This window comes from Flavobacterium pasteuri (assembly GCF_048286615.1).
Lineage (GTDB): Bacteria > Bacteroidota > Bacteroidia > Flavobacteriales > Flavobacteriaceae > Flavobacterium.
Window position 1 is genome coordinate 230,687 of sequence record NZ_JBLVPN010000004.1, and the last position, 57,671, is coordinate 288,357.

53 protein-coding genes, 1 tRNA gene and 1 pseudogene (2 of these 55 running past the window's edge) are annotated in these 57,671 nt (G+C 33.6%); 28 read left to right on the forward strand and 27 right to left on the reverse strand.

All coding sequences use genetic code 11. The features are described 5' to 3' along the window. From ACNQF6_RS08045 to ACNQF6_RS08060, 4 genes are all read left to right on the forward strand, one after another. Positions 1–115 carry the 3' portion of a glycosyltransferase gene (locus ACNQF6_RS08045; RefSeq protein ID WP_417964838.1) on the forward strand. The gene continues 1,001 nt to the left of window position 1, outside the view, so 115 of the gene's 1,116 nt are visible here — the last part of the coding sequence; its start codon lies off the left edge, out of view; its stop codon occupies positions 113–115. Positions 116–220: 105 nt separating this feature from the next. Next, entirely contained in the window at positions 221–1,321 is a 1,101-nt protein-coding gene (locus tag ACNQF6_RS08050; protein ID WP_417964840.1) for a glycosyltransferase family 4 protein, read from the forward strand. Next, the gene (locus tag ACNQF6_RS08055) at positions 1,318–2,667 is read left to right on the forward strand and encodes an O-antigen ligase family protein (RefSeq protein ID WP_417964842.1); all 1,350 of its coding nucleotides are present in this window, start codon (positions 1,318–1,320) and stop codon (positions 2,665–2,667) included. Before ACNQF6_RS08050 ends, ACNQF6_RS08055 begins: the two co-directional genes overlap by 4 nt. A 268-nt stretch (positions 2,668–2,935) precedes the next feature. After that, positions 2,936–4,330, forward strand: a complete 1,395-nt coding sequence (locus tag ACNQF6_RS08060; protein ID WP_417964844.1) for an exopolysaccharide biosynthesis polyprenyl glycosylphosphotransferase — start codon at positions 2,936–2,938, stop codon at positions 4,328–4,330. A gap of 34 nt (positions 4,331–4,364) precedes the next feature. On the opposite strand, the gene ACNQF6_RS08065 is transcribed toward ACNQF6_RS08060, so the two are convergent. Both ACNQF6_RS08065 and ACNQF6_RS08070 read right to left on the reverse strand, forming a co-directional pair. Further along, a complete protein-coding gene (locus ACNQF6_RS08065; RefSeq protein ID WP_417964846.1) occupies positions 4,365–5,504 on the reverse strand; it encodes a lipoprotein N-acyltransferase Lnb domain-containing protein in 1,140 nt (379 codons plus the stop codon). 24 nt (positions 5,505–5,528) lie between these two features. Then, on the reverse strand, positions 5,529–6,599 hold the full coding sequence (locus tag ACNQF6_RS08070) for a putative type IX sorting system protein PorV2 (RefSeq protein WP_470303385.1): 1,071 nt from the start codon (positions 6,597–6,599) through the stop codon (positions 5,529–5,531). A gap of 193 nt (positions 6,600–6,792) precedes the next feature. On the opposite strand from ACNQF6_RS08070, the gene ACNQF6_RS08075 reads away from it, so the two are divergent. Together ACNQF6_RS08075 and ACNQF6_RS08080 are read left to right on the forward strand one after the other, a co-directional pair. Beyond that, entirely contained in the window at positions 6,793–7,509 is a 717-nt protein-coding gene (locus tag ACNQF6_RS08075) for a CDP-alcohol phosphatidyltransferase family protein (RefSeq protein ID WP_417964848.1), read from the forward strand. Positions 7,510–7,519: 10 nt separating this feature from the next. Then, positions 7,520–8,383, forward strand: a complete 864-nt coding sequence (locus ACNQF6_RS08080; RefSeq protein WP_417964850.1) for a glycoside hydrolase family 25 protein — start codon at positions 7,520–7,522, stop codon at positions 8,381–8,383. Between the two features lie 86 nt (positions 8,384–8,469). On the opposite strand, the gene lptB is transcribed toward ACNQF6_RS08080, so the two are convergent. The 4 genes from lptB to ACNQF6_RS08100 all read right to left on the reverse strand — a co-directional run bounded on the left by lptB (position 8,470) and on the right by ACNQF6_RS08100 (position 11,441). Next, entirely contained in the window at positions 8,470–9,210 is a 741-nt protein-coding gene (gene lptB, locus ACNQF6_RS08085) for an LPS export ABC transporter ATP-binding protein (RefSeq protein WP_417964852.1), read from the reverse strand. A 105-nt stretch (positions 9,211–9,315) separates the two neighbouring features. Beyond that, the gene (locus ACNQF6_RS08090) at positions 9,316–9,669 is read right to left on the reverse strand and encodes a carboxymuconolactone decarboxylase family protein (RefSeq protein ID WP_417964854.1); all 354 of its coding nucleotides are present in this window, start codon (positions 9,667–9,669) and stop codon (positions 9,316–9,318) included. Further along, positions 9,670–10,476, reverse strand: a complete 807-nt coding sequence (gene tatC, locus ACNQF6_RS08095; RefSeq protein WP_417964856.1) for a twin-arginine translocase subunit TatC — start codon at positions 10,474–10,476, stop codon at positions 9,670–9,672. After that, the gene (locus tag ACNQF6_RS08100) at positions 10,476–11,441 is read right to left on the reverse strand and encodes a KpsF/GutQ family sugar-phosphate isomerase (protein ID WP_417964858.1); all 966 of its coding nucleotides are present in this window, start codon (positions 11,439–11,441) and stop codon (positions 10,476–10,478) included. The genes tatC and ACNQF6_RS08100 overlap by 1 nt, the downstream gene beginning before the upstream one ends. A gap of 85 nt (positions 11,442–11,526) precedes the next feature. Here ACNQF6_RS08100 and recQ point away from each other — a divergent pair, with 85 nt between their 5' ends. Genes recQ through ACNQF6_RS08115 form a run of 3 tightly spaced genes read left to right on the forward strand, consistent with a single transcriptional unit; the run spans position 11,527 to position 14,915 of the window. Next, the gene (gene recQ / locus ACNQF6_RS08105; protein ID WP_417964860.1) at positions 11,527–13,722 is read left to right on the forward strand and encodes a DNA helicase RecQ; all 2,196 of its coding nucleotides are present in this window, start codon (positions 11,527–11,529) and stop codon (positions 13,720–13,722) included. Between the two features lie 9 nt (positions 13,723–13,731). Further along, positions 13,732–14,487 carry a hypothetical protein gene (locus ACNQF6_RS08110; protein ID WP_417964862.1) on the forward strand — a complete coding sequence of 252 codons (756 nt, stop codon included), beginning with the start codon at positions 13,732–13,734 and terminating at the stop codon, positions 14,485–14,487. Between the two features lie 5 nt (positions 14,488–14,492). After that, positions 14,493–14,915 (forward strand): hypothetical protein, encoded by a 423-nt coding sequence (locus ACNQF6_RS08115; protein ID WP_417964864.1) that lies wholly within the window; start codon positions 14,493–14,495, stop codon positions 14,913–14,915. A gap of 98 nt (positions 14,916–15,013) precedes the next feature. On the opposite strand, the gene ACNQF6_RS08120 is transcribed toward ACNQF6_RS08115, so the two are convergent. Next, positions 15,014–15,250: a hypothetical protein gene (locus ACNQF6_RS08120; protein WP_417964866.1), complete on the reverse strand. Its 237-nt coding sequence runs from the start codon at positions 15,248–15,250 to the stop codon at positions 15,014–15,016. A 287-nt stretch (positions 15,251–15,537) separates the two neighbouring features. Between ACNQF6_RS08120 and ACNQF6_RS08125 the strand changes: the two genes are divergently transcribed. Both ACNQF6_RS08125 and ACNQF6_RS08130 read left to right on the forward strand, forming a co-directional pair. After that, a complete protein-coding gene (locus tag ACNQF6_RS08125) occupies positions 15,538–17,103 on the forward strand; it encodes an NAD(P)/FAD-dependent oxidoreductase (protein WP_417964868.1) in 1,566 nt (521 codons plus the stop codon). 743 nt (positions 17,104–17,846) lie between these two features. Further along, positions 17,847–18,023 (forward strand): hypothetical protein, encoded by a 177-nt coding sequence (locus ACNQF6_RS08130; protein WP_417964869.1) that lies wholly within the window; start codon positions 17,847–17,849, stop codon positions 18,021–18,023. A gap of 25 nt (positions 18,024–18,048) precedes the next feature. Here ACNQF6_RS08130 and ACNQF6_RS08135 read toward each other — a convergent pair whose 3' ends face one another. The 5 genes from ACNQF6_RS08135 to ACNQF6_RS08155 form a co-directional block, all read right to left on the reverse strand. Then, complete coding sequence (locus tag ACNQF6_RS08135; RefSeq protein ID WP_417964871.1) at positions 18,049–19,134, reverse strand: glycoside hydrolase family 130 protein; 1,086 nt, start codon at positions 19,132–19,134, stop codon at positions 18,049–18,051. A gap of 873 nt (positions 19,135–20,007) precedes the next feature. Beyond that, the gene (locus tag ACNQF6_RS08140) at positions 20,008–21,321 is read right to left on the reverse strand and encodes an amidohydrolase (protein WP_417964873.1); all 1,314 of its coding nucleotides are present in this window, start codon (positions 21,319–21,321) and stop codon (positions 20,008–20,010) included. A 209-nt stretch (positions 21,322–21,530) separates the two neighbouring features. Further along, positions 21,531–22,157, reverse strand: coding sequence for a peptide-methionine (S)-S-oxide reductase MsrA (msrA, locus tag ACNQF6_RS08145; RefSeq protein WP_417964875.1), 627 nt, complete (start codon positions 22,155–22,157; stop codon positions 21,531–21,533). 17 nt (positions 22,158–22,174) lie between these two features. Further along, positions 22,175–22,735, reverse strand: a complete 561-nt coding sequence (gene msrB / locus ACNQF6_RS08150; protein WP_417964878.1) for a peptide-methionine (R)-S-oxide reductase MsrB — start codon at positions 22,733–22,735, stop codon at positions 22,175–22,177. A 150-nt stretch (positions 22,736–22,885) separates the two neighbouring features. Beyond that, positions 22,886–23,347, reverse strand: coding sequence for a GNAT family N-acetyltransferase (locus ACNQF6_RS08155; protein ID WP_417964880.1), 462 nt, complete (start codon positions 23,345–23,347; stop codon positions 22,886–22,888). Between the two features lie 165 nt (positions 23,348–23,512). Between ACNQF6_RS08155 and idi the strand changes: the two genes are divergently transcribed. From idi to ACNQF6_RS08190, 7 genes are all read left to right on the forward strand, one after another. Then, complete coding sequence (gene idi, locus ACNQF6_RS08160) at positions 23,513–24,061, forward strand: isopentenyl-diphosphate Delta-isomerase (protein WP_417964882.1); 549 nt, start codon at positions 23,513–23,515, stop codon at positions 24,059–24,061. 12 nt (positions 24,062–24,073) lie between these two features. Next, a complete protein-coding gene (locus tag ACNQF6_RS08165) occupies positions 24,074–24,484 on the forward strand; it encodes a 6-pyruvoyl trahydropterin synthase family protein (protein WP_417964884.1) in 411 nt (136 codons plus the stop codon). Further along, positions 24,484–24,939: a peroxiredoxin gene (locus tag ACNQF6_RS08170; RefSeq protein ID WP_417964886.1), complete on the forward strand. Its 456-nt coding sequence runs from the start codon at positions 24,484–24,486 to the stop codon at positions 24,937–24,939. Before ACNQF6_RS08165 ends, ACNQF6_RS08170 begins: the two co-directional genes overlap by 1 nt. Positions 24,940–25,091: 152 nt before the next feature. Continuing rightward, positions 25,092–26,054: a type I phosphomannose isomerase catalytic subunit gene (locus ACNQF6_RS08175; RefSeq protein WP_417964888.1), complete on the forward strand. Its 963-nt coding sequence runs from the start codon at positions 25,092–25,094 to the stop codon at positions 26,052–26,054. A 68-nt stretch (positions 26,055–26,122) separates the two neighbouring features. Beyond that, a complete protein-coding gene (locus ACNQF6_RS08180; protein ID WP_417964890.1) occupies positions 26,123–26,389 on the forward strand; it encodes a hypothetical protein in 267 nt (88 codons plus the stop codon). Positions 26,390–26,467: 78 nt separating this feature from the next. After that, positions 26,468–26,541: transfer RNA gene (locus ACNQF6_RS08185), tRNA-Thr, on the forward strand. A gap of 129 nt (positions 26,542–26,670) precedes the next feature. Then, on the forward strand, positions 26,671–27,135 hold the full coding sequence (locus ACNQF6_RS08190; protein ID WP_417964892.1) for a hypothetical protein: 465 nt from the start codon (positions 26,671–26,673) through the stop codon (positions 27,133–27,135). Positions 27,136–27,348: 213 nt separating this feature from the next. Here the strand turns inward: ACNQF6_RS08190 and ACNQF6_RS08195 are convergent, their stop codons facing one another. The 9 genes from ACNQF6_RS08195 to ACNQF6_RS08235 all read right to left on the reverse strand — a co-directional run bounded on the left by ACNQF6_RS08195 (position 27,349) and on the right by ACNQF6_RS08235 (position 34,429). After that, positions 27,349–28,059, reverse strand: a complete 711-nt coding sequence (locus ACNQF6_RS08195) for a DUF4369 domain-containing protein (RefSeq protein WP_417964893.1) — start codon at positions 28,057–28,059, stop codon at positions 27,349–27,351. Between the two features lie 213 nt (positions 28,060–28,272). Then, positions 28,273–30,141 carry a M61 family metallopeptidase gene (locus ACNQF6_RS08200; protein WP_417964895.1) on the reverse strand — a complete coding sequence of 623 codons (1,869 nt, stop codon included), beginning with the start codon at positions 30,139–30,141 and terminating at the stop codon, positions 28,273–28,275. Positions 30,142–30,262: 121 nt separating this feature from the next. Continuing rightward, entirely contained in the window at positions 30,263–30,604 is a 342-nt protein-coding gene (locus tag ACNQF6_RS08205; RefSeq protein WP_417964897.1) for a hypothetical protein, read from the reverse strand. 66 nt (positions 30,605–30,670) lie between these two features. Next, the gene (locus tag ACNQF6_RS08210; RefSeq protein WP_131915345.1) at positions 30,671–30,949 is read right to left on the reverse strand and encodes a DUF2805 domain-containing protein; all 279 of its coding nucleotides are present in this window, start codon (positions 30,947–30,949) and stop codon (positions 30,671–30,673) included. A gap of 127 nt (positions 30,950–31,076) precedes the next feature. Then, entirely contained in the window at positions 31,077–31,895 is an 819-nt protein-coding gene (locus ACNQF6_RS08215) for a sterol desaturase family protein (protein WP_417964899.1), read from the reverse strand. 45 nt (positions 31,896–31,940) lie between these two features. Then, positions 31,941–32,549: an alpha-ketoglutarate-dependent dioxygenase AlkB family protein gene (locus tag ACNQF6_RS08220; protein ID WP_417964901.1), complete on the reverse strand. Its 609-nt coding sequence runs from the start codon at positions 32,547–32,549 to the stop codon at positions 31,941–31,943. Positions 32,550–32,553: 4 nt separating this feature from the next. Then, positions 32,554–32,907: a DoxX family protein gene (locus ACNQF6_RS08225; protein ID WP_417964903.1), complete on the reverse strand. Its 354-nt coding sequence runs from the start codon at positions 32,905–32,907 to the stop codon at positions 32,554–32,556. Between the two features lie 67 nt (positions 32,908–32,974). Then, positions 32,975–33,871: an EamA family transporter gene (locus ACNQF6_RS08230; RefSeq protein WP_417964905.1), complete on the reverse strand. Its 897-nt coding sequence runs from the start codon at positions 33,869–33,871 to the stop codon at positions 32,975–32,977. 156 nt (positions 33,872–34,027) lie between these two features. Then, positions 34,028–34,429 carry a DUF2721 domain-containing protein gene (locus ACNQF6_RS08235; protein WP_282711562.1) on the reverse strand — a complete coding sequence of 134 codons (402 nt, stop codon included), beginning with the start codon at positions 34,427–34,429 and terminating at the stop codon, positions 34,028–34,030. A gap of 169 nt (positions 34,430–34,598) precedes the next feature. On the opposite strand from ACNQF6_RS08235, the gene ACNQF6_RS08240 reads away from it, so the two are divergent. Further along, positions 34,599–36,704 carry a TonB-dependent receptor domain-containing protein gene (locus ACNQF6_RS08240; RefSeq protein ID WP_417964908.1) on the forward strand — a complete coding sequence of 702 codons (2,106 nt, stop codon included), beginning with the start codon at positions 34,599–34,601 and terminating at the stop codon, positions 36,702–36,704. 248 nt (positions 36,705–36,952) lie between these two features. Then, positions 36,953–38,470, forward strand: a complete 1,518-nt coding sequence (locus ACNQF6_RS08245; RefSeq protein ID WP_417964910.1) for a DUF2254 family protein — start codon at positions 36,953–36,955, stop codon at positions 38,468–38,470. A 165-nt stretch (positions 38,471–38,635) separates the two neighbouring features. On the opposite strand, the pseudogene ACNQF6_RS08250 reads toward ACNQF6_RS08245, so the two are convergent. From ACNQF6_RS08250 to htpG, 3 genes and pseudogenes are all read right to left on the reverse strand, one after another. Further along, a pseudogene (locus tag ACNQF6_RS08250) lies at positions 38,636–39,087 on the reverse strand (transposase). A 232-nt stretch (positions 39,088–39,319) separates the two neighbouring features. Further along, a complete protein-coding gene (locus ACNQF6_RS08255; protein WP_417964912.1) occupies positions 39,320–40,438 on the reverse strand; it encodes a hypothetical protein in 1,119 nt (372 codons plus the stop codon). 288 nt (positions 40,439–40,726) lie between these two features. After that, complete coding sequence (gene htpG, locus ACNQF6_RS08260; RefSeq protein ID WP_417964914.1) at positions 40,727–42,628, reverse strand: molecular chaperone HtpG; 1,902 nt, start codon at positions 42,626–42,628, stop codon at positions 40,727–40,729. A 179-nt stretch (positions 42,629–42,807) separates the two neighbouring features. Here htpG and ACNQF6_RS08265 point away from each other — a divergent pair, with 179 nt between their 5' ends. From ACNQF6_RS08265 to ACNQF6_RS08275, 3 genes are all read left to right on the forward strand, one after another. Further along, positions 42,808–43,284, forward strand: coding sequence for a lipocalin family protein (locus ACNQF6_RS08265; protein WP_417964916.1), 477 nt, complete (start codon positions 42,808–42,810; stop codon positions 43,282–43,284). Between the two features lie 18 nt (positions 43,285–43,302). Continuing rightward, the gene (locus ACNQF6_RS08270; RefSeq protein ID WP_417964918.1) at positions 43,303–43,998 is read left to right on the forward strand and encodes a YiaD family glycine zipper/OmpA-like lipoprotein; all 696 of its coding nucleotides are present in this window, start codon (positions 43,303–43,305) and stop codon (positions 43,996–43,998) included. 104 nt (positions 43,999–44,102) lie between these two features. Then, positions 44,103–45,050 carry an ABC transporter ATP-binding protein gene (locus tag ACNQF6_RS08275; protein ID WP_417965037.1) on the forward strand — a complete coding sequence of 316 codons (948 nt, stop codon included), beginning with the start codon at positions 44,103–44,105 and terminating at the stop codon, positions 45,048–45,050. Positions 45,051–45,109: 59 nt separating this feature from the next. Here the strand turns inward: ACNQF6_RS08275 and ACNQF6_RS08280 are convergent, their stop codons facing one another. Further along, the gene (locus ACNQF6_RS08280; RefSeq protein ID WP_417964920.1) at positions 45,110–47,521 is read right to left on the reverse strand and encodes a S9 family peptidase; all 2,412 of its coding nucleotides are present in this window, start codon (positions 47,519–47,521) and stop codon (positions 45,110–45,112) included. 301 nt (positions 47,522–47,822) lie between these two features. On the opposite strand from ACNQF6_RS08280, the gene ACNQF6_RS08285 reads away from it, so the two are divergent. The 3 genes from ACNQF6_RS08285 (at position 47,823) to ACNQF6_RS08295 (ending at position 50,648) form a co-directional block, all read left to right on the forward strand. Continuing rightward, positions 47,823–48,830 (forward strand): 3-oxoacyl-ACP synthase III family protein, encoded by a 1,008-nt coding sequence (locus ACNQF6_RS08285; RefSeq protein WP_315209048.1) that lies wholly within the window; start codon positions 47,823–47,825, stop codon positions 48,828–48,830. Positions 48,831–48,980: 150 nt separating this feature from the next. After that, a complete protein-coding gene (locus tag ACNQF6_RS08290; protein WP_417964922.1) occupies positions 48,981–49,976 on the forward strand; it encodes an isoaspartyl peptidase/L-asparaginase family protein in 996 nt (331 codons plus the stop codon). Further along, positions 49,977–50,648 (forward strand): copper homeostasis protein CutC, encoded by a 672-nt coding sequence (locus tag ACNQF6_RS08295; RefSeq protein WP_417964924.1) that lies wholly within the window; start codon positions 49,977–49,979, stop codon positions 50,646–50,648. A gap of 109 nt (positions 50,649–50,757) precedes the next feature. Here ACNQF6_RS08295 and ACNQF6_RS08300 read toward each other — a convergent pair whose 3' ends face one another. Next, entirely contained in the window at positions 50,758–53,181 is a 2,424-nt protein-coding gene (locus ACNQF6_RS08300) for a TonB-dependent receptor (protein ID WP_417964926.1), read from the reverse strand. Positions 53,182–53,473: 292 nt separating this feature from the next. Between ACNQF6_RS08300 and argS the strand changes: the two genes are divergently transcribed. Next, on the forward strand, positions 53,474–55,252 hold the full coding sequence (argS, locus tag ACNQF6_RS08305; RefSeq protein WP_417965039.1) for an arginine--tRNA ligase: 1,779 nt from the start codon (positions 53,474–53,476) through the stop codon (positions 55,250–55,252). A 273-nt stretch (positions 55,253–55,525) separates the two neighbouring features. Here argS and ACNQF6_RS08310 read toward each other — a convergent pair whose 3' ends face one another. Continuing rightward, positions 55,526–56,428: a DUF6607 family protein gene (locus tag ACNQF6_RS08310; RefSeq protein ID WP_417964928.1), complete on the reverse strand. Its 903-nt coding sequence runs from the start codon at positions 56,426–56,428 to the stop codon at positions 55,526–55,528. A gap of 115 nt (positions 56,429–56,543) precedes the next feature. Between ACNQF6_RS08310 and ACNQF6_RS08315 the strand changes: the two genes are divergently transcribed. After that, positions 56,544–57,671, forward strand: partial view of a TonB-dependent receptor plug domain-containing protein gene (locus tag ACNQF6_RS08315; RefSeq protein WP_417964929.1) — the 5' portion only. It continues 984 nt past the right edge of the window; the window shows 1,128 of its 2,112 coding nt (coding positions 1–1,128); it begins with the start codon at positions 56,544–56,546; its stop codon lies off the right edge, out of view.

The following is a 57,671-nucleotide window of genomic DNA, read 5'->3' on the forward strand; positions in this document are numbered from 1 at the left end:
GGTGATTTTACAGGATCAAACCGATTTTGATGCTAAAAAAAATAAAGCTGCTGAATGGTCCAGAATGTTTACACTGGATGTTTTTGAGGAAGCGATTAAGGAGTTAATTGTATAGGGGATTGAAGTTTAAAGTTTAGATGGTTAGAATTGGTAGCTATGGGAGTGGCAAAATGTAAAACTCCTTGATTAAGAGAACTAAAAATAAGTGTAGAGAAGCAAGATGCAACATAACAATCATAAAATAAGAGTCATTCAAATTATAGATTCTCTTGAGCCAGGTGGTGCCGAGCGTATGGCAGTGAGTTATGCTAATGCATTATTTCATACAATCGAGTTTTCTGGATTGGTAGTTACTCGTAAAGAAGGACCGCTTTTAAGTCAGGTTGACGAAGGGATATCATATTTATTTTTAAATAGAAAAAATTTGATTGATTTTAGAGCACTTTTTAAATTGCATTCTTTTGTTTTAAAAAATAAAGTGACTCATATTCATGCCCATAGTACCTCTTTTTTTATAGCTTTTTTATTGAAGTTAGTTCATCCTTCAATACAATTAATTTGGCATGACCATTATGGGGATAGTGAGTTTTTATCCAAAAGACCATTAGGTGCTTTAAAAATTACGTTACCTTTTTTTAGCGGAATTATAGCCGTAAACCAAAAATTGAAAGTTTGGGCTGAGCAAAAAATGAATTTCAAGAATACGGTTTATTTGCCTAATTTCCCTTCTGAAGAGAATAATAGCAACGTCCTTACTGTATTGAAGGGAGTTGAAGGAATGCGAATTGTATGTTTAGCTAATCTGAGAGTACAGAAAGACCATTTTTTATTATTGAAAGTAGCTAGTAAACTAAAAATATCCCATCCAGAATGGACTTTTCATTTGGTCGGAAAAGATTTTAATGATTTCTATTCTCAAAAAATTAAGGATCTAATAGTTTCTTTTGATTTAGAAAAAAATGTGTTTCTTTACGGTACTAAATCCGATATTGAAAATATTTTGCAACAAGCTGCTATCGGAATTTTAACATCTCAATCTGAAGGTTTGCCTGTTGCTCTTTTAGAATACGGACAATTAAAAAAACCTGTTGTAGTTACTGATGTAGGTGAAATATCCTCGTTGATTATCAATGGAGAAAACGGTTTTCTTGTGGCTCCTCAAAATGAGCATTTGTTTTACGAGGCATTAGGAGCATTAATGGACAGTGAGTTTCAGCAGCTTGAGTTTGGTAATTTGCTTTATAAAAAGGTCCAGGAACATTATTCAAAAAAAGCTGTCGTTGCAGCGTATTTAAATTGGTTAAATAATACTTGTAAATGAAAAAAGAGGATCAATCCTATTTGTTTTTAATTCTTTTCCATGTCGTTCTAGGGGCAATGGTGTATGCAGTTCCTTTTATTTCTAAAATATATGGGTATTTCATTTTTATTTTTGGTATTTATTATGTCATTAAAAGCCAAAACAGAAACAATGAGGCACTTATTGCAGCTGCATATATCGTAGGAAGTGAAGTTTTTTTGAGGATGACGAATGGTAACCCCTTATATGAAATTTCTAAATATGGGGTGATGGTTTTTATCTTTATTGGGATGTATTTTCGCGGATTTTCTAAAGGTGCCGCACCGTACTGGTTTTTTTTGATATTATTGGTACCTAGTATAGTCATTTCAACATTTGAATTGAATTTAGGTACTGATATTCGAAAAGCGATCGCTTTTAATATATCAGGTCCCGTTTGTCTTGGACTCGCTTCCTTATATACCTATAGACGAAAAATTTCATTAGAAGAGACTAACAATATTTTGTTAAGTATGGGATTGCCAATTGTAACTTGTATGGTGTATTTGACTCTTTATACACCAAATGTTAGAGATATTATCACCAGTACACAATCTAATTATGAAACTTCCGGTGGATATGGACCTAATCAAGTAGCTACTATACTTGGCTTGGGGATGTTTGTTTTTTTCTCTCGTATCATATTGGATAGTAAATCAAAATTTCAAATTTTAATCAATGTTTTTTTAGCCTTGAATATTACGTATAGGGGTATGATTACTTTTTCTCGTGGAGGAATGATTACTGGATTTTTGATGATTGTCTTACTGCTGATCTTTTTGTATTTTAAATCTAATTTTGCAGGGAAGGTGAAATTAAATTATATCATTGTTTTATTAGTAATTGCACTAACAGCAACGTGGTCATTTACATCGTTTCAAACAGGTGGGCTTATTGATAAGCGGTATGCGAATCAAGATGCCGCTGGAAGGGCAAAAAAAAGTCAATTGACTGGAAGAGAGGAGATAGCAGCGGATGAAATTAATATCTTTTTAAAGAATCCTATTTTTGGTGTAGGTGTTGGGAAAGGGGTCGAAGTTAGAAAATTAGACACCCCAGGGGCGGCTTTGTCACACGATGAAATTACTCGTATGTTAGCAGAGCATGGTTCATTAGGAGTATTAGCGTTACTGATTTTATTTTTCACACCTCTGGTTTTGTATATAGAAAACAAGTTCAATATGTTTCTACTGTGTTTTGTTGTCTTTTGGTTGTTAACCATTAATCATGCTGCTATGCGAACTGCGGCTCCTGCCTTTGTGTATTCTTTATCTTTATTGAATGTGCAGTTGGGAAGTACTAGGAGGGTTAAGAATGAAGAAGAATGAGCAGTTTTTTAGTGATCAGTAATCAGATTTCAGTGTTCAGAAGTCGTTGATTTATTCTTTATTATTATTAATTAAGTGTATTCCGGATCTGTTTTGGACATATTTTAATATTTAAAAAAACACTAAAAGTACTTTGTTTAGCTATCTTATTAGTATTTGTGTTGTATTAAAATGTGCTCTATTAAAATTTTGTTAAAAAAAATAAAACTTCTTCCATTTACTTCGAGGCAAAAGTACTAAATTGCAGCCTTAAACGTAAATACCACCTATGTTTTCAGTTGATAAAATGCATTTTGAAATATCAGAACGAAAGATGATTCTGCGTGTTTTTGATGTGTTTTTTGTTTTTGGTTCTTTGTTCTTGACAGGAAATATATTTGATTTTGATTATTTTATTTTGTCTACCAATAATTTGTACTGGATGTTAATTCTAGGCATTTATATCAATCTTTTCGGGACTATCTTCGAAATGTATAATCTTCAGGTTGCCAGTAATCAATTTCAGGTACTAAAGAGTACTATTCTTACCGTTTCAACAACTGTGTTAGTGTATTTGTTAACACCCATTTATTCTCCAGAACTTCCTTCAAAAAGAATTCAGATTGTATTGTTTTATGTGGTGGTGTTTTTGGCTCTGTTTTTATGGCGCATGTTTTATGTCTCGTTTTTAGCCTCTACTCGTTTTTTGCAAAATGCAGTTTTAATCTGTGATAATGATCAAGTAGAAGAGTTAATATCCGGATTAGAAAATATCGATCCCCATTATAAAATAATTGCATTTGTTAATGCTGATACCGCCGAAGATGACACAGTAGAATTTCCCTACGTTAAAAATATAAAGCGGGATGCGTTGTTTTCTTTCGTAAAACAAAATTCTATATCCGAAATTGTGATTGCTTCCCAAAAGACAGATGGAATTACAGCTGATTTGTATCAGCAATTACTTTATTTACTGGAGTCTGGAGTTATAATTCGAGAATATACACAAGTCTATGAAAGTAAAACGCAACGTATTCCGGTGCATTATATGTCCAGAGATTTTTATCGGTTTTTTCCTTTTAGTAGAAGTAATCACAATAAGTTGTATTTAATTGCTGTTCGTATTTTTGAAATCAGTGCTTCGGTGCTTGGATTGTGTATCGGTTTGGTATTATTTCCTTTAATACTAATTGGAAACGCAATAGGAAATCGAGGAAAGCTATTTTATACCCAAGAACGTGTAGGTAAAGATGGGATGGTCTTTGAAATTTTAAAATTCAGGACTATGGTCAGTAATGCTGAATCTAGTGGGGCAGTTTTTACGACTACAAATGATTCTCGAGTAACTGTATTTGGTAAGTTTTTAAGAAAAACCAGAATTGATGAATTTCCACAATTTATAAATATCTTAAAAGGAGATATGGCCGTTATTGGTCCACGTCCAGAACGTCCTTTTTTTGTAAAGGAAATTGCTGATGTAATGCCTTTCTATGAAACAAGACATATCATAAAGCCCGGTCTTACAGGATGGGCGCAAGTGAACTATGCATATGGAGCTACAATTGATGATAGTTTGATAAAGCTTCAATATGACTTGTATTATATCAAACACAGAAGTATCTTTCTGGATTTAAACATTGCTTTTAAAACAATTACGACTGTTTTGTTTTATAGGGGGCAATAGTATTGTTATTATTATTATTTAAAAAAAAATATTTTTAAATGATAATTGGAATCCGTTTTTTATTCTGCATTGCCATTCTGACCAAAATAATTCCGTTGGTAATTATTAATGGTAATACCAGTAAAAAATGAGCTTTGTTGATTACTACAAAGAAATAGATTCCTAACGACAGGATATTAAATAATGCCAGATTGTAAATTCCTTTTTTGTTTTTTGTCCAATAAAAATAAAGTAACCCCACTAAAGTTGGATTGAAAAGTAAAATATTATAGTTGTATCCTAATTCCAGATGCGAAGAATAAAACCCAATAAACGTAAAGAACATACCTATTAACGCTATCAGGATGAGATAAAACAAATCGATACTTTTCTTATTTATGAGTACAATAAACCCAAGGAAAAGGATATAGGTATATATATTATTCCACCATGATTCAGGAGCTTTATTCTCGAATTCTAACAGTGTCTTGTTATCCTGTGCTAGTGGTTGGTTCTGAAAAGAAATGTTTTTCAGGCTTTTTTGCAGTTCAAAAGGTAAAAATAATTGCTTACCTAAACCATCTACTTTTTTTCCAAAGATGATGCTCGTCCCTAATTTTTCGTAAAAGTGATTGTCAAAATACGGATAAAGGATCGCTCTGTAAGTGATATCCGAATCTGCATTTTTTACAATTGCGGTAGTGTCTAGCGTTTTGTTGATGATGTCTACTACCATCGATGTACAGTTCTTATCAATAAACTTGTATGTGTAATGACTTTCGCCTGAGGCCAATGAAGTGTTCAGATTGTCAAATAGTTTTTGTTTTAAAGAGGATGGAATGTTTAACTGCTGTTCATAAACAGATCTTTTTTCATATTGATATTGATTAATGAAATCAGGGTAGGAGTGTGCCACGGCAAAATATTGCAAGTCCCCTTTTATAAATTTCATAACAAAATTAGGAGTGTTAAAATCAAAAGCGCCATAATTGTATACCACATCAATTCCGTTGACCGTATCGTGCACTCGAATTGCAGTATGTCCAAAAAGAGAATAGGATTCATTCCCCGTTCCACAAGTAAGCACGCTGACTTGTGTGTTTTGTGACAATTCGATGCTTTGTCCGAAACTATAACTTGTAGTTGAAAACAAGAGTATGAAAAGAACTATTTTTTTTAAAGAAGCTAAATCCATTTGTTACGGTATTGTTGTTTTAAATTAATTTCTAAACATTCCCAAATCTACTTTAACTGAAAAAATATTAGAATACAAAGCTGTACTTTGATCGCCTAAATCAGTCAACGCATAATCAATCTGGATGCCTTTGTATTTGAATCCCAAACCAATATTAGGCTGAAAACCCACTTTTTCGGAGTTGTCCAGTTGTTGTACATTCTGAAAATTACCCACGCCTGCACGAACAAATACCAAATCAATATAGCCAAATTCAAGACCTAAAGCCGGATCGATGCTGACAAAATCGGTCGAGATAAGATCATTCGTTTTTGCAAATCGCATGTTCATATTTGCTGCAGCCAAAATACTGTAATCATATCGAATGATGAATTTTTTAGCGATTCCTAATTGTGCTTTTGGAGCCGTAATCTCAGTACTCTCCGGTAATTCTTGGTTTTCTCCGGGAATAGAATTGGCAATTTTCTGATATTCGTCCTCATCAATATTCCATACGTTATACGTGGTGGTTATATCTCGAAGCATTAATCCAAATTTCCAGTTGTTCTTTTCGAATTGTAATCCGACATCAAAACCAAAGCCCCAGGAATTGGCAAATTTGCCAATGATTCGTCGGATAACTTTTGCGTTTACGCCATATTGAAATCCGGGAACAGGTAGTTTTCGAGCATAAGAAAAAGTAAAACCATAATCGGCCGTAGAGAAAAGACTGATTCTGTTGTAGTCAATATTACCTTGGCTGTCGATTAGTTCGGTAGTATTTAAAATATCATCAACACCAAAACGAATAAATGAAATTCCCCAAGCACTCCGGTCATCTATAGGGCTTGCGTAGGCCAAGTAATCGTATTGGGCTATATTAGCAAAATAATTAGCATGCATTAATGACACCTGATGATCCTCTAGATGAATCAGTCCTGCAGGATTCCAATACCCCGAATTAACATCACTTGTAGTAGCCACAACAGTATTAGACATGCCTAATGCAGCCGCATCCACGCCGATATTCATAAACTCATTCGAGTATTTTCTGACAGCTTGACTGTGAATTAGCGTACTAACTAAAACCGCTGCTAAAAGGAAGCTTTTTTTCAATGGGGTCATTTTTACAAACGATAAGTCTGTTTAATTTTTATCAAAAATATAATTTTTTACTGAGCTTATTTCTTCCTTTCGGTAAATATATCCAAACAAGAAATCACTGTTGAAAAAACTCTATTAAAAAACGTACTTCTCCTTGACTTATTATGCTAAATTTGCCAACTGTGGTTCACTAAATTTTATAACTATGACTATTAAAAAGCATATCCCCAATATTATTACTTTACTAAATCTTTTTTGCGGTTGTATCGCTTTGGTTTTTGCTTTTAACCAAGATTTTGAAATGGCATTTTATTTTGTTTGCTTGGGTATATTCCTAGACTTTTTTGATGGTTTTTTTGCCCGATTATTCAATGTGTCTAGCCCGCTTGGATTGCAGTTGGATTCTTTGGCAGATATGGTTACTAGCGGAGTAGTGCCGGGCTTAGTAATGTTTCAAATGATGGTTAGTCATCTATCACCAGTGGTAGAAGGATATTTACAAGTTTTTCCTTATTTAGGATTTTTGATTGCCTTAGGTTCTTGTTACCGATTGGCAAATTTTAATATTGATACCCGCCAAACTGATTCTTTTATTGGTTTGCCAACTCCTGCCAATGCGTTGTTTATTTTAAGTCTGCCTTTGGTTTTAAAATACACGGACTCTTTATTTGTTATCGAAATTTTGACAAATCAATGGGTTTTATTGATAATATCGGTATTGAGCGCTTATATCTTGAACGCTGAAATTCCATTGTTCTCCTTAAAAATCAAAAAGTTCAATTTTAAAGATAACACGATTCAAATTGTGTTTTTGATTTGTTCTCTTTTATTGTTGATTTTTCTTCAATATCTAGGAATTCCTTTAGTAATTCTCTTTTATGTTTTGCTTTCTGTGGTGAATAATAAAGTGCTAAAAAAGTAATTCTTTTTGAATGAAAAGAAAAACGGTCAGAAGAAAAACTACGGTAGTTCGTAAACCTAAAAAGAAAGCAACTGTTTTCTCCGGGAAGGCTTTGCGTTATTCTATTGTTGCTTTTTTTGTTATGCTGATTGGTGCTGTTGGCTATCATTATAGAGATGGTTTAGCGTACTATTTTAGTTTTAAATCAGATAAAATTCTAAGAGAAGAAACCGAAGCCAAGCGCATTTCTGATGTTCGAAATTATCAGGTTTTAGAAAAACACGAGGGGAAAAGTATTGGTTTGGATGTTTCAGAATATCAAGGCAAAATCCGATGGACTTATGTCGATACTTTAGAAAATAAATACCCGCTGCATTTTGTGTTTATTCGTGCTACTGTTGGTAAAGATAGAAAAGACCGCCAGTTTAATAAGAATTGGCTTGGCGCCAAAGAAAATAAAATGATTCGTGGAGCCTATCATTATTATCGTCCCAACGAAAATTCAATGGAGCAAGCCGAACTTTTTATTAAAACAGTAACCCTTCAAAAAGGAGATTTACCACCCGTTTTAGATATAGAAAAACTTCCTAAAAATCAGTCGATAGAAAATCTTAAATTAGGTTTAAAAAGATGGTTAACTACTATAGAATCGCATTATGGTGTAAAGCCTATTATTTATACAGGCGAGCGGTACTATGATGATTTTTTAAAAGAAGAATTCAGTGATTATCTTTTTTGGATTGCTAATTATAACTTTTACAGAGAAGAAATAGCCGAAGATTGGTTGTTTTGGCAATTCACCGAAAAGGCATCAGTTCCTGGCATTAAAGGTAATGTAGACATAAATATATACAATGGAGATTTACAGCAGTTGCGGTATATCACTGTGGAGTAGTTTTTTTAATGAGTAGTTTTTAGTGAATAGTGAAAAAAATGTAGAATACTGATGACTTTTTTTAAACTGAATACTAACCACTTTCTTTAAAACTCCAATTTTTTCTTTCTCAACTCAAAATTTTGTCCCAAATACACACGACGAACCATTTCATCTTCCACTAATTCTTCGGGCATTCCCGCTTTTAGGATTCCACCTTCAAACATCAGATAGGTTTTGTCAGTAATAGCCAAGGTTTCCTGAACATTGTGGTCGGTAATAAGAATGCCAATGTTTTTATTTTTTAATTGTGCTATAATTCTTTGAATATCTTCAACGGCAACAGGATCAACACCCGCAAAAGGTTCATCTAATAAAATGAATTTTGGATCGGTGGCCAAACAACGTGCAATTTCGGTACGACGGCGCTCTCCTCCGGAAAGTAAATCGCCACGATTAGTTCGAATGTGTTCTAAGCTGAATTCTTCGATTAAACTTTCCATTTTAGCCTCTTGTTCCGCCTTGGACAATTTTGTCAATTGCAGTACACTTAATATATTATCTTCAATGCTTAATTTTCTAAAAACGGATGCTTCCTGTGCTAAATAACCAATTCCCTGCTGTGCTCTTTTGTACATAGGATAATCAGTAATATTCAAATCATCCAGAAATATATTGCCTGAATTTGGTTTAACCAATCCTACAATCATATAAAAAGAAGTAGTTTTTCCAGCACCGTTAGGTCCCAAAAGCCCTACGATTTCGCCTTGATTTACTTCTACCGAAATGCCTTTTACAACACTTCGCCCTTTGTAGGTTTTAATTAGATTTTCGGCTCTTAATTTCATTTTTTTTAGTTTAATCGTTTAAACTGGTTAACTGTTTATTCGTTAAATTGTTTAATCGTGTCAAATAAACGAATAAACAATTAAACGATTCAACTTCTTAACAAATTATTTGGTTGCGTTTTCTTCCAATGCTTCCCAGAATTCATAGGCTCTACGTAAATGTGGTACTACGATTGTTCCGCCCACAAGAGTTGCAATTCCCATTGTTTCCATCATTTCTTCTTTGGTAACGCCTTCTTTATGGCTGGTTTCCAAGTGGTATTTTACACAGTCATCGCATCTTAAAACTGCCGAAGCTACTAATCCAAGTAATTCTTTCGTTTTTACATCCAAGGCGCCTGCTGCATATGCATTGGTATCTAGATTGAAAATTCGTTTTACAATTTTATTATTGTCTGCCAATAATTTTTCGTTCATTTTAGAACGGTATTCATTAAATTCTTCGATTATATCAGCCATTTAATTTTTTTTATTTTTTACTACTATTTTTGAAATTAAGATACTTGCTTCATAGATTAACAACATCGGAATGGTTACAATGATTTGACTCACCACATCAGGTGGGGTTACAATTGCAGCAACTATAAGAATGATGATTACGGCATATTTCCAATATTTTCTCAAGAAAACGGGTGTTACTAAACCTAGTTTTGTGAGAAAATAAATAATTATGGGTAGCTCAAAAAACAAACCACACGCAATAACACTTGTTTTTACCAAGCCAATATATGAATCAATACTAAACTGGTTTTTTACTACTGTACTGATGGTAAAAGTTGCAAAAAAGTTTACTGACATGGGTACAATTACAAAGTAGCCAAACAATACACCCAGAAAGAAAAGTAATGAAGATGAAATGATAAAAAGTCTCGCATGTTTTTTCTCAGTATCATATAATGCAGGACTGATGAACTTCCAAACTTCCCACAGGATGAATGGAAAACCAAGAATAAATCCTGCTGTTATACAGGTCCAAATCAAAACGTTGATTTGTCCCTCCATGTTTGTGTTTTGGATGATGAAAGGCATTTCGGTTACGCAAATACTTTCAGCAAAGCCCAATTGATTTGACAGGTCGCAAAAAAAGCGGTAGGTTACAAAATTAGCATTTGTAGGACCAAAAATGATGACATTAAAAATATAATCACTAATGAAAAAAGTGACTGTAGCCAAGATTAATATTGCAATTGTGCTTCGAACCAATAACCATCTTAATTCTTCAAGATGATCTAAAAACGACATTTCGTTTAAGTTTTTTTTCGCCATTATAGTATACCTTCTTTTAAAATATCGTGTAAATGTAATACTCCTTTGTATTCTCCATTGTCAACAACAACTAATTGTGTGATAGAGAAGTCTTCTAATATATTAAGTGCATCTACAACCATAGCAGTAGATGGTATTAATTTTGGGTTTTGAGTCATAATATCTTTGGCGGTTAAATCAGCGAAAGAATCTCTTTCGTTTAACATTCTTCGAATATCACCATCGGTAATAATACCGATAACTTTATCTTTATCGACAACCGCTGTTACGCCAAGACGTTTTTCAGAAATTTCGAAAATAACCTTTTTTATTGATGCATCAGGCGATACCATAGGTTTCAAGGTGTGTTCTAACATGTCTTTTACACGCAACAATAATTTCTTGCCTAACGCGCCTCCAGGGTGGTAAACGGCAAAATCTTCCGGTTTGAAATCGCGCATTTCCATAAGGCAAATGGCAATTGCATCACCCATTACTAATTGTGCAGTTGTACTGTTAGTTGGAGCAAGGTTGTTAGGACAAGCTTCAGCATCTACGGTGGTGTTCAAAACAAAATCAGAACCTTTAGCAAGAAAAGAAGCAGTATTTCCAGTTATTGCGATCAATGTATTTTCAAAACGTTTTAGGAGTGGCACTAAAACCTTTATCTCAGGACTGTTGCCACTTTTTGAAATACAAATGATAGTATCTTCATTTTGTATCATTCCTAAATCACCGTGAATAGCCTCTGAGGCGTGCAGAAATAGCGATGGTGTTCCGGTAGAATTAAAAGTGGCTACCATTTTTTGGGCAATAATAGCACTTTTTCCTATCCCTGTAACCACTAGTCTTCCTTTGGAATTATAGATATTTTGTGTCGCTTCAATGAAGTTTTCATCAAGAAAATCAGTTAGTTTGGCAATAGATTGACTTTCCGATAAAATAGTTTTTTTGGCGCTAGCCAATATATTTTCTTTAGATATCAAAACAGAATAATTAAAATTTGTATGTGTAAAAGAAATTTGTACCTTTAGGTGTTGCAAATTTATACAAAATACCACATAATAAAGAATGAATTCAAACGAAATTGACATCCACAAAGAATTAAAGAAATATTTTGGCTTCAGCCAATTTAAGGGGTTGCAGGAACAAGTCATAAAAAGTATCCTAAACCAACAGAATACATTTGTGATAATGCCCACAGGAGGAGGAAAATCACTTTGTTATCAATTACCAGCTTTGATTCAAGACGGAACTGCTATCGTAGTCTCGCCTCTTATTGCTTTAATGAAAAATCAAGTGGATGCCATCAGAAGTTTATCTTCTGAAAATGGTGTTGCCCATGTTTTAAATTCCTCTCTTACTAAAACCGAAATTACTCAGGTAAAAAAAGATATTACTTCAGGATTGACGAAGTTATTATATGTTGCACCTGAGTCTTTAACAAAGGAAGAATATGTGAGCTTTCTTAAAAATGTGACCATATCTTTTGTAGCTATCGATGAAGCGCATTGTATTTCGGAGTGGGGACATGATTTCAGACCGGAATACAGGAATTTAAAGCATATCATCAAGCAATTGGGAGATGTCCCTATTATTGGGCTTACTGCCACAGCAACGCCAAAAGTACAGGAAGATATTCTGAAAAACTTAGACATGTCTGATGCTACCACTTTTAAAGCATCATTTAACAGACCCAATCTGTATTACGAAGTACGTACTAAAACTAAAAATATAGAATCGGATATTATTCGTTTTATAAAACAACATAAAGGCAAATCAGGAATTATTTACTGTTTAAGCCGTAAAAAAGTAGAGGCTATTGCCGAAGTTTTGCAAGTAAACGGAATAAGTGCCGTGCCTTATCATGCGGGATTAGATGCTAAAACCCGTGCCAAACACCAAGATATGTTTCTTATGGAAGATGTAGATGTGGTGGTGGCTACTATCGCTTTTGGGATGGGAATTGACAAACCGGATGTGCGTTTTGTGATTCACCACGATATTCCAAAATCACTAGAGAGTTACTATCAGGAAACTGGTCGCGCAGGTCGTGATGGTGGTGAAGGACATTGTTTGGCCTACTACTCTTATAAAGATGTCGAGAAATTAGAAAAATTCATGTCAGGTAAGCCGGTGGCAGAGCAGGAAATTGGATTTGCTTTGTTGCAGGAAGTTGTGGCTTACGCCGAAACGTCTATGTCAAGAAGGAGATTCCTGCTTCATTACTTCGGAGAAGAATTTGATGATGTTAATGGTGATGGTGCTGATATGGATGACAATATTCGAAATCCAAAAACCAAAGTTGAAGCTATAGGTCAAGTAGTGCAACTATTGGAAGTAGTTCGCGATACGAAACATTTATACAAATCAAAAGAAGTTGTTTTTACCTTGATTGGCCGTGTCAATGCTGTCATCAAAGCACATAGAACAGATGCGCAGTCCTTTTTTGGATGTGGTTCAGATCATGATGAAAAATACTGGATGGCTTTGTTGAGACAAGTTCTAGTTGCAGGTTTTTTATCAAAAGATATTGAAACCTACGGTATTGTTAAAATAACAAATAAAGGATTGGATTTTATTAAAAACCGAGAATCCTTTATGATGTCTGAAGATCATGAATACAACGAATCTGAGGATGAAGCCATAGTTACCGCTTCTAAATCTACCGGAACTGCCGATGAATTATTGATGGGTATGTTGCGAGATTTGCGTAAAAAAGTGGCTAAGAAATTAGGCGTTCCTCCATTTGTGGTTTTTCAAGATCCATCATTAGAAGATATGGCTTTGAAATATCCTGTTTCTCAAGAAGAATTAGTTAATATTCATGGTGTAGGCGAAGGAAAAGCTAAGAAATACGGAAAGGAATTCTTAGAATTAATCAGTCGATATGTACAAGATAATGATATCATTCGTCCAGAAGATTTAGTGGTGAAATCTACAGGAGTAAACTCCGTAAATAAACTTTATATCATTCAAAATATCGACAGGAAATTATCCCTCGCTGATATTGCTTCTGCCAAAGGTATCAATATGGATACTTTGATTAAAGAAATGGAGCAAATTGTGTATTCCGGAACTAAACTAAATATAAAATATTGGATTGACGATATGCTTGACGATGATCAGCAAGAGGAAATTCACGATTATTTTATGGAATCCGAATCTGATAATATAGAAAACGCACTCAAAGAATTTGATGGCGATTATGATATTGATGAATTGCGCTTAATGCGAATTAAATTCATCAGCGAAGTAGCTAATTAAAATAGTTTTATGAAGTTTTTAAAAGTGCTTTTTGCTTTTGTTTTTTTAGTGTCAGTGAAATCATTTGCAACCGGTCAGGTTCCGGATTATTTAATTATTGAAAATGATACCTTAGCTATACAATCAAATCCGTTAGAAGGTTATTTTAAAGATCATCCAATTCCAGAAACATTAATAACTAGCTTTTCCAGTGCCAATTGGAGAGGTTATATAGCTTATTTTAAATTTTTAGATGGAAAACTTGTTGTTGAGAATATTTATAAAGAAGATTATAAAGATAACAGTAACGGTAAGACTAATTATTTCTTGACCTCTATTTATAAAGATGTTTTTGGAACGAATGCTAATTTTGAATGCAATTATTATTCGGGTTTACTAGTATGTCCTTCAGGAGAAATATTGCAATATGTACATATGGGTTATAGTTCTCTATATGAAAATTACAATCTCATAGAAATAAAAAACGGAATTAATCTTAAATCGAAAAAATTTACTGCGGAGGAGTTTCAGAAATTTAAAAGAGATTATTTTAAATATTTTAAGCGTACCGAAGAATATAAAATAAAGGTTAAAGAATATAAAGAAATGACGATTCAGACTGGTTTTTCTAACAGTTTATTTTTAATAGAAAATCCAGGTATCGGAAGAGAAAATAAATCTTTAAAGGAAAAAGAAGCTGATTTTAAAGCGGATAAGCAAGTCGATTCTTTTATGTTTGCTTTTTTAAATGATTATATGAAAACAATAAAAATCCCAACGAATTAATATTTATGAAAAAAATATTCCCATTTTTTAGAATAGTTGCTTTGCTAGTATTTTCAATTTCAATTTTTAGTTTTTCAATCTATAAAAAAGAGCAAGACGATAAGTTGATTGGTATTTGGAAGGGTTTTGAAAAAGATAGACAAATAGAAGGAGTTGAAAAACATTGGATACAACAAAGATTTGCTGATGGCACTTATGTAATAATGTTTACCGCAAAGGAAGATTGTGAAGTAAAGACCTTTACTGAAAAAGGGAAATGGTGGACTGAAGATGGTAAATTTTACGAATCTTCAGAAAATACTAAAGATATCGATGTTTATAATTATGAAGTCAAAAATGATGAGGTCGTTGAATTTAAGAGTATAAAGCTATCTGGGGAAAACAACGAGACCTATATATTCAGTGATTACAAACTTGATTTAAAGTAGTTCATGTTTGAGGTCTAACACTTAAATTCCAATTACTGCCGTTATTTTGTATCTTTTATTTTGAGATTTTCTTAAGATAGTGGAATTTAAAAGTTTTTCTAGGTATATATTTCCCCACGATGCGGTTTCAAAGCATCTCGAACCTGAATCATGTTTTCATCCGTTACTACCATAAAAGCAATGGCTTGCATTTCACCTTGAATTTCAAAACCCGTTATATTCAATGGTAATTTTTCAATTGTTATGTATTCTTTTAAATGAATTTCGTGATGTTCCGCTGTTTTTGCAGCAGCCGGACCACGAAAATCCCATATCAGTTTTATTTGTCTAGACATTTTTTATGAGGTACAAAAGTTCAGTAATCAGTGTTCAGTAATCAGTGTTCCTCGAAAATCAAATATTAATTTTATTCTTAATTGTTTAATAGGTTGAGGAGTTATCGTTTTACTATTTTTGAATTGCAAAGTTACAAAGTCTAATTCGAAAATTAGGCAATTTGAAAATTTGAAAATGGATTTTCCTTTCAATAACAAGAAGTCAATACAAAATACTACTTTTGTGCCTGGATTATTTTAGACATTTTTAAAAGTCAAATAATCTAAAAATCGAATAATCTAAAAAAATGCCTCAAGAACTCTTATTACAAGTATCTCCAGAAATTGCAGCAAATGATTTGTTGTTGAAAAATCATTTATCGAAACAAATTAAGATTTCCGTAAATGAAATTCAGCACGTTTCTATTTTGAAAAGATCGATTGATGCCCGTCAAAAAGCAATAAAAATCAATCTTAAGGTTGTAATCTATTTAAAAGGAGAACCTTTTCAAGAGCAAAAAATTCAACTTCCGGATTATGGTAATGTGGCTACAGCTCAAGAAGTAATCGTTGTTGGCGCAGGACCTGCGGGACTTTTTGCTGCTTTACAATTGATAGAATTGGGATTGAAGCCTGTAGTTATTGAGCGTGGAAAAGATGTTAGAGGCAGAAGAAGAGATTTGAAAGCCATCAATGTGGATCATCTTGTAAACGAAGATTCCAATTATTGTTTTGGCGAAGGCGGAGCAGGAACCTATTCAGATGGGAAGTTGTATACCCGTTCTAAAAAAAGAGGTGATGTAACGCGAGTTTTGGAATTGTTTGTCGCTTTTGGAGCTTCAGAAGATATTCTGATTGAAGCGCACCCACATATTGGTACCAATAAATTACCTCAAATTATTCAGGATATTCGAGAAAAAATCATCGAATGTGGCGGACAAGTTTTATTTGAAACCCGACTGACTGATATTTTAATAAAAAACAATGAAGTGCAGGGTATCGTTACTCAAAAAGGAGACACGATTCTTGCTAATAAACTTATTTTGGCCACAGGACATTCGGCTCGTGATATTTTTGAATTATTGGATAGAAAAAAGATTTTTATCGAGGCCAAACCTTTTGCCTTGGGCGTAAGGGCAGAACATCCACAATCTTTGGTTGATAGCATTCAATACAGTTGTGATTATCGTGGCGAATATTTACCTCCGGCTCCGTATTCTATTGTGAAGCAAGTAGGAGGAAGAGGAATGTATTCCTTTTGTATGTGTCCCGGTGGCGTGATTGCACCTTGTGCCACAAGTCCTGGTGAAGTGGTTACCAATGGTTGGTCGCCATCCAAAAGGGATCAGGCTACTGCCAATTCCGGAATTGTAATCGAATTGCAACTGGAAGATTTTAAACCTTTTGCTAAATTTGGTGCTTTGGCCGGAATGGAATTCCAAAAAAGTATCGAGCAACGCGCCTGGCACTTGGCTGGTGAAAGTCAAAAAGTTCCCGCACAGCGTATGATTGATTTTACACAAAACAGAGTTTCATCGGATATTCCTAAAACGTCCTATGTTCCCGGAACGACTTCAGTAGAAATGGGACAGGTTTTCCCAGGATTTTTAACACATATATTGCGAGAAGGATTTACTGAATTTGGAAAATCGATGCGTGGATATTTAACAAATGAAGCCATACTTCATGCACCAGAATCCAGAACGTCTTCGCCAGTGCGTATTCCCAGAGACCCATTGACCTATGAACATCTTCAAATAAAAGGGTTGTACCCTTGCGGAGAAGGCGCAGGTTATGCTGGTGGAATTATATCTGCAGCTATTGATGGCGAAAAATGTGCGTTGATGATTGGAAGGATTTTGAACCAAAAATAACCGGAATAGAAATTTAGGTTTTCCTAAAGATTTTCTTGCTTTGAAATGAATTTCACGAATTGTCGCCATTATCAATTATTATTAATTAATTGGTATTGGTGGCTTATGTTTCGGGTCGTACCCATGCTGACTTTACGTTTTTCTACTAAATCTATCGTTTTTTTGCGTTTGTTTAATTTTTTTAAATTAGATGTTATGCTTTTTCGTTACGTTGTAGATCTTTAGATTCTCAGTTACTAAAGACTAAAAGTGATTGATTAAGTGCCCATGCTGTTTTTTATTTTTCAAAATAATAATTCATTCTATGTTTGTATAGGTAGTTGTGGACTGTCAGTATTTTTTTTTCATATGACAAGTCGATAATTTTATATACTGATGGTCACCAATATTTACGTTTTTCTTTATTCCTAATTTTTATAAATTATCATCTTTGTTTATTTCGATTATAATTTAGAGTTAATAGTAAAATAATAATTGATTTATTTTTAAAGCATCTTAATTTTACAAGGTACATTCTGTTTTGGATAACAGATAAAATAAGAAATTATAAAAATCATACATATGTTTCAAAAATTTAAAAAGTCTGAAATTTTAATTTTAGTACTGGTTGTAGTGTTAATTTTCACTTCTGAATATTTTTATATTGTGTTAAAAGATCCTCAGAGAGCGATTTTTATTGGCTTATGGCCCCCAACTATTTTAGGTTTTTTAATATTTTTAAATCTTAAACTCAAAAAATAATTATGGAAAATATAGAATTAATTATCATGACTGTAGTGGTAATTTTATGCTTTGTTATGTTCTTTATTTCTACTTTTAACGAATTTGAAAAAGTTGAAAAAAAAAATTTAACAACCGAAAATAGTAGGGGTATAATATCTAGATTCCTGGCATACCTAGAAAGTTTAGTAGCTGAATAGTTTTTTACAATTGGAGTGATTGAGTTTATTTTTTAACAGCAACGGCTATTTTTGAATCGGCAGTTCCATAATATAAAAACCATTGTTTTTTAAAATAAACTAATCCTTCTACAAAGCAAACTTCATTTACCTCACCGGTTTTTTCATAAGGTTTGTCCGGGTGAATAAAATAATCTTCCATTCGGTCTATTAATTTATAGGGCTTTTCTTTATCAAATAGCGCTTGACTTGCTGCGTAAGTGAATTTAGGTAAACTCGAATCATTATAATTGGCTGCATTACTTCCGTTGTAAATTAGAACAATACCTTCTTTTTGGAGTAAAGCAAAAGGACCTGGTTCAACTAAACGACTATCAAAATAACCCATTCGAGGATGTAAAACGGTAATCATTTTTTTGCTTTCTTCATTTTCGGCCACTTTCCAATGGATGAGATCTTCAGAAGTCGCAAGATACAAATCAGTATCCCCAAAATACATCCAGTATTTGCCTTTAATTTTTGTGGCTGTAATTTTATCGCCGTCTAATTTACAAACGATAGCTCCTGATTTTGACCACAAATCTTTGTGTTTTTCTTCGTTTAAAACTAAACCGTGTTTTGTCCACGTTTTTAAATCCTTTGAGCTGGCTAAACAGAGGCGTGCTGTTTTACCATCATAGGAGGTATAAGTCATGATATAAGTTCCATTCTCGCTTTCTATGATTCTTGGATCCTCTACTCCACCTTTCCATTCATACTGTTTCATCATATCGTTGTCAGGATAGAATATTGGAGCCGATTGTTTTTTAAAGTGCAATCCGTCTTCACTAATGGCCAGCCCTAATCTTGACGTCATGTCTTTGTCTTGTGCTCTGTAGATGAGATATACTTTTCCGTCTTTGACAATCGCTGATGGATTAAGGACATTTCTTTCCTCCCAGTGTACTTCTTTGTTATTTATTGGAGATTGAAAAACTTGATTTAATTGAGGTTCTAAAATCGGATTAAGGCTGTCTACTTTTACAAAGTTGAGCATCGCCCAATCTTTGTTTTTAGTTTCGGATTTATAAGTGGAATTACTGCCACAACCGATTAGAGCAAATAAGAATAATAGCGTAATGGTTTGTTTCATAATGTTCAAAATAGTTTAGGAGGAACGTATAATTCTTATTAAGGATGGTTTTTAGTTTTGATTGGTCTTAATTATTTATATAAGAGTCTGATAGGGTAAAGTTGCATTTATTTTGTCGAATAACAATTCTCTGTTTAAGTTAATACTGTTTTACTTATTTGAAGTTGTTTCTTTTCTCTTGAAATTGTCTTATTTGACTTAATGCCTTTTTTTAAATGATTGATGACAACTTCGTAATCATGCTATTCTCCAAGTAAATCCGATAAAATATTTTTTTTGCAACTATTGGTTTTGTGATTCGCAGATTAGAATTTTTATTGTATTGGTATGTTTTTAAGCGTTTGCGAAAACTGTGCATTTGCATTTTTTTAAACTTGGTTTTGCACATTAATTTTAATTACCCTTCATTTTTTATAAAATATTATTTTAGAATAAAAAGGGATGATACTTGCAACAATGGATGCGCTTAACAAGGCATAAAGAAGCTTCTTTTTTTCTTCAAATTCTTCGTTTGTAATTTCTTCTTTAGTATTTTTTTTTCAGAATATCCAATGAAGGTTCCTTTTTTGTTCGCTGACCAAGAAAGTTATAAAGAGTTGCAAATACCCAAATGAGGATGATTATCCAAAAATCTACTAGAAAAAATGCATTCCACCAGAATGATACTCATTATACATAACGTAGTATTTAAGTTGTTGAAAATCAATATAAATATATGAATTATAGCGCAGTAAATCAATTTAGTACATTAGATTTTTCATGTATATGGCAAAAAAAAACGCCTCATTGTAGTGAGACGTTTTTTGTGTTTTTACTATTGTGGAATTGATTATCAATTGGCAATACCTAGTTAGTGAATTAGTTTTTATATTGTTACTTATTTTTTTTAGTATTCATTTCCATGTAATCTATAGTTAGGGCAGACATTGCTTTCATTCCTAATACAAAACCGCTTTCATCAATATAGAAATCTGGAGTATGATGTGGAGCAGTTTCTGATATTGGCTTGCCTTTAGGAGCACCTCCCAAAAAGAAGTATAGACCCGGTATTTTTTCCTGATAAAATGAAAAATCTTCGGCACCTGCAACCGCAGGAGTCAGTAGAACATTCTCTTTGCCAGCAACAGATTCTAATGTTGGAATCATTTTTTCAGTCAATGATGGGTCGTTGTAGGTAATAGCAGTTTTATTGGTAATACTTACATCGGCAGTGGCTCCGGCACTTTCGGCTATTGCCGTTGCAATTTGCTTTATTCTGGAATGAACCATTTGCTGTACTTTGCTGTCCAGAGAACGAATGGTGCCATTCATTGTAAGTTCCTCCGGAATGACATTGCTTCGTACCCCTGCATTTATTTGTCCAACGCTTACAACTGCAGCTGATTCTGTTATATTTACATTTCGACTAATAATGGTTTGCAATCCCATTATAATCTGAGAAGCAGTAACAATTGGGTCAATACCAAGCCACGGATAAGCACCATGCGTTTGTTTACCCATTATTTTTATTTTAAACCAATCGGATGCTGCCATTGTACCTCTTGGACGGTACTTTATTGTGCCAACTTCTGTCTGGGCATTAATATGTAATCCGAAAATAACATCTACTTTGGGATTAGTAAGAACGCCTTCTTTTATCATCAATTCTGCTCCTCCTTCTTCGCCTTCAGGCGGTCCTTCTTCGGCAGGTTGAAAAATGAATTTAACGGTTCCTTTTAAGTCGCTTTTTATAGATGCTAAAATTTCGGCTGTTCCCATTAAAATTGCAATATGTGTATCGTGCCCACAAGCGTGCATGATAGAAACTACTTTGCCATTGTATTCCCCTTCTGCTTTGGAAGCAAAAGGAATGTCTACTCGTTCTTTTACAGGTAATGCATCAATATCAGCTCTTAGGGCGACAACCGGACCTGGTTTTCCTCCTTTTAGAATACCAACAACTCCAGTTTTCCCCACTCCGGTTTGTACCTCAATCCCAAGAGAACGCAGGTGTACCGCTATTTTTTCGGCAGTTTTAAATTCTCTGTTTCCTAATTCTGGGTTTTGGTGAAAGTCTCTTCGCCAAGTAATAACTTTGGATTCTAAAGAAGTTGCCTTTTGAGCAATCTTAGCTTTTAGTACTTCATTTTGCGCAGAAGCAAAAAGGGAGAAAGTGAATAATCCTGTAAAAAGAATAATTTTTTTCATTGGGTGTGGTGTGAAATTGGGTTTGATAACAGCAGTTATTTCAAATGAAATTGAGGCTATTTTGATGGTAAATAGGGTCGGTTAAAACAAATATAGCAAAAATATTTTGCCTTGCAGCAATTTTAAAGAGTAGTGTAAAGCATCTTGAATTTAGTAGGATATAAAAAAAAAACGCCTTGTTTGTAGTAACAAGGCGTTAGTTTAATAATTTATTTTTTCTTCTTTAATCGGCTTTTAAAAAGCTTTTCAAATTTTTCCATTTTGGGTTGAATTACCATTTGACAATATGGTTGGCTTTTATTGTTGGCGTAATAATTCTGATGGTAGTCTTCGGCTTTGTAAAATTTAGTTAGCGGTTCTAATGTTGTAACTATCTGACTGTCATAAATTACAGCTTTTTTCATTGCAGCGATGATTGTTTGTGCTGCTTTTCTTTGTGCTTCATTTTTATAAAAAATAGCAGAACGATATTGAGTTCCTACATCGGCACCTTGTCGGTTTAGCGTAGTTGGATCATGGACTGTAAAGAAAACTTTGAAAATCTCATCCAGATTTGTTACGTTTTTATCGTAGGTAATCTGAACCACTTCGGCATAACCAGATCTTCCAGTAGAAACATCCTCATAAGTAGGATTGGCGACTTTTCCGCCTGCGTATCCTGATATTGCCGATTTTACTCCAATCAGATTTTCATAAACGGCTTCAACACACCAGTAACAACCACCGGCCAATGTAATCGTTTCGAAATTGGATTGTTTTTTGGTTTTATCGACTGAGCTGTTTTGTCCAAACATTCCAAACGAAGTCAATAGCACCATTAAAAATATATTTTTCATAGTAGTTAGATTTATTTTTATTTAGTATCGGGAATAAAGTCAAGAGCGATAGAATTCATACAGTATCTCTTTCCGGTTGGAGCAGGTCCATCATCAAAAAGATGTCCTAAATGGCCGTCACATCTTCCGCAAAGCGCTTCAATTCTTTCCATTCCAAGAGAATTGTCGGTTTTGTAAATAACACTGTTCTTGTTGTCTTGTTCAAAAAAGCTTGGCCAACCACAGTTGCTTGAAAATTTGGCGCCAGAACGAAATAATTTATTGCCACAGGCGGCACAATAATAAGTTCCTTTTTCATCCGTGTCCCAATACTTCCCTGTAAAAGGTCTCTCGGTGTCAGCATTACGAGTTACTTCATAAACGTCGTCGGGTAAAACCTTTTTCCATTCGGCATCACTAACATTGAGTTTTTTTGTGTCTGTATTGGAATAATACGGATTTCCGGGTTTGTTGATAGCATTTCCCATTGTTGTAGATTTTTTTGTAGTGTCTTTTTTGTTTGTCGTTTGTCCACAGGCGGTGAACGTAAATAATGGAAGCAAAAATAAGATGCTTAAAAAACGGGTTGTTGTTCTCATAATTTTCTTTTTGTAAAGTACAAATGTAAAACGCATTTGAATCAAAAAATGTCGCCTACTTTGCAATTAATAGTTATTTAAGTACCTTTTAACTATTGTTAGTTACGGTTAAAAAATAGTTCTGGATTTAGAATTAACAAAACCTTAGTATTATACAAGCATTCGCATGTTGATAAGGTGTTTTTTGAAGCCTACTTTCTCATAGGCCTTTATTGCAGATGCATTATCATTGTATACATCCAGCCTGATTTCGAATACGTCTTGGAGAGTACACCAGTTTTTTAGCGCTTCAATAATTTTAGCGTTTACTCCTTTTCCTCTGTGATTAGGATGGGTATACATAAAACCTAAATAAGCATAGTTCAGATGATTCAGGTAAGGCTTTGCGGACTCTATTCGTGCATATCCAGAGCCTATGAGTTCCAAATCAATTTCTGCAACTAATACTTCAATGTGCGGTGCTGAAATCATTTTTTCAATGTCATAATAATTTATTTTTTCTGCTTTTAAAGTAGGGTCAAAAGGACGTTCGGCAGTAATAATTCCCTGTTCAAATTCAAGGAGTTTTTCTAAATCGTTTGGATGTGCTTTTCTGATGGTTATTGTTTGCATTTTTATATCTAATTTGTCATAAAAATACAAAAGAATTTTTAGAAGTAGGGCGTCAGTTTTATTTGGACAGCCTTAAAATAATTCCGCTTCAACAAATCGAAACAGAACGTTAAAGCTCCCGTCACTAATTATCTTTTTTGTATTTTTGACAAGTAATAGATTTATATGTTAGAAGAAAACGTAATATTAGTCAACCAGAATGATGAGCAGATAGGATTGATGCCTAAACTTGAAGCGCATGAAAAAGCGGTTTTGCACCGTGCTTTTTCAGTTTTTGTTTTAAACAGTAAAAATGAGATCATGTTGCAGCAACGGGCACATCAAAAATACCATTCTCCTTTGCTTTGGACCAATACGTGCTGCAGTCATCAGCGCGAGGGAGAAACAAATATTCAAGCAGGGACCAGAAGATTATTTGAAGAAATGGGTTTTAAAACAGAACTTAAAGAACTATTTCATTTTATATACAAAGCTCCTTTTGATAATGGTTTGACTGAGCATGAACTTGATCATGTCATGATAGGTTATTATGATGAGGTGCCAAAAATCAACTTAGAAGAAGTAGAAGACTGGAAGTGGATGAAAATTGACGCTGTTAAAGAAGATATGGAAGTGCATCCTGGGTTATATACCGTTTGGTTCAAGATTATTTTTGATGAATTTTATCATTTTCTGGAAGAACACAAAAGCCCTTTGTCCCCAAATAACCAATAATTCATAAATTTTATGAAAGTTACCATTTCACGGAAAGCCCATTTTAATGCGGCTCACAGATTATACAGGAAAGATTGGACTTTCGAACAAAACGATGCTATTTTCGGGAAGTGTAATAATCCAAATTTTCACGGGCATAACTATGAACTGATAGTAAGTGTTACCGGCGAAATTGATCCGGAAACGGGTTATGTAATGGATGTGAAATTCTTGAGTGATATTATTAAGGAGGATGTTGAGGATAAATTCGATCATAAAAACCTAAATATTGACGTTCCTGAATTTCAGGATTTGAATCCAACAGCTGAAAATATAGTTGTCGTGATTTGGAATAAAATCAGAAAAAGAATCAAGTCTGAGTTTGATTTAGAAGTTGTTCTTTATGAAACACCACGAAATTTTGTAACTTATAGAGGAGAATAATGGAACTAAAAGTAGGGGACAAAATTCCCAATTTTACAGCTAAAGATACAAATGGATCTGATTTTGACATTGCAACTATAGTGGGACATAAACCGCTTGTTATTTATTTTTATCCAAAAGATAATACACCAGGTTGTACAGCTCAAGCCTGTAGTTTTAGAGATCAGTATGAGGATTTTAAGGATCTTGGTGCGGAAGTGATAGGAATTAGTAGTGATAGCGTCAGTTCCCATCAACAGTTTACTAGACAGTTTAAACTACCTTTTATTCTTTTGTCAGATTCAGATAAAAAAATCAGAAAACTTTTTGGTGTTCCCACCGGAATGTTCGGATTGATTCCGGGAAGAGTGACCTACGTAACCGATAAAAATGGAGTTGTCCAAATGATTTTTGATAGTGTACTGGCTACAAAACATATTCCAAAAGCGTTAGAAGCCATTAAAAAATTAATGTGATTCATTGCAGAAAGCTATAGAAAGACGATTCTCACGGATTTCAATTTATGCTTTATTTTTTGGTTGTTTCCTAGTTTTTGTAAATGGAAATCTATTTTTTCGGAAATAATATGGATTTTTTATACCTTTCGAATTCGAAAAAACTCATATAAATGAAATTTTATCCATTACAATTTGAACCCATTTTAAAAGAAAGAATTTGGGGAGGTGAAAAACTAAAAACACTACTTAATAAACCAATTACATCAATAATTACGGGAGAAAGTTGGGAATTATCTACAGTTGAAGGTGATATTAGTGTTGTTGCAAACGGAGAATGGAAAGGGAAATCATTGACTACTATTATTAATGATTCTCCGGAGGAAATGTTAGGAACAGCAGTTTATGCCAGATTTGGAAAACAATTTCCGTTGCTTTTCAAATATTTAGATGCACGTGAAGATTTGTCTATACAAGTGCATCCTAACGATGAGTTGGCTATGAAACGTCATAATTCTTTTGGTAAAACTGAAATGTGGTACATCATGCAAGCAGATGATGATGCCAGAATTATTGTGGGTTTCAAAGAAAAATCCAATGCTGATGACTATTTAGAGCATCTGAAAAACAAAACCTTGATTTCTATTCTGGACGATGTAAAAGTGAAATCAGGTGATGTTTTCTTTTTAGAAACAGGAACAGTTCATGCTATTGGTGCGGGATTAGTGGTTGCTGAGATTCAACAAACTTCTGATATTACGTATCGTCTTTATGATTTTGACAGGGTAGATGCTAATGGTAATACTAGGGAATTACATGTTGATTTGGCTTTGGACGCTATTAATTACAATAAAGTAGAAACTAAGAAAGAATATACTAGGAACATAAACCATTCGAATGAAATTGTTGACTGTCCTTATTTTACAACGAATTTTATTCCGTTAGATGGAGAAATTTCGATCTCTAAATCAGGAAAAACCTTTACGGTATATATGTGTACAGAAGGAACATTTGAATTAGAATACAACAATTCAAAATTGCAATATAAAAAAGGAGATACTGTTTTGATTCCTGCAGCAATGAATGTATTCATTTTCAGTGGAAAAGCTTCAATTTTAGAAATTTACATTTCATAGTCGGTAATAGAAAGATTATGTGTACTTTTGCAGACGCAAATTAAAATTCAAATTTTAAAAAAATAAAAATGGCAAACGTTAAAAATTTAAAAAAAGACATCAACTACGTTTTAGGAGATATTATTGAAGCAGTTTACTTGTTCGAAATTTCTACAACAGGAAAACCAACAACAGAAACTAATGGTTTAATTGATGAAGCTATCGCTGCTTTTGACGCTTTAATCACTAAAGTGAACGCAAAAAAGGTTGAAAATAAAAAAGCCCACTTCAAACAAATCAATGTTGAATTGGAACAAACTGCAAATCAATTGATTGCTAAAATCAACGAATTGTAGCCAAAAAAAAAGCAAAAAAAGTTTGAATTTGTTTTGGAAAATAGAAATTCAGACTTATATTTGCACCCGTAATGAGTCGCCAGCGTAGCTCAGTTGGCTAGAGCAGCTGATTTGTAATCAGCAGGTCGTGGGTTCGAGTCCCTCCGCCGGCTCTTTAATAAAACCATCCCGTCATAAGCGGGATGGTTTTTTGTTTTTGGTAAAAATGCGAATTGAATTTCGTTTTAATTGAATGTCATAATTTTTTTGTTAATTTGGTATCTAACCTAAAACTATAAATTATGGAAGAGCATTCAGTTATTGAAAATTTTGAAATGAAATTAAATGAGTCTGCTAAAGACTTTTTGAAAGAAACGGCAAAATGGGCTTATTTTTTATCAATTCTTGGTTACATAGGAATTGGTTTTATCGTTTTTGCCGCTTTATTTGCCGGTACATTATTCTCTACTATGGGGAAAATGAATCCAGCGATGGGAATGATGGGATCTTCTTTCGGAATAGTGATGGCAGTCGTTTATTTGCTTATTGCGGCACTTTATTTCTTTCCGGTATATTACTTGAATAAGTTTGCATCTAATGCCAAAGCAGCGTTTAATAACAACGATTCTGATACTTTGACTACTTCTTTAAGATATCTAAAATCACACTACAAATTTATTGGGATTATGACTCTGGTTATTTTCTCTCTGTATCTTTTAATGTTTGTAGCAATGATTGTTGGTGGAATGGCTTTTAATAACGCTTAAACTGCTTTTATATCCATTAATTATGAATGGGAAAAAGGGTTGGAATGTTGTCTAACTACAAAAAAACTTTCAACGCTTGATTCAAATGTTGATGTTTTGTTCTGTCAAACTCAATGTTTACTGTATTCTTAATAAAACAAAAAAAATCATCTTGTGTAATCAAGATGATTTTTTTATTCTAATTAGGGAACAAAATGTAGCTTTTAGAACTGTTTATTTCTGATTCTTGATGCTCGTAATGTATTCCGTTAATTTTTTGCCGTAAAGCGATTGTGCTACTTTAGGTGACATTGATTTTTGAATGGTATCTAAATATTTGATATTAATGTCATAGATTTCGGATAATGCTATGTAAGGTGCCACCTCAAATTTTCTGTTGTTTAGTGCAAAATTAGTAGCAAATAAGTACTTTCTTTTGATGTTAGAATCTTGTCTTGCACTTAAACTATCTATTTTTTGTGTGTTTTGACTTTTGATAGCATTAAATTTTTGCTCAATCAAAGAAAGATTTTCATTTGTGAAACGAGCATTGATTTTTTTATATTCTTCAAATATTTCCTGATTTTTTGACCCTTTAATTTTGGCATCAGATAAATAACGATCTAAACTTGTTTCAATAGTTATGTTTCCTGGCTCAGCAAAGAAGGGTAAATTATTGTCTAAAGAATTGCTCACACCTCTGTCTAAAAATAAATAAAGCATTTCAGGAGACTTTAAATCCAGATTGCTTTCAAATGAGGAACTTCCATCAATGTTGATAGTGTCAATAGCTACTAATGTAGTGTCAACAACTCTTTGGATGTACAAAGTTCCTTTTTTTAATCCTTTGATATTTCCTGTAATATGTAAATTAGTTTTCGATTCATTCTTGTTACAAGAGACCAATAAGATAAGCGTAACGAATGCAATAATTGATTTTTTCATGGAAGTTAAAATTTGTTTTTTTTGAACATGCTATCGCCATTTTTTTTATGATTTGTCTCAAAGCTTCGAGATTGAATCATGACGATTTCATTAGTGTTTATATTTTGGCGCAAAATAAAGAAAATTGTTGGAATGATTTCGTTAACGCATTCAAATTTCACAAAAAAATCCCAATCTATTTCTAAATTGGGATTTCAGGAATTATTTTTGAAATTATGATTTCAACCAAGCTTCTTTTAAAGCAGTTTTGGTTGCATCTGTAGCCTTAAGACCTTCTTTTTCTTCATAAGGAAATTGTGCCTTTCCTTTGATTATTTGTTCCTTACCATCACGTTTTATTATTACGGTAATAGTGTCGTTTTCTTTCCAGTTTTGACTCTCCGTAATCATATCGTAAATGTTATCCAATGAATATGGTTTTTCATTTATTGATACTAAAATATCTCCTCCTTTAAGTCCTAAATTTGTATAAAAAACGTTTAATTCTATGTTTGGAATCACAATGATTTCTTTAGTTTGCTGATTCACCGTGATGTATGGTGATTGCCCTTTTAAGAACACATTTCCAGGTACCTTTTCTATTGATTTAGTAACACCAACTTTAACCAAATAAGTCTCGTAAGGAATTGGAGTAGGGCCAGATACATGAGTACTTAAAAAAGTACCCACTTCAGGATAAGTAAATGAAGTTATTTTGGCAAAAAGCTCAGCGTCATTAAATGGTTTTGAAGCGCCATATTCATGAGATAATTTTTGCATCAAATCAAGAATTCCTCTTTCGCCATTGCTTTTTTCTCTAATAATGATATCAAGACACATTCCAATAAGTGCTCCTTTTTCATATACGTTCAAGTATTGGGCTTTGTATGGTTCTGTCAAGACATTAGCACTCATCGTAGTGAAAGGCATCGTGTCATTCATGGCATTTGCATGCTCAATTTTTTCTGCCATTCGTGTATAAAACTCTTCTTCAGTAATTAATCCTTGGTTGATTTGAAAAAGATTAGCAAAGTATTCCGTCACTCCTTCATACATCCATAAATGTTCTGACATTTTAGGTGTATTGTAATCAAAATAGTGAATCTCCTTAGAATGAATCGTAAGCGGTGTTACAATATGAAAGAATTCATGTGAAACGACATCTTTCATTGATTTAACCAACTCTTCTTTTGGCATCATTTCAGGTAAAACAACGGTAGTTGCTGTAGGGTGTTCTAATGCTCCAAATCCTTTGGCATCAGTAGGTGTCATAGTTGATAGATACAATAAAACGCTGTATTTTTTTGTAGCATTTATTTTTCCTAAAAATGTTTTTTGAGCGGTCATCATCGTTTTCATCTCCGGAGTGATGCTTTCTGCAGTGACTTTTCCAGTAGGAGAATAAACGCCAATCAGTATTTCCATACCATCAACCGTAAAAGTAGTATAGTCCGGCTTAGCATACATTATAGGATTTTCAACTAATTCAGCATAACGAGGAGTTGTAAATACATCATTAGTTGTACTTGCATCTTGATCAGTCATTGAGGTTGCTCCCCAAAGTGTTTCTGAATGCGAAATACTTACAGTGTATGGAAGGTCTTTTTTGTCTTGAAAATAACCTGTAAAACCGTGCATGTTCAGCATGAAGTTTTTCCCTGCATCAATGTTTGTTCCTGCTGGAGAAAAAATATCATTTTGACCAAAACCACCACCTTTTTCAGTGTCAAAAGTGTCGTTTACCAAATAAGTTATTTTTACTAACGTTTTTGCATTTTTAATATTCCAAGTGTTATCATCTGTTTTAGTTACTGCTAAGACACTTCCTTTACTGTCAAATGCTTTAAAATCTTCGATGTATTTTCCATAATCATCTACAGAGTAGGTTCCGGGAACAATTTTAGGAATGCTGTAGGTTACTTCGTCCGTATTGATTTTCGGGGCAGTAATCGTGACAAGTACTTTGTCCTCTTTTACATCATTCAAATTAATTACAACTTTTACTATATCAGTAACGGATTTTGAGTCATTAGTTGAGGTGCTGGCAGTTTTACAGCTCAAAAGAACCGATGCAAATGCGAGTGTAAAAAATATTCTTTTCATTTTGTGTTATTTTATTTTAGTTGTTAGTCTTTCAAATTGTAGAATTGTTACAATTTTTAGGGACTAGAAACTATTTTTAAATTTTTTGTGGTTTAAAACAGGTTTTGTAATAAAATAGATTTTATTTAGTGTTTAATTGATTCATTACTATTTCTGGATTTTCAACTTCAATGATGAGTTTTTTGTAATAATGATTTTCTAATGCTACAATTATGGCTTTCTTTTTATTCATTACATCCCAGAAATTCCTGCCTTTTTTATAAAATGTTCCAGCAGTTATAAAACCAGGAATTTCAGTACCTGGCATTCTAAAGCCTTTCCAAAAAGTAAACTCTTCGTTATTCTGATAGGCTTCAAGAATTTTTTCTTTTGGAATCGTGATTTTACTTTCTAGAGCCCAGATTTTGTGCCAACCTTTTATTTCAAAAATAAAAGTATTGTCTTTTGATGTTACTGAAACCATTATTGAGTTTGTGAAAAGTTAGTTTGCTTAAAAACAAAAAACTCCTTAATATCAGGAGTTTTATTTCTAGTCTAATTTGTTTTTTATATAATATTTTCCATCCAAATCTTCATCAAAATCATCAATCTTAACTGGTTTTGGTTTTGGTTTATTTGCAGTAGCTTTCTTTTTCCACATTTCAAATTTTTCTGCGGGCAGCTTCTTTTTCATAATCTCCAGAACTTCTTTTTCGGCTAAACCAAATTCTTTTTTTATGATCTCAAAAGGATTCTTTTCTTCTAAAGCCAATGTAACAAGTTTTTCTGTTTGCTCCCAGTTCAATTCTTTACGGTTACTCTTTTTCATCACGTGAAAATTAATTCAAATAAGTTGTTAATGATTAATAAATTGCATTTTTAATTACATCCAATATTAAGAAAAAAAATAATTACTTTTTCTCAAAACGTCATTTTTTTTGTACTTTTTAACTATTTTACTTCAAAGATTGTTTTTGAAAGGGTATTTTTAATAAATTTTTTAATTCATTGTGCTCTTCAGGTTTCGGATGCGTGTCGATTCCATAAATGATTTCTTCTCTTGGAAGCGTCATGAAGGTTCCAAAAAGCCTGTCCCAAATTGAAAATATATTTCCATAATTACTATCCGTATACGGCAAAACATAATGATGGTGTACTTTATGCATATCAGGAGAAACGATAAAATAACTCAAAATAGTATCTACTCTTTTTGGAAGCGAAATATTAGCATGATTGAATTGTGTTGCCACAACAGATAATGTTTGGTACAGGAAAACCATCCACATGGGACTTCCAATAATTAAAACGCCCATAGCCGTAAATGTAAATCGAATTACGCTTTCACCCGGATGATGCCTGTTTGCTGTTGTGGTGTCAATCCAAGTATCGGTGTGATGAATCAAATGAAAACGCCACAAGAATTTAGTTTTATGTTCCACTAAATGTACTAGATAAGCACCAATTAAATCTAATAAAAGCAATCCAACTAATGCGTAAAGCCATAAAGGCATTTCAGGGAGCCATTGTAAAATCCCAAAATTATTGGCAATTGTCCAATCGGCTGATTTCAACAATATAAACGCCAAACAAAAGTTGACTACAATAGTGGTAAACGTCATAAAGATATTAATACCCGCATGATGCCATTTTTTGTAGGTAAAGTTAAAAAGTGGAAAAGCATTTTCTATTAACCAAAAAAAAGTGATTCCACCCACAAGAATTAAGCTTCGGTGTGATGATGGAATGGTAGAAAAATAGGCAGTAATATCATTCATAATTGGAGTATTTATTTCAAATTTAATAATTTTTATTGAAAATAATTATTTGATTACCCGGAAGGTACCATTTATTCTGGGGCCAATGGGTTTTGCAGTTTTTGGAATTTGATGTTTCCAGAAATGCTGTGTTGTTCCTTTCATCAGCAGCAAACTTCCATGTTGTAAAATGATATTTTTTTTAAGGTCTTTGTCCAAATTATGTTTCAGTTGAAACGTACGCTCCGCACCAAAACTCAACGAAGCAATCACAGGATTTGTTCCTAATTCTTTTTCGTTATCTGCGTGCCAACCGTTGCTGTCTTTTCCGTCGCGATACTGATTGAGTAAAACGGTTGTAAAAATGGTATCCGAAACCTTTTCGATTTCTGTTTTTAGCTTTTGCAAAAGCAAATTCCAAGGATGCGGTTGCATGGTAATATTCGAATAGGAATAGGGTTTTCCTTCGTTTCCAAACAAAGCCGTCAAGCGAGGTTGCGGATGAGTTTTTCCGTACACCCGAATATCATCTTGTTGCCAAGGAATTTCTTTTACCAATTCGGCAAAAATAATATCGGCTTGCTCTTTGTCAAAAAACTGAGGATAATAGATGATTTCAGCGTCTTGCAAGTCAAGAAATATGGGTTCGGATGTGGATTCGAAAAGTGATTTCACTGGATTAGGTGTATTGGTAGGCCCAGAAAATGAGAACTAATTGTAATGGCATTCGCAAAAGCAAAATCCATTTTGGCAAACCCATTCTTGCTTTTTCATCGAAATACATATAGAGATGCGTTGGGAAAACAGCCATCAATAAGGCAATAACTCCCCATGCAGCGTAACTTGAAAGTACCGGAATACACAATGATATTCCCAGAAATATTTCTGCTAAACCGCTGATGTGGTTTAATAATTTTGGATTCGGAAAATAAGGAGGAATGATTTTTAGGTACAATCTCGGGTTTCTGAAATGGTTTAATCCGGCGATAAAGTAAACAAAAGCCATCACATATAAATGCCAAGGTAAATTCATAATAAAGTTATTTATCACGAATTTATAAAAATTTAAATGAAATTAGCATAAATGTTTTAAATAGAAATCACCCTTTTTTCTTAAAATTCACATTCATAATCACAATCGCCAGAATAATTAAAATAATTCCAAACCATTGGATGAGATTCACGTTTTCACTCAAAAGAAAATACGCCATCAGAACTGATACGGGAAGTTCCAGCGCAGATACAATACTTCCTAACCCGATTCCTGTGAGTGGGAAACCGGCATTGAACAATAAAGGCGGAATTATGGTTCCAAAAAGAGCCAGTATGATTCCCCATTTCATAAAAATCTCAAAATTGAAAGGGGTTGTTTGTGTCGCAATCGCAAATCCAAATACGATTATTGCACCACCAAGTAACATGAATAAACTTCGTTGCGCCGAAGAAATATGTGTTGCCACACGATTAGCGGTAAACATGGTTGTGGTAAAGGAAGTCGCAGATAAAAGCCCTAAAACGATACCGCGCCAGTCTAATTCTACTTTGCTTTGAATAAGATTTGTGGCAAGTGCCGTACCAATTAATACAATAACGACAGAAACTATTTTTTGATTGGAAGGTCTTTTCTTTTCTAAAAACATTTCGAATAAAACGCCCATCCAAACGGTTTGCATTAATAAAACGATAGCAATAGAAACAGGAATATATTTTACCGCCAAGTAATAAAAAATACTCGTCATTCCCAGAGAAGTTCCGGCAAGCATTAATTGAGTAATGTTTTTCTTAGATGATTTTATAACCTCATTTCCTTTTTTAGCTTTTTGAAACAGATTAATCAGCAGCATTCCCGTGATTCCATATACAAATTGTGCAATGGTAACTTCAGGTGTAGTGAAACCTTCTCCGTAGGCTATTTTTACAAAAGTAGCCAACATTCCATAACTCGTAGCGCCAAGACCTACTAAGAAAACTCCTTTTAATACACTATTCTTTATCATTTTTTCAATTTTAAAAAGCGGGCAAAGATAGGGTTTAGTTCCTATTTATGAGGTATAAATTAGGACTTAATATTTGAGACAGTTATTCTGGTTTGATTATGCTTCGCAATGAGGTGATTAAAGGATAATCTAAGATTTTTAAGTCTACTGCTAATTTTATTTTACCTCTTTATCGACTAAATCGCTTAAATGCAATCGCAACGCATTTACTGAAATACTGATTTCCCAAAATGACAGTCCTAGTGAAATCAATAATCCTAATAAACTCAGCCCAAAAAGATAAATTCCAGCAGTTTGTTGTTCCAAAAATAATAGTAGCATGGCAAAAACGGATAAAAATAGACTCATTACGCCAGCCATTTGCATATTACGTATCAGTGTTAAGCGTAAGTTCAAGTTTTTGATTTCCAATAAAATCATATCGTTTTGCTTTTCCTTGTACGTTTTTTTTAATCCTCTTACGATGGTGGCAAGGGTCAAAAATCGATTCGTATATGCCAATAAAATTAACGAAGTTGCGCCAAAAAGTAATGCCGGAGTTTCTATTTGTAAAATCATTTTGGATTTAGTTTTAGAAATGGAGTTTAAAACGAATTGCAAAGTTCGTTATTCTATGCTGAAATTGATCTTTTAGTCCTGTGAAATACAATAATTTTATATAATAAGCTCATTTTTTAGTAACGTTTATAGTCTTAGTACTACTAAAGGAGTAACACAAATAGAAACGATGAAAAAGAATCATTTATTGAGTATGTTTTTTTTAGGAACAATATTCACACTTTCGGCTCAGGAAGAACCCAAAAAAGCAGTAGAATTGAATGAAGTTGCAATTGTAAAAACTAAAAAAGCAGTTGAGCAAAAAGCGGATAGAACCATATTTGATTTTTCCGGTCAGCCCAGTTTGAATTCCGGATCCGTATTAGAAGGAATAAAAAAACTGCCTGGTCTTATCGCTTCAGATGTGGCCGGGATGATGTATCAAGGCAAGCAGCTGGATGTTTTTATGGATGGAAGACCGCTTAATATTACCTCAAATGAATTGAATTCTTTTCTGGAAGGAATGCCTGCCAATGCTATTGAAAAAATTGAAATTATTACACAACCTGGAGCTGAGTTCCCTGCTACTTCCGGTGGTGCGATTATGAACATTATTACGAATAAAAACGCTAAAAATTATTTAAGCGCTACGTATACTAACAGTACTAATTTTACGAGTTACAACCATTTACGATGGAGAATCAATAATAGTTTATTGTTGAGTGCTAAGAATAAATATTTTGGATGGCAATTGAATGTTGGACAAAATTACAGAGAATCTGCAGTGTGGACCTCGCTGACAAAAAACGAAAACAATACGACTTCGATACTTTCGACTACTGAAGCGGATCGAATCGGGCGTACTAATTTTGTGAAATCTGCACTGACGTTTGATATTGGCAACGACCGATTGTTATTTAATTACGATGTAAATTACAGTAATAATAATAGCAATACATTAGGAAATGGTCCCGGTTTTAGCACTAATGATGATTCCTTTACGGATGCTTTACGTCAGGATTTTGTGGTTACTTTTCAAAAAAAGTTTGAAGATAAATCTAAAAAATTAGACTTTAAGTTCAATTATAACAGCAATCAAAACGATTTTACACTGAATTCCAGAACGAATAATGTTGCTATATTAGATAATGCTTCGACACAGCGTTTGTACAATGCTAAAGTTGATTATTCGCAACCTATTGCATTTTCTGATGAAGGGAAAATAAGCTTTGGTGGTTTGTATGAAGCGCTTCTTTTTGAAACCCAAAACATGGAAATTGTGAACTTGGATTATCAGCGAAAAACGGCAGCAGCTTACGGTGAGCTACAATCTAAATTTGATAAGTTTAATTTTATTGTGGGCGGTAGAGCCGAGGATTATAATATTACTGGAAAAACAAATACCGCTGATTTAATTCCGTTTAAACAATTCCGTTTTTTTCCAAATGCCAGTGCTCAATATAATTTCAGTAATTCGGTTTACTTTAATGTCAATTATAACAAGAAAATAAGTTTGCCAAGCACATCTGCCTTAAATCCAAACAACACCAACTATCAGAATCCAAATATTGATTACTCGGGAAACCCGAATTTGCAACCTACTATTTTTGATAACTACGAAGCAAAATTGAGTGCTTTTGATTATGCTTTTATCGGATATAATGTTAGTTCTGCTCAAAATCAGGTAATCAACAGGGTATTACTTACCGATGATGTCGTGGTAAATACCAATATCAATGTACCTCAAATCAAAATTCACAACTTTAATGTGGGATTGCCTATTCCGTATATGTTGTTTACAAAAGGACTTAAAGAGACCATGAAAATGAATATTAATCCGGATAAAATGAACTTTTTATACGTGTATACCGCATATCAGTTTCATCAAATTCCCGAAATTAAGACCAATGGTTTCTGGATGTTTAATTTGATGTCTCAAATTGTGTTGCCAAAAGAAATCAAGTTTGTAGCTAACTTTAATTACATCATGTCTAAGGGGAATTATTTTTATTTCATTGCTGAGAAGCCTTTTAATAATACGCTTGATTTGACATTTTCTAAAAAGTTTTTCAAAGACCAATTGTCCGTTTCCATAAGTGCGGATGATGTTCTTAATTCGAACCGATTTGTTTTCAGCTCTGTTGGTACACCTTTGTTATTAGCAAATAAAAACGATACACGTCGTTTTGGGTTCAGTGTGAATTACAAAATTCCAACCAAAAACAAATTAGCAAAAGAAGATCCTAATTTATTAAACAAAGAGAAAAAAGAAGAAGGAAATATCTTGAATCAATAGCGCTGTAATTTATTTCTTTAATTCTAAACACAAAGACCTGTAAGTTTACGCTTTCAGGTTTTTTATGTTTTAAAATTTAATGAAAACTTCATTGTGCGAAAGCTGTCAATACATCTTCTTTTTATAAGTTCGGATATGTTTATGCCATGGATGCTATGTCGGCTACTTTTCTTTTTGATGTACAAAGCGATCAAAATCTTTCGGATAAAGATTTATTTAGGCTAAATTTACTCATTGAAATTTAAATTATGAAACAAAAATTAAAACTGCGAATCAAAAATATATTGGAACATCAGGTAAAACATATGGGCACATTTACCAGCGGTATTTATGCGTTTATTATTGGTTCTGTTTTATTGACGATTGATTATTATGTTGATTTTGGAGTGAAGCTCAAAATAAACGAATTAGAAATTTACAATCGGTTGATTCCTGTTTCTACTATTCTAATCTCCATTCTTATTGGAATTTCATTAACTACTTTTTCTGTTGTTTTTGTTGTAATGCAGCTGGCTTCCTCTCAGTTTTCACCCCGAATTTTGAGACATTTTTTATCAAATAATCTTAGAATGCAACAATTTATCGGATTGTTTGTGGGCACAATTTCGTTGTGTGTATTACCTCAATTAGCATCCGTTTTTTACCAAACTTCTTTTCTCTTAACACTGACTACAGGTTCACTTCTTGCTTTTTATTGTCTGGTATGGTCTTATCCTAACATGATTAGCTATTTAAGTATCAACATGAATGTTTCCAGTATTACAAATGGAATCAAATCGGAAATGGTTGAAGAAATCAATGTGTTGTATCAGGAAAATTGGAGTGTAGGAAAGAATCTCCTTTATAAACGTTCCAAAATAAATCCTGATAAATTTCAAGTAAAAATTGTAAGTCCTTTTGAAACAGGCTATTTGGACAGCGTGAATTATAAAAGATTGGAAAAAATAACAGAATATATCAATAGTTCTGATGTGGGTATTTTTTTTGAAAACGCCTATCAAAAACCAATTGTAGGGGAATTTATATTGAAAGATACCACTACGCTCATGGTTTTAGTTTTTAGCGAGGAACTCCAAATGAATCAGATACTTCGTTTGAAGAAGGAAGTAGAGGCAATTGTCAGCACTACTTTTAAAGTTAAGTTGTTCAGAAGCCATACGCAAGATGTAAATTTTGGTGTCAGAAAACTGGTTGATATTGCCATAAAAGCCATTTCTCCTGCGGTGAATGATCCAACTACCTGTTTGAATTGCATAGACCAAATTGGGGAAATAGCAAAAGAATTAGCCATAAGAGAATTTCCTTCTACGGATTCCAGGACTTTGGGTTCCAAAAAAATACAGGTAAATGAATTTAATTTTGAAGAATTCATTGACTTTTGCTACGATCAGATTTTTCAGTGGGGTAAAGAAGATCCTACCGTTGTGAAAAGAATTATCAGATCGATAAGGATTATTTTACCATTAGTTGAAAATCCTTTTAATTTGAAAATCCTAATACAGCAAGTTGAAGAAATGGATTTACTTGAAATTTATAATTTGTCACAATACAAAAAAGGAAAACTAAAAATATCAAAGGAAAAATTAGTGATTATAGAGAATGAATTGTCTCGATTTAGACAAAAGGCTAAGTTGCAAATTAAAGCTTTGGATCTAAAAGGAGTTTTAGATCATTACGAAACGAATCATTATTCGGATAATTTAGAAATTACAACTGCTGAAATTGAGGCAATAGAATATCTTAAGGCATACAAAACAGTAGATTAAACTATCTATGACAATGGAAATGAAATAACACAAAAACAACCTGCAAGTTTGTGCGGCAGGTTCTTGTGTTATTTGGAATACTGTTTAGGGTTTGGAATTCGAAAGCTCTTGTTTAAAGACTATCGTTAGCGCAGTTTTGCAAACTGTGCCCATTTCAATTGGCAACTAAAATGAATCTAATAAAACCACTTCTAATTCATTTTCTAATGCAGCATAATTTCTTGCATAATTGAAATAATAATCTTCTGGCATTGTTACAATTTTTTCATTTACAGGATTGTTGTGTATGTAATCCATTTTTTGTTTTGTAAATTTATAGCTGTAAATATGTTCCGCATGATAGCCGTTTTGCCAAACTTTGTACTGTTGTTCTTGTTTTAAATGTTGACAAGCTTTTTTAAAATAATCCAACATTCATTCTCTCCTGCTTTCCGGTCTTCAATAATAGCCTGAATAATTTTTTTAGATGTATATTTTTTAAAATCACGCATCACTTCGGATAGTATAAAACCGTTTGTTGCTTTGCAAAGCAAGTGAATGTGACTGTGCATAATACAATATCCATAGATTTCTAAGCCCTTTTGAACTTGACAATAGTGTAAGGCTTGAATAATAATTTGTTTTTAGTTTAATCGTGTAAGAACATCTATCCAATCCATTGTAGTTATAGTGATGAAATAAGCATCTTCGGTTGTTGTGGCTTTATACTTTGTAGACATTTTTGTGTTATTTGTATTGTTTGCTCACTATTTTGGGCACAGTTTGCAAAACTGCGCTAACGACCATGGTATGTCGGCACGATCGGACTGCTCGCGCTAGATGGGTGCTCGGGCTTATCTGAAGTGCTTTTTAGTAGTATTCAATTTGTCTACTCCATTTAAAGAGGTCTTTTCCATCAACTTTTTTTATGATTTCAATCCAATTGTTGTATAAATCCAATTTATATTTAAATGACACTTTATGCTTTTTGCCTTCTTCAATGTATTCTAATTGTGAAATATAGCCATCGTTATATTTATATTTCTCAATTATCATTGCTTTTTGTTTATCGATGTCACAACAGTATCGCTCTGAAATACGATTTAGTTTGTCATAAGTATAATGGTCATATCTTTCCATTCCAATTCCAAATCTACTTTTGATAAAAACTAAATTACCATTTTTATATTCATTTTCAATCCGATTTGTTAATAGGGGAGTTATATGGTTTTCCGAATCTTCATATAAATCAAAAGTTTCATTTTTTATCAATCTATTTTTATCGTCATAAAAATTTAAAATATCTTTATAAACAGTTAAGATTGAATCGTGAACTCCATAAGACCAACTTCTTTCATCTTCTTGTTTCCAGGAGTTTGGATTTTTATAAACTCTGTAGATTAATTTTCCTTCCTTGTTATAAATATAATTATATTCGTCAACAGTGCCATTTTCGTCAAATTCTTTTAATGAAGTTAATCTTTCTTTGTTATATTTTTTAAAGATATGTCGGAAATAATCATTTTTGGAATTTTGTTCAATTATGTTTAAATCTCCATAGTCCGAGTAGTAATAAGTTCTAGTGTAATTTGAGTATTTAGTTGAATCAATCTCTTTAATTTTCTTATTATCTGTGTTATACGTTTTTCTATATGAATTTAAAAAATCATTTTTTTTGCCATACCATACTTCATTAATTAAATTTCCTTTTTTATCGAATTTTCTTTCGTAATTTATGTAATAACATAGATTTGAAGTATACCACGTATTTTTAAATCTTGCAATAGTCGATTCAGGACCCATAAATCCAGAATGCCCGTAATCATCATAAGAGACAAGTTGTGGGTTTTCAGTTTCTGTCAAGAAAATAACTTTTTCTTTAATAGTTTTAACATTTCCAAAGATTGTATCTTTTGGTAAATAGTTTTGAGATTGACAATCTATATAAAACAAAAATGTAAAAGTTATAAAAAGTAAATATTTTGTCATTTACACTTGGTTTTGAGCATTACAGATGACTTGTATAGATATTTGATAGAATCATCTAAAGCCACTCTCTTTTGAGTAGATAGGTACGATAGCAGCTATACTTTATTTAATTCAAATATATAGATAATTTTTTACAAATAGTTACAACCGATTATTTAACGAGTGAGCTGGTCTGAGTATTTTGATAAACATTGTGGAAAACCATCGTTCTGCTCCTAAACAAAAAAACCTGCAAGTTTACGCTTGCAGGTTTAGTCTAATAATCGAACGATCTAAAAGTCTAATAATCTATTTAATCATCTCAAAACTTCTTTTCACGAAAGCCGTTAATGCTTCTCCTTTTAATAGGTTTTGTGATAATTTAGCTAAGTCAAGCGCTTGTTTTACCAAACTTTCCTGAGCGTCTTTGTCTTTGTTGTTTAGAATGCTTGTTGCTAATTCAGAGTTAGTATTTACCACTAAATTGTACATTTCCGGCATATTTCCCATTCCGAACATTCCACCACCGCCAGATTGACTCATTTCTTTCATTCTACGCATGAATTCCGGTTGCGTGATGATGAATGGCGAAGCATTACTGTCTAAAGCTTCTAGTTGTACAGAATAGGTTTGTTTAGGAACAATAGCTTCCAGAACTGTTTTCAAGTTGGTTTGTTCTTCCTCAGATAATTTAGAAATAGTAGTTTCCTCTTTCTTGATTAAATTATCAATATGATCTGAATCCACACGTACGAAAGTCATGTTACTGTTGTCGCCTTCAATTTTTTGAATTAAATGCGAAATAATTGGAGAATCCAGTAGCAATACTTCATATCCTTTGTCTTTCGCAATTTCGATATACGAGTGTTGCGCTTCTTTATTTCCAGCGTATAAAACCACTAACTTTCCGTCTTTGTCCGTTTGATTAGCAGCAAGATTTTCTTTTAATTCTTCCAGTGTGAAAAATTTACCGTCAACTGTTGGATACAAAACAAACGCGCCTGCTTTTTCGTAGAATTTATCTTCAGAAAGCATTCCGTATTCTAAAACGATTTTGATGTCATTCCATTTTTGTTCAAAATCCTCACGGTTTTCAGTGAATAATGATTTTAATTTATCGGCAACTTTACGCGTGATATAATTCGAGATTTTCTTAACTGCAGCATCAGCTTGCAATCCAGAACGAGACACGTTCAACGGAATGTCTGGTGAATCAACAACACCTTTTAGCATCATTAAAAACTCAGGAACAATTCCTTCTACATTATCCGTTACGTACACTTGATTTTGATACAATTGGATTTTATCTTTCTGAATCTGTAAATCAGAACCTAATTTTGGGAAATACAAAATACCGGTTAAATTGAACGGATAATCTACATTTAAATGAATGTGGAATAATGGCTCTTCAAACTGCATTGGGTACAATTCATGGTAGAAATTCTTGTAATCCTCCGCTGATAATTCAGTTGGTTGTTTCGTCCAAGCTGGATTTGGGTTGTTGATGATGTTGTCTACTTCAACTTCTGTAAAAGTTTTGTCTTTATCTTCTTCAGCAACTTCTTCACCCTTTTTTTGCTCTATTTTCTCTGTTTTGGTTCCAAATTTAATTGGAATGGGCATGAACTTATTGTATTTGTTCAACAGTTCTTTTATTTTGTATTCTTCCAAGAATTCCAAAGAATCTTCGGCGATATGCAAAATGATTTCTGTTCCACGAGAAGTTTTCTCAGCTGGTTCTAAAGTAAATTCCGGGCTTCCGTCGCAAGTCCAGTGCGCTGCAGGTTCATCTTTGAACGATTTAGTGATGATTTCCACTTTTTCGGCAACCATAAAAGCCGAATAGAATCCAAGACCAAAATGTCCAATAATCCCAGAATCTTTAGCAGAATCTTTGTATTTGTCCAAAAATTCTTCTGCTCCAGAAAACGCCACTTGGTTGATGTATTTTTCTACTTCATCAGCTGTCATTCCCAGACCTTGGTCAATGATGTGTAGTTTTTTACCTTCCTTGTCGATTTTTACTTCGATAATTGGATTACCGTATTCTACTTTGGCTTCGCCAATGCTTGTTAAATGTTTTAATTTAAGTGTTGCATCCGTTCCATTAGAAATTAATTCACGCAAGAAAATTTCGTGATCGTTGTATAAGAATTTCTTGATTAAGGGAAAGATGTTCTCTACCGAAACATTAATTTTACCTGTTGTCATATTTTGAATTTTTAAGTTTATTTTAATGGTTATGAGTCTTTCAAATAGAATACCAATTACAGTTGAAGTGACAAATTGTCGTAGACGTTAATTATGATACAAAATAATTTAATTTTGAAACAATTTTCTTATGTTGCATTGTATCTTTGTGTAAGTATTAATTCATTAAATTTAGAAAAATGAGAAAAGTAATTTTAGTATGCACGTTAGCTGTTTTGATGTTCGCATGTAAGTCAACATCAGTGACAAGTACGAATACAGATAGAAAAGCTCAAGTTGCAATGAAAGGAAACTGGACAATAAGTTCTGTAACGTATCCAGGTTCGCAATATGTAAAAGTGAATAGTTTTCAACTTGCGGATTCAGAATGTTTCGTAGGAAGTAATTGGAAATTTGTTTCTAATAATAATAAAGGAACCATGGCTTTGACAAAAGCAAATTGTATGGCATTCAGCTCCCCAATTACATGGTTTGTTAATAATGATGGACAATTTGTCCTTAAAGTTCTTAATGCGGGAGAAAAAGCGAGAAAAGTGAAAGAAGGTTATATTCTAAGTGTAGCTAATCAAACTGAATCTTCTTTTCAATTAGTTGATAAAATTGATGTTGCAGGAAAAATGACTGATGTTGTGTATCAGTTTCAAAAAGTTAATTAATAAGTAAAAAATACAAATATGAAAAAGATTTCGATAGTTGCAATGGCAACAATAATGATTATAGGTTCAATGTTTACGAGCTGCGAGGCGGTAAAAAACACTAATAATACTCAAAAAGGTGCTGGTATAGGTGCTGTAGCCGGAGCTGTACTTGGAGGTGTTCTAGGAAACAATCTAGGTAAAGGTGGTAAAGGTGCAATGGGAGCTGTGTTAGGTGGTGTTATTGGTGGAGTTGCCGGTGGAGTTATTGGTAACAAAATGGATAAACAAGCAAGAGAAATCGATGCTGCACTTCCAGGAGCTGAAGTAGTTCGTGTAGGAGAAGGAATTAAATTAGTTTTGAATGAAAATGCAGTGCGTTTTGATACTAATAAATCTTCTTTGACTGCTGCTGCAAAAGCAAATTTAGATAAATTGGTTCCTGTTTTTGCAGAATATCCAGATACTAACATTACGATTTACGGATATACAGATAGTACTGGTGCAGCTGCTTACAATTTGAAACTTTCAGGAGAAAGAGCAGCCTCAGTTAGAAATTATTTGAATAGCAAAGGTGTTTCTTCAAGTAGATTTCAAGTTACTGGTTTAGGAATTGCTGATCCAATTGCTTCAAATGAAACTGTTGAGGGTAGAAGTCAAAACCGTCGTGTTGAATTTGCTATTACTGCAAATGAGAAAATGATTAAAGACGCCGAAGCTGAAGTTAAAAACTAAGCAAAAAATACTATATAAACAAAGGCTGTTTCGTCAAGAAGCAGCCTTTTTTTGTGCCTAAATTTGAATTAAACATTGTAAATTTGCACTCTTAAATACAGATGATGCTCGAGATAAAAGATATTTCCTTCACTTACATTGACAAACCCGTTATTGAAAATGTAAGTTTTACAATTGCCAAAGGTCAAAACACCGCTATTATTGGCGAAAGCGGTTGCGGTAAAAGTACATTACTTAAACTCATTTACGGATTATATGACTTGGATAGCGGAGCAATAACCTATAATGAAAACCCTATTTTGGGCCCAAAATACAATCTTGTTCCAGGAGAAGACTATGTTAAATATTTAGCACAGGATTTCGATTTGATGCCCTATATCACTGTTGAAGAAAATGTAGGCAAGTTCCTGTCTAATATGTATCCTGAGCAGAAGAAAGCCCGCGTTCAAGAGTTATTGGATATGGTCGAAATGACCGCTTTTGCAAAAGTAAAAGCAAAATTCCTAAGTGGCGGACAGCAGCAAAGAGTGGCTTTGGCTAGAGTTTTAGCTTTGGAACCGGAAATTATTTTATTGGACGAACCGTTCAGTCAAATTGATTCTTTCAGAAAGAATTCGTTGCGTCGTAATTTATTCCGTTACTTAAAAGACAAAGGGGTTACCTGTATTATTGCTACGCATGATAGCACCGATGCGTTGTCTTTTTCTGATGAAACAATTGTAGTTCAAAACGGAAAAGTAGTGGCAAAAGGGAATTCTAAATTCTTGTATGAAAACCCAGCTAATAAATACATTGCGTCTCTTTTTGGGGAAGTAAACGAATTGAAATTATCGCAATTAATAGACCTTGAAGACGATGAAGATGCGAATCTTTTATTGTATCCGCATCAATTAATAGTGGTAGACAACGCAATTATGAAAGCAGTTGTCAAGCATTGCTATTTCAAAGGAAGTCATTATTTAGTTAAAGCAGCTTTTGAACGAAGAGCAATTTTCTTTGAACACGATTCTGAATTAGAACTCAATCAGGAAGTGTACTTGATGTTAGCTTAAAAATAGAAAACCCCGAAATCAATATGATTTCGGGGTTTTGCTTTTATGTCAAATAGGAATTAATTCTTTAAATATTTTTCTAAGAATTGATCTTGTTCCCAAAGCAAATGCAAAATATTCTCTTTGGCAGCATAACCGTGAGCTTCTTTTGGAAGAATCACCATTCTTGCCGGAGCGCCTAAACCTTTTAAAGCTTGAAAATAGCGTTCGGTTTGTAACGTAAACGTTCCCGGATTATTATCGGCTTCACCGTGTACTAAAAGCATAGGCGTTTTCATTTTATCCGCATTCATGAATGGTGACATTGTATTGTATACTTCAGGAGTTTCCCAGTAATTGCGTTGCTCACTTTGGAAACCAAAAGGAGTCAACGTTCTGTTGTAAGCACCACTTCGAGCGATTCCGCAAGCAAAAAGGTTAGAATGTGTCAATAAATTAGCCGTCATAAAAGCGCCATACGAGTGACCACCAACGGCTACTTTTTTTCTGTTGATGTATCCGAGAGCATCTACCGCATTAATCGCTGCTTCTGCATTGTCAACTAATTGAGTTATGAAATTATCATTTGGTTCAGTCGTTCCTTCGCCAATTATAGGAAAAGCAGCGTCATCAAGAACTACATAGCCTTTGGTTACCCAATATACGAACGAGCCATAACTAGGAAATGTGAATTCGTTTGGGTTTTGTGTGCTTTGTCCCGCTGAATTTTTGTCTTTATATTCGGCTGGATAGGCCCAAATCAATAATGGCATTTTCTCTTTTTTAACCTTGTCATAACCAACAGGTAAATACAACGTTCCGGATAATTCGACACCATCTTTACGCTTGTATTTGATCACTTCTTTACTCACATTTTTGATGCTTTCAAAAGGATTTTTGAATGCGGTAATTGGCGTTAGTTTATTTTTTTGTTTGATGTTTCTAAGGTAATAATTCGGATATTCATTTTTAGACTGGTTTTGTACTAAAACAGTTCCTTTCTTGAAATCTTCAATCTCTAATATGTCCTCTTTTTTATCTGTGTAAGTTGAGGTGTACAAACGTTTTGCTTGTAATGTTTTCAAATTAAATTCGCTGATAAATGGAAATTGACCGTTTTTAGTAAAACCATCGCCAAGTAAATAAGCATTGTCATTTTCGATAGCCAAAACATACCTGTTGTATTCGTTTTTTCTAGTTTCAAAATTTCCGGGATCAGCATACACATCTTGTGAGTTTCTATCGAAAATTACTTTTGGAGCCTGACCTGGATTCGAAGGATTGATTATATACGTTTTGGTATTACGCGTATCGTACCATTCATCTGAAACAATCGCAACGTTGTCATTCCCCCAGATCATTCGGTCGTAACGTTGCGGCGTTTTTACTAATGAAGTAGCTGCTGCATCAAATGGTGCGTTCCATAGAAAAACTTCATCTCTGAACTCCACCTTGTTTGCAGGATCTCCGCCGTCTAAAGCTTCAGCATACGCTAATGTTGCCGGTTTATCTGTTCTCCAGCTCATGTTTCTTTTTCCTTTTCGAACAGCCATAAAACCTTTAGGGATAATTTCAGTAAGTGGCACTTCATTTACCACTTTTACTTCGTTTCCGGCTTTGTCATAAACTACAGATTTTGATGGGAAACGACTCAATGGAACGATATATGAAAATGGTTTTTGAATCGTAGTTATCATCAAATAATTTCCATCTGGCGAAAAACTTTCTCCGGCGTACATATCGGCTTTTTTGAATAAAGTTGCGGTTCCGTTCAAGTTCACTTTGTACAATTCAGAAGTCATGATGTTCTCAAAATTGATTTCATCATTCTTGTTTTTTAACATATCCGGATAGGTTCTGTTTTGGGATTTCGCCCCATCAGCATTGGAAATTATTGGGCCGGTTGGCAAATCTTTTTTGGCATCCAAAAGTGCTGCTCTATTTTTTGGTAACATTTTCACCAAAATAGTTTCGTTGTCATTCATCCAGCTAAACGGACTTCCAATATTAGCATTTACAGTGGCTTCAGTTAATTTAGTGGCTTTCGCCGAAGCAACATCAATAACCCAAAGTTCAACACCTGAAGCGGTAGTGTGGGAAAATGAGATTTTTGTATCATTAGGTGACCAAGCGATAGTACTGATGCGAGGATTTGTTGGCAAACCAGTAACCTGTACTTCGTTTAAGTCTTTTATTTTACGTAATTTCAGGTTGTTTACATACGTAACTGTACTTGAAATATTCGTAATTGGATTAATTCGCAAACCGCCCAAACGCAGTTCGTCTTGGTTTAAATCGTCCAGTGATTTGTAGGTGTTTCTGTAGGTCAACAGCATGTATTCTTTTTTGGTATCCATAGATACTGAGGGTGCTCTTTCATAATCAGCTAATTCCAAAATGGATTGAGATGGTTTTTGATAGGTTAAGTTTTCTTGTGCAAAAGTGGTTAAGCTCAGTCCCAGAAATAAAAAAAATGGAATTTTTAACTTCATAATTTGAATGATTTTAAATTAGCATTAGCAGTGTCAATAATTGGTCTAAAATAATTCAATGTTGTTACATTTGGAAGTAAAAAACTCTTTTTAACTTTTGCATTGGTTTCAGTTTGCATTCTTTTGATTTGTTTTCATTTGTTTTCATTTGTGTTCTGTCATAATTTCAGGACTGATAATAGCGGTAAAGGATGACAAAAGCCATAAAACTTGTAAATTGACAAAAAAGTGGTAATTTGTGAGCTTATATTTTTAAGTATGTTTTAAATTTGCAACTTTATTTTAATAAAATAACAATAGTATGTATCATTCAAAAATAGCAGGATTGGGTTATTATGTTCCCGAAAACGTAGTGACTAATGACGATTTGTCCAAAATTATAGATACCAATGACGAGTGGATTCAGGAAAGAACAGGAATTCAAGAGCGACGACACATTATAAAAGGAGAGGATACAACGACTTCTATGGGTGTAAAAGCGGCTGAAATTGCGATAGAGCGTTCTGGTGTTGCTAAGGAAGATATCGACTTTGTGGTTTTTGCCACTTTGAGTCCTGATTTTTATTTCCCTGGACCAGGAGTTTTAGTGCAACGTGATTTGGGTTTAAGAACCGTAGGAGCATTGGATGTAAGAAATCAATGTTCTGGTTTTATTTACGCTTTGTCAGTAGCAGATCAGTATATAAAAACTGGAATGTATAAAAATATATTGGTCATTGGGTCTGAGGTTCATTCTACAGGATTGGACATGACGACCCGTGGACGTGGTGTTTCGGTAATTTTTGGAGATGGGGCAGGAGCAGCTGTTTTAAGCAGAGAAGAAGATTTGACGAAAGGAATTTTATCAACACATTTACATTCTGAAGGGCAACATGCCGAAGAATTAATTGTAAAAGCTCCAGGAATGGGAGGCCGTTGGGTAACTGATATTTTAGCAGATAATGATCCGGATGACGAAAGTTATTTTCCATACATGAACGGACAATTTGTATTTAAAAATGCAGTGGTTCGTTTCAGCGAAGTAATTAATGAGGGATTACAAGCTAATAATTTGCAGGTTTCTGATATTGATATGTTGATTCCACATCAGGCTAATTTGAGAATTTCCCAGTTTATCCAAAAGAAATTTAACTTGACAGATGATCAGGTCTATAATAACATTCAGAAATACGGTAATACTACCGCAGCTTCTATTCCAATTGCTTTGACTGAAGCATGGGAAAAAGGTAAAATAAAATCAGGAGATACTGTTGTTTTGGCAGCATTTGGAAGTGGTTTTACTTGGGGAAGCGCCATTATTAAATGGTAAAAAGTAGTTTAAGGAATCGGATGCCGATTCTAATTGTTACTCGATAAAAATTTTAAGCCTGCACAAATTATTGTGCAGGTTTTTTTATTTAAAAGCGAACCATTATGTTTATAGTTCAAAATTGATGCAGCCAATACTAATCCAATCAAAATGACAAACCGTAGAAATTTTTTAAAAACAGCGGCAATAGGTTCAGTTGCTGTGGCATTACATTCATTCAATAGGAAACCAGAGGAAGAAAATAGTTTTTCATCTAAAAAAGTAATGAAACCCATTGTGCTTTCTACATGGAATTTTGGAATCCTAGCGAATGCCGCCGCTTGGGAAATTTTAAAAAACAACGGTCGAGCCATAGATGCTGTCGAGGCGGGAGTAAAAATTCCAGAAGGCGATCCAACGGAAAGAAGCGTGGGTTATGGTGGAAGGCCGGATCGAGATGGTCGTGTTACACTTGATGCGTGTATTATGGATGAAAATGCAAATATTGGTTCCGTAGGATGCTTAGAATTTATAAAACATCCCATTGCTGTGGCTCGTGCTGTGATGGAAAAAACACCGCATGTTATGTTAGTGGGTGATGGTGCATTGCAGTTTGCGTTGTCGCAAGGTTTTGTAAAAGAAAATTTGTTAGTGGAAGAATCCGAAAAAGAATGGAAAGAATGGTTGAAAACCGGCCAGTACAAACCTATTGCCAATATTGAAAATCACGATACCATCGGGATGATTGCTTTGGATGCTGATGGAAATCTTTCTGGTGCGTGTACAACAAGCGGAATGGCTTTCAAAATGCATGGACGTTTGGGCGATTCACCTATTATTGGGGCTGGTTTGTATGTTGATAATGAAATTGGTGCCGCAACAGCCACAGGACATGGAGAAGAAGTAATTCGGATTTCCGGTTGTCACTTGGTTGTCGAGCTGATGCGCCAAGGAAGATCACCACAAAAAGCATGTGAAGAAGCGGTTGCCAGAATAGTAAAATTAACAAAGAATAGAAATAAAGACCTGAAAGATATCCAAGTTGGTTTCATCGCATTAAATAAAAAAGGGGAATATGGTTCCTATTGTATTCAAGGAGGTTTTAATTACGCAGTCAACGATGCAACAGGAAACCGATTAATTGATGCCGATTATTTTTTAAAATAAATGAAAAAAGCTCAACTGGAGATAGCCTGTTTTAATCTTGAATCGGCTATTATAGCTCAAGATAATGGTGCTGATAGAGTAGAATTGTGTGCCAATATGAAAGAGGGCGGAACGACTCCTAATTTTGAACTCACCAAAATTGTTCGGGATAAAGCCACCATCGATTTGAATGTTATGATTCGGCCTCGTAGTGGAAATTTTGTGTATTCTGATTTTGAATTCGAACAAATGAAATCAGAAATATTAGCATTCAAAAAACTTCAGGTTGATGGTTTTGTTTTTGGAATTTTAAACGAAGACGGTAGTCTTAATGAACTACAAAATGCAGAGTTAGTAGCTTTGGCAAATCCACTTCCGTGTACGTTTCATCGTGCTTTTGATGGAATAAAAAACAAGTTTCAAGCGCTTGAATCGCTAATCGAATGTGGTTTTAAAACCATTTTGACTTCAGGGGAAGAAACAAATGTAGTAGACGGTATTGATGTATTGGCAACAGTAGTAGAAAAGGCAAATAATAGGATTATCATTATGCCTGGTGGTGGATTGCGTTCCACGAATATTGGATTATTAAAAGAAAAAACGAAAGCTGTTTTCTATCATTCCTCGGCTATAACTGATTCAGGCGAAATAGCAAATCAACAGGAAATTCAGTCTATAAAAGCAAATTTGTAAGAGATATAAAATTATTTAAATCGAAAAACCCGGAGTTGGCATACTCCGGGTTTTTCTTTTGGTAACTAACTATTAAAACTAATCTTTGTTGAGGCATTTTATTTTTTGTTTAAAACAGTCCTCCGCCATCTTGTTTGGTGTTGTTATCTCTTTGTTTGCGTTGCAAGCTTTTGTTTTTTCCTGCGCCAAAGATGTAGTTGAAACCAAGATAAACGGATTGGCTTTCCCAAGTAAATTGACCTACTTGCGGATATGGATTTTGCCCATCAAAACCGGCTTTCATGGTATTGAAAATATCATTGAAACGAACGCTTAAGGTGGCTTTGTCTTTTAGGAATGAATAACGTCCGCCGGCATCAACTTTATACATTTCTTTACCGTTGAATTGTACCCCGTCAACACCAGATCGGTAGAATCCGAATAGAAGGAAACGAAGACTTTTTGTTGCTTTGAAATTACTGTTAAATCGTGCGTTGAAAGCTGATGCAGTAACTTCTTTGGAAACCAAATCAAATGAATTGCTACTTGTGTTTAATACAGAAACCAATCCTTTTTGGTTAATACTAGAAAAATCTATTGCTGGTTGTATATCCCACCAACTATTGATTTTGTAATTTAAAGAGACTTCAAAACCATAGGCTGTATTATTGTCGAAGTTATCAAAACTCATAATTTGTTGATCCTGATTTTCTGGATCTGGGTACAGAATTCTGTTAATTTCGTTATGAATGCTTCGTACAAAAAGACCTGTGGTAAATGTTCCTTTAGCAATGGTTTTAGTATAATTTAATTCAATAGAATTGGTAAATTGTGGATCTAATTCAGGATTTCCAATTGAAGTTACTCTAGGTGTGCTGAATTCTCTAATAGGTTTGGTTTGGTCTAAACCAGGTCTGTCTACACGGCGGCTCAAACTGATTTGAAACTGATTTTTGTCGGTAGGAGAATAAGTCATCGAAGCAGAAGGGTAGATCGTGAAGTAATCGTCCTTGTAAGCAGTAGCGCCGTTTAACATTGCGTTTACCTTGTAGCTTTCAAAACGGGCACCCAATTGGTATCCTATTTTTTTGAATTTCTGCCCAAAAGTAGCATAAGCAGAATAAATATCTAAATCATAGGTGTAGTCAGAATTTGATAAAGAACTGTTGTTGGTGGTGTAATTGTTTTCGGTTCGTACAATTCTGCTTTCAGCACCCAATTCTAGATTAGTCTTGTCATTTAGCGGATTTACATAGTCTAAATTGATGGTTGAATTATTTCTTTTCTCACCAAGATTATCTGTATAAGAACTGCTGGGAATATTTGGGTTGTTGAAAGAAGTTAGAAAACTAGCATCTTGATTTTCAGAATAGATGCTGTGATTTATTTCTAAATCTAGCGTTTCACCCTCTTTTTTTGTTAGATGTTTGAAAGCTACATTGTAAGTACCGTCCGTATTATCTGAAAAGTATTTAGAATTTAGTAGTAAATTTTGTGAGGCATCAGGATTTAAAATGTTCACATCCACGATACCATCTCCAACAAATATGTTTTGATTCGTGTAGGCAGAAATAGTGTTTTTGTCATTGATGTAATAATCCATTCCAATTTTGAACAAATGAGATTTGTTGTCATTCACAATATCAAACATTTGATTGGAGTTGTCGTCAAGTCTTGAAATTTGCCCTTCATTGAATCTTTTGCCAAAATTATTCCCGTAAGTGGAGAAAAAGTTCACTTTACCGGTTCTATAATTCATGTTGATCGAGTTGCTAATCTTTGGTGTTTGTGCAAAAGTTAGACCCGTATTAACACTAGCATTAAATCCGTCATTAGCATTTTTATGTAAAACGATGTTTATGATTCCAGACATTCCTTCTGGATTGTATTTGGCACTTGGATTAGTGATTAATTCAATTTTTTTAATGGAAGTTGATGGGATTTGTTTCAATAACTGAGAAGCTTCAATATTGCTAGGGCGTCCATCTACTAAAACGCGTACGTTTTCGTTTCCGCGCAAAGATAATTTTCCGTCCTGATCTATATTTACAGAAGGAATATTATTCATGATTTCGGATGCGGTTGCGCCTGCGGTAGTCAAATCTTTACCTACATTGATTACTTTTCTGTCAATTTTTTGTTCAATAGTAGAGCGTTCAGCAATTATATTTACGCCTTTTAATTGAATGGCATCTTCTTCAATAGCAATCGTGTTCAGATTTGCGCTTTTTTCTTCGTTCGTCAATGAAATTGCTTTCGTAGTGGTTTTATAACCTATAAATTGAATTTCAACAACGTAATCTTTTAAGGCTAAATTTTTTATTTGAAAAGTTCCCTTGTCAGATGTGATGTCACCAGTAATGACTTTATTGTTTTCCTTTACCACAATATTTACGTACGCTAAAGGTTCGTTAGTCTTTTTGTCAGTGATTTTTCCGGAGATAATTCCGGAGATAATTCCGGAGTTTTCCAGAATTGATGGTTTGACCGAAGTTTGTGCCTGCATCGAAAACAACGTTCCGATTAAACAGATTAAAATTAATTTAAGTTTCATGATTGATTTGATTTAAATGATTGATGATGTAAATGTATTCTTTTGTACAATACTATGTTAAACATAATACCTTTTTTAATAATATTTAACATTTTTTAACAAATACGAAATTGTAAAATTTACTTAATAGACCTCTAAAGATGGATTTTGTTACATCAATTTTTGAAAAAAATATGAATATCTAACTCAAACTCTATTAAAAGCCTCATTTTTAGGTGCAAATTATCTTGTTTTCCAATTTTCAAATTACTGCAATATGACTATCTTTGCACCCTTAAAACCAATACACGAAATGACATTACCACAAATTCTTACGCCCTCTATTGAAAAAGCTGTAAAAGTTTTATTCGACGTTACGATTGATAAAGTTGAATTTCAAACTACACGGAAGGAATTTGAAGGAGATATTACAATGGTTATTTTCCCCTTGTTGAAAGTTGTTAAAAGTAATCCAGTAGAATTGGGAAATAAAATAGGGGACTATTTAGTTGAAAATTTGGCTGAGGTAAGTCGGTTTAATGTAGTTTCTGGATTTTTGAATATTGTTATTTCAGATGACTACTATTTAGATTTCTTCGGAGAAATTAAAGATGATGTTAAATTTGGTTTTGTAACACCTTCACCCGATGATAAAGCGGTAATGGTGGAATATTCTTCTCCAAATACCAATAAGCCCTTGCATTTAGGTCACGTACGTAACAACCTTTTAGGATATTCAGTGGCGGAAATTATCAAAGCTTCCGGTAAGAAAGTATATAAAACACAAATCATTAATGACAGAGGAATCCATATTTGTAAATCGATGTTGGCTTGGCAAAAGTTCGGAAACGGACAAACGCCGGAATCAACAGGTTTAAAAGGAGATAAATTAGTTGGAAATTATTACGTTGCTTTTGATAAAGCGTATAAAGAAGAAATAGCGCAATTAATGAGCGCGGGTAAAACAGAAGAAGAAGCCAAAAAACAAGCGCCAATTATTCTAGAAGCACAGGAAATGTTGCTGAAATGGGAAGCTGGAGATGATGCCGTAATCACGCTTTGGAAAACCATGAATCAATGGGTTTATGATGGTTTTGCTACAACTTATAAAAATTTAGGAGTTAATTTCGATTGCTTTTATTACGAAAGTAATACCTATTTATTGGGGAAAGATGTCGTTCAGATAGGATTGGACAGAGGCGTTTTCGAAAAAGACCCTGATGGTTCGGTTTGGATTGATTTAACGGATGAAGGTTTGGACCGTAAAATTGTATTGCGTTCAGATGGTACTGCGGTTTACATGACGCAAGATATTGGAACTGCAATTCAGCGTGTGAAAGATTATCCAGATGTAGGCGGAATGGTTTATACGGTAGGAAATGAACAGGATTATCACTTTAAAGTGTTGTTCCTTATCTTAAAAAAATTAGGTTTTGACTGGTCTAAAAATCTATTTCATTTGTCTTACGGAATGGTGGATTTACCTTCCGGAAAAATGAAAAGTCGTGAAGGAACGGTTGTAGATGCCGATGATTTGATGCAGGAAATGACCGATACCGCACAAAAAATTGCCGAAGATTTAGGGAAATTAGACTCTTATTCTCCTGATGAGAAAGCAAAATTATACAACACGATTGGTTTAGGGGCTTTAAAATATTATATTTTAAAAGTTGATCCAAAAAAACGAATTCTCTTCAATCCGGAAGAATCGGTTGATTTTGCTGGAAATACGGGACCTTTTATTCAATATACGTATGCCAGAATTCAATCTATAATTCGAAAAGCTAATTTTGATTTTTCGAATAAGTCAAAAATGACTCAACTTCATGAAAAAGAGAAAGAACTTGTAAAACAACTAGAGTTGTTTCCTGAAGTTATTCAAAATGCAGCACAGCATCACAGTCCAGCTTTGCTTGCAAATTTCACGTATGATTTAGTTCGAGAATATAATTCATTCTATCAAGCGGTTCCTATTCTTGGAGAAGAAGATTTAGAGAAGAAAATTTTCAGAGTTCAGTTATCTAAAAAAGTTGCTGATACTATTGCAGCTTCATTTAAATTGTTGGGAATAAACGTTCCAGAAAGAATGTAAAATTAAAAAGAGCCGGTAGTCCATTAACTATCGGCTCTTTTTTTTGAATAAATAACAAAATTTTATTGGTCTCAAGTTTAGTTTATAACTATGCACTTTTAGTGCTTTTCCCTTTTAGGTTTTAAAAATTTTACCACGAATTCCACAAATTTTCACAAATTAATTCGTGAAAATCTGTGTAAATCTGTGTAATTCGTGGCAAAAAATAAGTTTTGCAACCGTGCAGACTTTAAGTCTGCCAACCAAATCTATGGACTTTCAGACCATAGTGGTTTATTTAACAAATTTATCAATGATGGCGTCACTACTGGCTTTTTCGGCGTCTGGTTTTAAATTGAATAAATGCGAAAAGAGAGCTTTATTTTCTACTTTATTTTCTAAAGTTATGTCTTTTTTTCGATCAAAAACTGTTTGCCATTTGTTTCTAACATTTTTCCAAACGGCATTATTTGCTGTCCACCATTTTTGCGCGGCAATACATTTAGAGTCAGCCACTTTTGTATACGTATCGTAGCCTTTTTCTTGGGCTAATAGGACATCTTTTCCAGCAGCATCTCTAATAATTTTATCGTTGTCTTGCTCGTGCAACCAGCCGTAAGAAGTTATTTCATGTATGTTTCTTCTTTTTAGAACATTATAATCATCTCTTTTCGTGTGTTCTCTTCGGGGTAATGGAGCATCCGTAGTGTTTTGCCAATAAGTTTTGCCATTTGCACGAACCCAAGAAGCGGTTCCTTCATATCTAGGACTGTCATCAACCTGAAATACTTTTTGTGTCCATTGTCCTTTTACGTCTTTTTTAGAGAGTTTGCTAAACGTCCAGGTATTGTCTTTAAAAAAAGTATAAAGTTCCGTATTTTCATACAACCAGTCCTGTCTCCAGTGCTTGATAATCATTTGGTCATTTACAATCAATAGATGCTGTAATACTATTTTGTTTGGTGTGTCTTCCACTAATTCAATCCATTCTAAAGCGCTTTCATGTTTTGTTTTTGAAGGTTTGTAAGTTGCTGAATCTTTGGCATATTGAAAAGTTTCGGCAAAATTAAATTTCACTTCATAACAACCGCACATTGCTTTGATGGAATTAATGTCTTGTTGTTGATGCAAATCTTGGCTTTTACCAGTTAAGTGTGTTAATAATGCAATTGAAAAAAGGAATGCTTTGATTCTCATAAGATTAGTTTTTAATGAATATTTATTTTGGACAAAAATACTATATTTATTTAGAATAAATAAAAATAAGATATATATTTGTCGAAAATTATTAAGAATGTTTCTAAATAAATCAATGAGAACTACAATCATTCTAGCAATAGCAGTCTTTATTTCTAATGTTTCTTTTGCCCAAAAAAGAGATACTATTGTTGCAAATAAACTTTCTGAGGTTGTTGTTACAGGGCAGTTTAAACCACAATCCATAAAGAAATCGGTCTTTAATGTAAGAATAATTTCGAGTCAAGATATTCAGAATTTGGCAGCGAATAATTTATCGGACGTCTTGAATCAGTATTTAAATATAACCGTTAAACCAAACGGAAACGATGGTCGATCTACCGTTTCAATGTTTGGATTAGATGCTCAGTATTTTAAAATATTAGTAGACAATATCCCTTTGGTTAATGAATCAGGTTTGGGGAATAATACGGATTTGTCACAAATTAATTTGAATGATATTGAGCAAATCGAAATTATTGAAGGTTCGATGGGGGTTACTCATGGTGCAAACGCAGTAAGCGGTGTTTTGAATATCATTACTAAAACATCTTCAAAATATAAATGGGGGATTTCGGCAACACTTCAAGAGGAAACTGTTGGTGATGAATATTCGCTATTTGATAAAGGGCGTCACATTCAAGCTTTGAAGGTTTCTCATACTTTTAATAAAAATTGGTTTGTGTCTATTGGAGCAAATCGTAATGATTTTCAAGGTTATTTAGACAATAAAAAAGGAAAGGATTACAATGAAAATAATGGTTTACGTGGCTATACTTGGTTGCCAAAAGAACAATTAAACACAACGGGATTGGTGTCTTATAAAAAATACGATTTCAGTTTTTTTTATAAATTCGAATATCTAGACGAAGATGTAGATTATTATAACCGTGCCGTTCAATCTGGCTATAACACTACTTTGGGGTCGTACCGATATGCAAATGACAAGCAATATTTAACTAATAGATATTTTCATCATTTAAATTCTGCAGGAAAATTGCTGTCGCAACTCAATTATAATGTTTCTGTTTCGCATCAAAAGCAGAAAAGGAATGTTGAAGATTTCAGATATTATTTGAGTACCCAAAATGAAAGTAATAACATCAAAATTAAAGACCAATCGATGGAAGTACTTTATTCTACGGGAACGTTGAGTAATTTTTTTCCTGACAGCAAAGTTGACTTACAATTAGGGTATGAATTT

Excerpts from the sequence above, each read along its gene's own strand:
- ACNQF6_RS08240 (WP_417964908.1), top strand. The coding sequence starts at position 34,599 with ATGAAAAAGAATCATTTATTGAGTATGTTTTTTTTAGGAACAATATTC.
- ACNQF6_RS08060 (WP_417964844.1), top strand. The coding sequence starts at position 2,936 with ATGTTTTCAGTTGATAAAATGCATTTTGAAATATCAGAACGAAAGATG.
- ACNQF6_RS08295 (WP_417964924.1), top strand. The coding sequence starts at position 49,977 with ATGAAAAAAGCTCAACTGGAGATAGCCTGTTTTAATCTTGAATCGGCT.
- ACNQF6_RS08300 (WP_417964926.1), bottom strand. The coding sequence starts at position 53,181 with ATGAAACTTAAATTAATTTTAATCTGTTTAATCGGAACGTTGTTTTCG.
- lptB (WP_417964852.1), bottom strand. The coding sequence starts at position 9,210 with ATGAAATTAAGAGCCGAAAATCTAATTAAAACCTACAAAGGGCGAAGT.
- ACNQF6_RS08170 (WP_417964886.1), top strand. The coding sequence starts at position 24,484 with ATGGAACTAAAAGTAGGGGACAAAATTCCCAATTTTACAGCTAAAGAT.
- ACNQF6_RS08285 (WP_315209048.1), top strand. The coding sequence starts at position 47,823 with ATGTATCATTCAAAAATAGCAGGATTGGGTTATTATGTTCCCGAAAAC.
- ACNQF6_RS08165 (WP_417964884.1), top strand. The coding sequence starts at position 24,074 with ATGAAAGTTACCATTTCACGGAAAGCCCATTTTAATGCGGCTCACAGA.
- ACNQF6_RS08135 (WP_417964871.1), bottom strand. The coding sequence starts at position 19,134 with ATGAAACAAACCATTACGCTATTATTCTTATTTGCTCTAATCGGTTGT.
- ACNQF6_RS08125 (WP_417964868.1), top strand. The coding sequence starts at position 15,538 with ATGCCTCAAGAACTCTTATTACAAGTATCTCCAGAAATTGCAGCAAAT.
- recQ (WP_417964860.1), top strand. The coding sequence starts at position 11,527 with ATGAATTCAAACGAAATTGACATCCACAAAGAATTAAAGAAATATTTT.
- ACNQF6_RS08140 (WP_417964873.1), bottom strand. The coding sequence starts at position 21,321 with ATGAAAAAAATTATTCTTTTTACAGGATTATTCACTTTCTCCCTTTTT.
- ACNQF6_RS08275 (WP_417965037.1), top strand. The coding sequence starts at position 44,103 with ATGCTCGAGATAAAAGATATTTCCTTCACTTACATTGACAAACCCGTT.
- ACNQF6_RS08195 (WP_417964893.1), bottom strand. The coding sequence starts at position 28,059 with ATGAAAAAATCAATTATTGCATTCGTTACGCTTATCTTATTGGTCTCT.
- msrB (WP_417964878.1), bottom strand. The coding sequence starts at position 22,735 with ATGAGAACAACAACCCGTTTTTTAAGCATCTTATTTTTGCTTCCATTA.
- ACNQF6_RS08090 (WP_417964854.1), bottom strand. The coding sequence starts at position 9,669 with ATGGCTGATATAATCGAAGAATTTAATGAATACCGTTCTAAAATGAAC.
- ACNQF6_RS08245 (WP_417964910.1), top strand. The coding sequence starts at position 36,953 with ATGAAACAAAAATTAAAACTGCGAATCAAAAATATATTGGAACATCAG.
- ACNQF6_RS08290 (WP_417964922.1), top strand. The coding sequence starts at position 48,981 with ATGACAAACCGTAGAAATTTTTTAAAAACAGCGGCAATAGGTTCAGTT.
- idi (WP_417964882.1), top strand. The coding sequence starts at position 23,513 with ATGTTAGAAGAAAACGTAATATTAGTCAACCAGAATGATGAGCAGATA.
- msrA (WP_417964875.1), bottom strand. The coding sequence starts at position 22,157 with ATGAAAAATATATTTTTAATGGTGCTATTGACTTCGTTTGGAATGTTT.
- ACNQF6_RS08075 (WP_417964848.1), top strand. The coding sequence starts at position 6,793 with ATGACTATTAAAAAGCATATCCCCAATATTATTACTTTACTAAATCTT.
- ACNQF6_RS08210 (WP_131915345.1), bottom strand. The coding sequence starts at position 30,949 with ATGAAAAAGAGTAACCGTAAAGAATTGAACTGGGAGCAAACAGAAAAA.
- ACNQF6_RS08115 (WP_417964864.1), top strand. The coding sequence starts at position 14,493 with ATGAAAAAAATATTCCCATTTTTTAGAATAGTTGCTTTGCTAGTATTT.
- ACNQF6_RS08205 (WP_417964897.1), bottom strand. The coding sequence starts at position 30,604 with ATGGTTTCAGTAACATCAAAAGACAATACTTTTATTTTTGAAATAAAA.
- ACNQF6_RS08120 (WP_417964866.1), bottom strand. The coding sequence starts at position 15,250 with ATGTCTAGACAAATAAAACTGATATGGGATTTTCGTGGTCCGGCTGCT.
- ACNQF6_RS08080 (WP_417964850.1), top strand. The coding sequence starts at position 7,520 with ATGAAAAGAAAAACGGTCAGAAGAAAAACTACGGTAGTTCGTAAACCT.
- ACNQF6_RS08155 (WP_417964880.1), bottom strand. The coding sequence starts at position 23,347 with ATGCAAACAATAACCATCAGAAAAGCACATCCAAACGATTTAGAAAAA.
- argS (WP_417965039.1), top strand. The coding sequence starts at position 53,474 with ATGACATTACCACAAATTCTTACGCCCTCTATTGAAAAAGCTGTAAAA.
- ACNQF6_RS08130 (WP_417964869.1), top strand. The coding sequence starts at position 17,847 with ATGGAAAATATAGAATTAATTATCATGACTGTAGTGGTAATTTTATGC.
- ACNQF6_RS08255 (WP_417964912.1), bottom strand. The coding sequence starts at position 40,438 with ATGACAAAATATTTACTTTTTATAACTTTTACATTTTTGTTTTATATA.
- ACNQF6_RS08055 (WP_417964842.1), top strand. The coding sequence starts at position 1,318 with ATGAAAAAAGAGGATCAATCCTATTTGTTTTTAATTCTTTTCCATGTC.
- ACNQF6_RS08050 (WP_417964840.1), top strand. The coding sequence starts at position 221 with ATGCAACATAACAATCATAAAATAAGAGTCATTCAAATTATAGATTCT.
- ACNQF6_RS08235 (WP_282711562.1), bottom strand. The coding sequence starts at position 34,429 with ATGATTTTACAAATAGAAACTCCGGCATTACTTTTTGGCGCAACTTCG.
- ACNQF6_RS08110 (WP_417964862.1), top strand. The coding sequence starts at position 13,732 with ATGAAGTTTTTAAAAGTGCTTTTTGCTTTTGTTTTTTTAGTGTCAGTG.
- ACNQF6_RS08200 (WP_417964895.1), bottom strand. The coding sequence starts at position 30,141 with ATGAAAAGAATATTTTTTACACTCGCATTTGCATCGGTTCTTTTGAGC.
- tatC (WP_417964856.1), bottom strand. The coding sequence starts at position 10,476 with ATGGCGAAAAAAAACTTAAACGAAATGTCGTTTTTAGATCATCTTGAA.
- ACNQF6_RS08190 (WP_417964892.1), top strand. The coding sequence starts at position 26,671 with ATGGAAGAGCATTCAGTTATTGAAAATTTTGAAATGAAATTAAATGAG.
- ACNQF6_RS08310 (WP_417964928.1), bottom strand. The coding sequence starts at position 56,428 with ATGAGAATCAAAGCATTCCTTTTTTCAATTGCATTATTAACACACTTA.
- ACNQF6_RS08230 (WP_417964905.1), bottom strand. The coding sequence starts at position 33,871 with ATGATAAAGAATAGTGTATTAAAAGGAGTTTTCTTAGTAGGTCTTGGC.
- ACNQF6_RS08215 (WP_417964899.1), bottom strand. The coding sequence starts at position 31,895 with ATGAATGATATTACTGCCTATTTTTCTACCATTCCATCATCACACCGA.
- ACNQF6_RS08065 (WP_417964846.1), bottom strand. The coding sequence starts at position 5,504 with ATGGATTTAGCTTCTTTAAAAAAAATAGTTCTTTTCATACTCTTGTTT.
- ACNQF6_RS08175 (WP_417964888.1), top strand. The coding sequence starts at position 25,092 with ATGAAATTTTATCCATTACAATTTGAACCCATTTTAAAAGAAAGAATT.
- htpG (WP_417964914.1), bottom strand. The coding sequence starts at position 42,628 with ATGACAACAGGTAAAATTAATGTTTCGGTAGAGAACATCTTTCCCTTA.
- ACNQF6_RS08265 (WP_417964916.1), top strand. The coding sequence starts at position 42,808 with ATGAGAAAAGTAATTTTAGTATGCACGTTAGCTGTTTTGATGTTCGCA.
- ACNQF6_RS08225 (WP_417964903.1), bottom strand. The coding sequence starts at position 32,907 with ATGAATTTACCTTGGCATTTATATGTGATGGCTTTTGTTTACTTTATC.
- ACNQF6_RS08180 (WP_417964890.1), top strand. The coding sequence starts at position 26,123 with ATGGCAAACGTTAAAAATTTAAAAAAAGACATCAACTACGTTTTAGGA.
- ACNQF6_RS08280 (WP_417964920.1), bottom strand. The coding sequence starts at position 47,521 with ATGAAGTTAAAAATTCCATTTTTTTTATTTCTGGGACTGAGCTTAACC.
- ACNQF6_RS08270 (WP_417964918.1), top strand. The coding sequence starts at position 43,303 with ATGAAAAAGATTTCGATAGTTGCAATGGCAACAATAATGATTATAGGT.